Origin of the sequence: Azospirillum sp. A1-3, assembly GCF_023806445.1 — a bacterium.
In the GTDB taxonomy this organism is placed as follows: Bacteria; Pseudomonadota; Alphaproteobacteria; order Azospirillales; family Azospirillaceae; genus Azospirillum.
Window position 1 is genome coordinate 345001 of sequence record NZ_JAMSLU010000008.1, and the last position, 55450, is coordinate 400450.

Sequence of the window (55450 nt, forward strand, 5' to 3'; positions counted from 1 at the left end):
GGGTCAGCGACTTAGAGTATGCAGCGAGCTTAAGCCGGTAGGTGGAGGCGCAGCGAAAGCGAGTCTGAATAGGGCGACCGAGTTGCATGCTTTAGACCCGAAACCTGATGATCTAGCCATGGGCAGGTTGAAGGTGCGGTAACACGCACTGGAGGACCGAACTCACGCCTGTTGAAAAAGTCGGAGATGACCTGTGGCTAGGGGTGAAAGGCCAATCAAATCAGGAAATAGCTGGTTCTCCGCGAAAGCTATTTAGGTAGCGCGTCGGATATCACCTGCGGGGGTAGAGCACTGGATGGGCTAGGGGGGCGCGAGCCTTACCAAACCTAACCAAACTCCGAATACCGCAGAGTGCAGTCCGGCAGACAGACGGTGGGTGCTAAGGTCCATCGTCGAGAGGGAAACAGCCCAGACCGCCAGCTAAGGTCCCCAAATCACGGCTAAGTGGGAAAGGATGTGGGAAGGCCATGACAACCAGGAGGTTGGCTTAGAAGCAGCCATCCTTTAAAGAAAGCGTAATAGCTCACTGGTCTAGTTAAGCCGGCCTGCGCCGAAAATGTATCGGGGCTCAAGCCGTGTACCGAAGCTGCGGATGTGATCTTCGATCACGTGGTAGCGGAGCGTTCCGTAAGCCTGCGAAGGGTGTCCGTGAGGCCGCCTGGAGGTATCGGAAGTGAGAATGCTGACATGAGTAGCGACAAACAGTGTGAGAAACACTGTCGCCGAAAGTCCAAGGGTTCCTGCGCAAGGTTAATCCACGCAGGGTGAGCCGGCCCCTAAGGCGAGGCCGAAAGGCGTAGTCGATGGGAACCACGTTAATATTCGTGGGCCTGGCGGAGGTGACGGATCGGAAAGCGTGTATGTCCTTATCGGATTGGACATGCTGTGGACCGGTTCCAGGAAATAGCCCCGCCGTATAGACCGTACCCCAAACCGACACAGGTGGACTGGTAGAGTATACCCAGGCGCTTGAGAGAATGGTGTTGAAGGAACTCGGCAAATTGCCCTCGTAACTTCGGAAGAAGAGGGCCCCGTTGTGGCGCAAGCCATGGCGGGGGGCACAGACCAGGGGGTAGCGACTGTTTACTAAAAACACAGGGCTCTGCGAAGCCACACAAGGCGACGTATAGGGTCTGACGCCTGCCCGGTGCCGGAAGGTTAAGAGGAGAGGTGCAAGCCTTGAATTGAAGCCCCGGTAAACGGCGGCCGTAACTATAACGGTCCTAAGGTAGCGAAATTCCTTGTCGGGTAAGTTCCGACCTGCACGAATGGCGTAACGACTTCCCCGCTGTCTCCAACACCAACTCAGCGAAATTGAACTCTCCGTGAAGATGCGGAGTTCCCGCGGTCAGACGGAAAGACCCCGTGCACCTTTACTACAGCTTTGCAGTGGTGCTAGGGACTTCATGTGTAGGATAGGTGGGAGGCTTGGAAGCATGGGCGCCAGCTCGTGTGGAGCCATCCTTGAAATACCACCCTTGAAGTCTCTGGCATCTAACCGTGGCCCGTTACCCGGGTCCGGGACCCTGCATGGCGGGTAGTTTGACTGGGGCGGTCGCCTCCCAAAGTGTAACGGAGGCGCGCGATGGTGGGCTCAGAGCGGTCGGAAATCGCTCGTCGAGTGCAATGGCATAAGCCCGCCTGACTGCAAGACTGACAAGTCGAGCAGAGACGAAAGTCGGCCATAGTGATCCGGTGGCTCCACGTGGACGGGCCATCGCTCAACGGATAAAAGGTACGCCGGGGATAACAGGCTGATGACTCCCAAGAGTCCATATCGACGGAGTCGTTTGGCACCTCGATGTCGGCTCATCACATCCTGGGGCTGGAGCAGGTCCCAAGGGTTCGGCTGTTCGCCGATTAAAGTGGTACGTGAGCTGGGTTTAGAACGTCGTGAGACAGTTCGGTCCCTATCTGCCGTGGGTGTCGGAGTTTTGCGAGGATCTGTCCCTAGTACGAGAGGACCGGGATGGACATACCTCTGGTGCACCGGTTGTCACGCCAGTGGCATGGCCGGGTAGCTAAGTATGGACGGGATAACCGCTGAAAGCATCTAAGCGGGAAACCCACCTCTAAACCAGAGCTCCCTTGAGAGCCGTGACAGACCATCACGTCGATAGGAGGCATGTGGACGGGCAGCAATGCTCGAAGCTAAGCCTTACTAATCGCTCGATCGGCTTGATCTCACCCCACACAACCGCGCCATGCGCAGCAGCAAGCCTGCTTGACGCAACACCGCCAGTTCGATACTCCTCCCTCACTTGCACTGAACAAGCACATGCTTCGGAGAAAGCGTCGGTCTTGAGCCTTGGTGACCTGGTGGTCATGGCGAGGTGTCAAACACCCGATCCCATCCCGAACTCGGCCGTGAAAAGCCTCCGCGCCAATGGTACTGCGTCTTAAGACGTGGGAGAGTAGGTCGCCGCCAGGTCACCAAGCCTCAAGAGACGCTCAATCCAAAGCATAAGCTTGCATCTTCATCACTTCAGAAACGCCCCGGTTCACACGAGCCGGGGCGTTTCGGCGTTTGGTGCGCGCAATTCTGCATCGCTTCACCGGCTATTAATTTGTTTTTGGTGAATTCGGTGAATTGGACCGCCGGACGGCGGCGGCGTGGGGACGGCAATGGGCGATCCGGACGATCTTTTCGACATCTACCGCAAGGACCACGCCGCGGCGGTTCTGTCCGGACCCGCGCTTGCGACCGCCCTGTCCGAAACCGTGCGGCGCAGCTTCACGCTGATCGAGGAACTGTGCGCCGACGTAACGCGCGCCCTTGCCCAGGCCCGCTACACGACCCGGCTGGCGCAGCCGGTGACGGACCGCTCCAGCTATGTGCGGATGGACCGGCAGTCGGAGAGTTTCCGCGACTATCTGAGGACCTGGAGCCAGCAGCGGGCCGAGAAGGGCAGCGGCGGCATGCATTGGGAAGCGCAGATCCTGGTCACCGATCATCGGCGGACGACGAAGGAGATCGGCATCGGCATCGCCTTCGAATGGCCCGGCACGGAAGGGGAGGGGAACCTCGCCTTCGTCGAATTCTGGCCGACCGGCGCCGGCATATCCCTGCCGTCCGATGCCCGCGGATTCCAGCGGGCGCTCGTCGCCTGCATCATCAAGCTGGAGCAGGCCGGCGAACTGGCCAGCGTCAAGGACCGCGGCTGATCCCTACAGAGTCGCGTTCAGTCCGGAGGCCGAGAGTTCCACCGGCCGCCGTGCCTGCCCGTCGTGGGCATAGGTGCCGTCGCTCGATGCCTTCTCCAGCGCGGTCAGCAGATTGCGGTTGATGGTCAGAACCGCCTTGCGCAGAGCGACGAGGCCGGACGCGTTGACGGTCACCGCCCGCTCCAGCCGGTCGATCCGCTCCAAGGTCATCGCCCGCAGATCGTCGGGCAGGCGAATGCCCTCGTCCCGCGCCCGCAGCACGGCTCCCTCCAGCTGCTCCGCCATCGCCGCCTTACGGTGGGCGAAGGCCTCCAGCCGGTCGAGCATGCCGGCGGCGATGCAGGCGGACTCCTCCTCCAGGACCGCCGACAGCGCTTCCACCGCATCGAGGAAGTCACGCACCAGCAAGGCGGTGGCACCGTCATAGCCGGGATCGGGCGCGGCCGGCCCCTCGGCCTGAACCTGCTCGGGCCGGCGCTCAGGGGCGAATTCGTGGATCAGGTCCTTGAGGGTGACACTCATGACCGCTGCTGCTCCGCTTGCGCTGCATAGAGGCGGGCGATCTCGTCATGCGTCATCTTGCCGATGCCGAGCGTGCCCGACTCGGCGATCGCCTTGCCATATTCCTGCAGCATCATGCTGCGCCACGGCTTTTCCGCCGGGCCGCCGCCGCCGAACAGCGGGCTTTCGCGCATGCCCGCGAACATGCTTTCCATCAGCTGTCCGACCAGCATCGCCTCGAACTCCTTGGCCACCTTATCGGCGGCGGCCGGGTTGGGGACGGTTGGCGTCGAGGCTGCGGCTGTGCTGCGCGATGTCGCTGCGGCGGTGTCCATTCTGGTCTCCGGGGGTCAGATGATTTCCAGATCGGCGTGCAGGGCGCCGGCGGCCTTGATGGCCTGGAGGATCGCCACCATGTCGCGCGGCCCCACCCCCAGCGCGTTCAGCCCGTTGACCAGCTGCTGCAGGCTGACATTGCCGCCGACGGTCACGAATTGGCGGCCGTTGCCTTCCTGAACCTGCACGTCGGTGCGCGGCACCACGACGGTGGAGCCGTTGCTGAAGGGCTGCGGCTGCGATACCTGCGGCGTCTCGACGACGCGGACGGTCAGGTTGCCCTGAGTGATGGCGACGCGGCTGACCCGCACATCGTCACCGATGACGATGGTGCCGCTGCGCTCGTCCACCACCACGCGGGCGATGGCGTCGGGGCGGACCGGCAGCTGTTCGATCTCGCCGATCAGGCGGGAGACGTTGCCGACATAGGAACCGGTGATCCGTACATCCACCGTGGTCAGATCGACCACCCGCGCATTCCCGGCGCCGAGCCGGCCGTTCACCGCGTCGGCGATGCGGATCGCCGTGGTGAAGTCGGGGTTGCGCAAGGCCATCCGCACCTGTCCGACATCGTTCAGCGCGAATTTCAGTTCGCGTTCCACCGTGGCGCCGTTGGCGATGCGGGCGGTGGTCGGCACGCCCTTGGTCACCGTCGCCGCCGCGCCGCCGGCGGTGAAGCCGCTGACCGACAGCGGCCCCTGCGCCACTGCATAGGCCTCGCCATCCGCACCCAGCAGCGGCGTCACCACCAGCGTGCCGCCCAGCAGGCTGGTGGCGTCGCCCAGCGCCGACACCGTTACGTCGACCGTGGTGCCCTGGCGCGGGAAGGGCGGCAGGCTGGCGGTCACCATCACCGCCGCGGCGTTGCGGGTGCGCAGGGTCTCGCCGCGGGTGTTGATGCCCAACCGCTCCATCATCCCCTTCAGGCTCTGTTCGGTGAAGGGGGTGTTGATGAGCCGGTCGCCGGTGCCGTTCAGCCCGACCACCAGTCCATAGCCGACCAGCTGGTTGCGGCGGACCCCGTCGAAGGTGACCAGATCCTTCACCCGCGTCTGCGCCACCGCCGGGGCGGGAGCCGCCGACAGCATGCCGAGCGCCAGCAGCACCCCACCGGCCAGCGCCACGGCACGGCTGAAAACAGCACGGCGGAAAGCGGGCCGGAGCCGGCGCGGAACGGGGAGCTGGATGCCGGGGCTCATGGTGATGCGGCCTAGAGGTAGTTGGTCAGGTGCAGCTTGGCGATGCGCGCGGTGGCGCTGGAGGTGGCGTCGATCTGCGCCTCCAGCTGGGTGATCCGCGTGCTGGCCTCATAGGGATCGACGCCTTCCAGATTGTCGATCTGCAGGCTGAGGATCGCCTTCTGCGTCTTGTGCTGCTCGGCCAGGGTGGCGACCTGGGCGCGCTGGATGCCGAGCTGCGCCGTCGCCTCCCGCAGCTTGCCGAGGCCGCCGGACAGCTTGTCCACCGCCGTTTTGATGTAGTCGGGATAGGCGTCGACATCCATTCTGGAGGTGTCGACCGCCGCCAGCATGTAGATGCCTTCCAGCATCTCCCGCACCATCGGGTCGTTGGCCTGCACGCCATAGGGAATGCTGGTCGACTCCGCCGGCTGGCCGCTGACGCGCGGCGACGCGGCACCGCCCGGCTGCTGCGCCGTGGTGCCGGTGTAGAGGCCGCCCTCGAAGGTGTCGGTCAGCGGGGCGGGGGCCGGCGTCGCCGGGTCGCGCACGGCGAACAGGTCGTCGAGCCGGGCGATGACCGCCGCGGTCTCCGCCGCCGTCTTCGGCATCTCGGTACCGCCGGTGGCGGACTGGATGGCGTCCTGGATGATCTGCATCGGCGAACGCAGGCCCGACTTGTCGCCGTCGACGTTGCGCATCGGCGGCTGGTCCAGCGCCGTGCCGGCGAACAGATAGCTGTTGCCGGACGAGGCGTTCAGCAGCCCGACCACCTGATCCAGCACGCCGCGCGCGCGGATCTGCAGCGAGGTTCCGGTCGGCGACTGCTGCCCCAGCCCGGTGGAGGCGGCGGCCAGCAGGTCGGTGCCCGACGCGATGATGCTGGTCATCGCGCTGTCCATCGTCTTCATCCGGCCGTCGAGCAGGTCGGTGGTCTTCACATACTCGTCGGTGCGATCGAACAGGTTGCGCAGCGCGATGTCGCGGCCGGTGCTGGCGCCGATGGTCGCGGCGACGTCGGCATGAAGGCCGGTCGACACCTCCTCGTTCGCGCGGGTCAGCTCCATCTGCTGCCGGGTCATGGTGCTTTGCAGCTTCCGGCTCATCCCCAGCGTGGACAGGGCGTTGTACAGCATCGGCTTACCCCTTGATCTGCAACAGGATATCGATCATGCGGCCGGCGACCTGCACCACCTGGGCGCTGGCGCCATAGCTCTGCTCGATCAGCAGCAGCTTCTGCATCTCGTCGTCGATGTTGACGCCGTCGCGGTTGATGCGGGCGGTCTCCAGCGTGTCGGCGCTGATCTTGCGCGCGTTCATCTCCGACTCCGCGCCGGTGCGATAGCCCTGCTGCGCCGACACCATCGCGGTGGCGTAGCTGCCGAGCGTCGCCGAGGCCGGCATGTCGGTGGCGGCGAAGCTGCGGGTGTCGGTGAAAACCGTCAGGAACTTGTCGATCTGCGTCTGGTCGCCGGGCTGGAGCGGGGCCGCCGCCTGCACGCCGCTCTGCATCCGCCAGCTTTCCGTCCACACCACGTCGTTGACGGCGATGCGCGAGGCCAGACCGGCGGTGGCGCCATAGGCCGCGCCGGCATCGGTGAACAGGCCGGGCTGGGTCGGGTCGGCCTCCGCCCCCTGGAAGGCCTGGACGATGCCGGCGGCCAACTCGTCCAGCTGCGCCATCGCGCGGGGCATGTCCTGCTTGATGGTCTGGACATAGCCCATGATGCGGCCGCTCTGGATTTCGCTGTCCGGCTTGGCCGACAGGGCGACGCCATTCGCCATCACCTCGTCCCCCAGCAGCGTCAGCGGCTGTTCGCCGGGCGCCAGCGGGTGGTCGAGCAGGGTCTGGCCGTTGCGGGTCATCACCACCGTCTGGCCGTCCTCACGACTGTAGGTGCGGATGCCGATCTCCTGCGAGACCTGATCGAGCAGGCGGTCGCGCTCGTCGCGCAGGTCTCCGGCATCGCCGCCGCGCGTCTCCAGCGTCGCGATCCTGCCGTTCAGGTCGCTGATGCGCTGCAGCGAAGTGTTAACCGCATCGACGGAGGTCTGAAGCCGGCCGCGGGCATCGTCCTGCACGGTCTGCACCGCCTCGGCGGCCCGGTTCAGCCCGCCCGCCAGCGCCGTCGCCTGCGACACCACGGCGTTGCGGGCCGCATCGTCGTTCGGCATGTCGTGCAGCCGGGAGAAGGCCTGCTGCAGCTTCGACAGCTGGGTCGAGACCGACTTCTCGTCCTGCGGCTGCCCCAGCACCAGCGCATAGTCGGCCAGCGCCGAAGCACGCGCCTCCTGTCCGCTGTAGCGGCTGGTCTCGAACCGCGCGTCGCGGATCAGCAGTTCGTCCACCTTGCGGGCGACGGCGTCCACCCGCACCCCGGCGCCGCGGCCGGCGGTGGTGACCGCCGACAGGTCGAGGTCGCGGCGCACATAGCCGGCGGTGGTGGCGTTGGCGAGGTTGTGGGACACCATCGCCGCCTGCTGCTGCGTCGTGCGCAGGCCGGACAGGGCGGAGGTGAGGGCGAGTTGGACGCTCATGGCCGGGGCTCCGTCTGTGCTGGGCTCAACGCTTCAGGCGGGTGGTCTCTTCGACCAGCTCGTCGGTGGTGCGCACCAGGGTGGCGTTCGACGAATAGGCGCGCTGCGTCTCGATCAGCGAGACCAGCTCGGTCGCGATGTCGACGTTCGACTGCTCCAGCGCGCTGCCGACGACGGTGCCGGCGCTGCCCTGCTTGCCGGCACCCAGCGTCAGGGTTCCGGTCTCCGCCCCCAGCGTGTAGGTGTTGCCGTCCTGGGCGACCAGACCGTCGGGGTTGGTGACGGTGGCGATCGGGATCTGGTACAGCGCCTGCCGGGCGCCGTTGTCGTACATCACCCACAGCTTGCCGCCATCGTCGATGTCGACCGAGGTGACCTGCCCGACCTTGGCGCCGTCGCCGGTGACGGTCGGCACGTAATCGCCGTTCAACTGCGTAAGGTTGCCGAGCGACATGGTGAAGCTGTCGGCCGCCGGCGTGGCCGGCGAGGTGACGGTGATGCCCGGCATCGGGTCGAGCGGCAGGCCGGCACCGTCCACCGGCTTTCCGGCATAGGGGCCGGTCGCGGCGAAGGTCAGCGTCACCGGTGCGCCGCCGACGGTGTAGCCGGCCGGGCCTGTGGCGGTCAGCGTCCACTGGTTGGGGGCGGCGGCCTTGGTCCAGGTCAGCGACAGGTCCAGCGGATTGCCCAGCCCGTCATAGAAGGTCGGGCTGCTGGTGAAGCTGTCGCCGGCGGCGGCCTGGGCCGGCAGGTTGCCGGAGAAATCCATCGTCGTCGTCTTGGCTCCGCCATAGACGAGGTTGCCGATGTTGACCGACTGCAGATCGTCGAAGCGGGACTTGCTGACGTTCGGCATGGTGCCGTCCGGGTTCAGCTTCCAGGCTTCCAAATACTGACCGGCGTTGTTGCGCAGAAAGCCGGTGTCGTCGGGCAGGAAGCTGCCGGCGCGGGTCAGCGAATATTCCGGCGTGCCCGACGCCTTGTTGCCGACGACGAAGAAGCCGTTGCCGCTGATCGCCATGTCGGTGGCGGAGCCGGTGCCCATGATCGTGCCATCCTGCTGCACCTGATAATGGGTGGCGGACTGCACGCCGCTGGCGGTGTAGGTGCTGCGGCTTCCGGGCGCGGTGACCAGGGTCGAGAAATCCACGGTGGCCCGCTTGTAGCCGACCGTCTGGGAATTGCTGATGTTGTCCGAAATGGCGGCAAGGCGCGAGCTTTGCGCGGACATGCCGCTGACACCGGACCGCATGGCGCTGTACAGGCTCATCCTTGGAATCCTCTGGTCAACCGTCGAACGGATGGGGGTTGTGCGTCCCGGGATTCTCCGCGGATGACTGGCGGAGTTAACGTTAGCGAAGGGGTTTTAAAGGGGCTTTAAAGGAAAAGGCGGGGAGTTTTGTTAAAATGTATTGGGGATTTATTTGAAGGGTGTCGGCTGATGATGCCCCCTCCCTAACCCTCCCCCGCTTCGCGGGAGAGGGGACTGCCGCTGCTCTCCCGCAAAGCTCCTGCCCCCTCTCCCGCGATCGGACCGGCCTTCGGCCGGCCGAGGGCGGGGGAGGGATGGGGAGGGGGCACCCACTGCGACACTCCCCCTACCGCCGCAGCAACGTGATGCTGATCCGCCGGTTGCTGGGATCGAGCGGATCGCTCGCCCCGAAATGATCCAGATCCGCGCGCCCCTCCACCCGGACGATGCGCCCGCCCGGAATCCCGCTGGCGATCAGTTCGCGCCGTGCCGCGTTGGCGCGGTCGCTCGACAGTTCCCAGTTGCCGTACTTGGCATCCGGCGCATAGCCGAGCGCATCGGTGTGCCCGGTGATGCCGATCGGGTTCGGCACCGACGTCAGCGCCGACGCCACCATCCGCATCAGCCGCCGTCCCGGCTCGTTCATCTGCGCCGAGCCGACCTTGAACATCGAGAAGCGGGCCTGATCGGTCAGCTGCACGCGCAAGCCCTCCGGCACCTGCTGGATCACCAGACTGCCTTGCAGGCCGTTCAGGTCCGGAGAGGCGGCGATGCGCTGGCGCAGATCGCGTTCCAGCGACTCCAGCGCCACCCGTTCCGTCAGTTCGGAGGACTGGCGGTCGAGCAGCGCCTCCAGCTCTGCGCGGGTGGCGCTGACGCCGGGCGCCGGCTGTTGAGCGGCAGGCGTCGCGGGCGCGCTCTCCGTCGCATTGCGCAGCAGGTCCACCGGCGGAACGGTGCCGCCGGGCGGGTGGGGCATCGGGTCCTTGCGGCCGGCCGGCTGGCGGTCGCTGTCGCCGACCGAGGCGACGACGGGCGGCGAGGCCACCGGGCTCGCCTGATCGCCGGCGGCATTCGGGGTGGTCAGCGAACCGCTCTTGTCGACCGAACGGCCGGCCAGCATGCCGTCGGCACCGGAGTTGCTCTGCGACACTGCCACCGGATTGAAGTAGTCGGCGATGCCCTTGCGCTGTTCCGTGGTGGTGATGTTCATCAGCCACATCACCAGGAAGAAGGTCATCATCGCCGTCACGAAGTCGGCATAGGCCAGCTTCCAGCTGCCGTTGTGCTCTTCCTCGTCATGGCTGGCGAGGTGGCGCTTGACGATGATCGGGGGGAGGGCGGTCTTGCGCGGCATGGCCGGTCACGCCGCCTGACGGCCGTCGCGGGTCTTGGCCTGCGACGATGACAGCGTGGTGGCGACCTCCACCTCCGCCAGACTGGGCTGGATGTCGGTGTACAGCACCTTGCGGGCGTATTCGGCGCAGACCTGCGGCGGGCTGCCGCGCAGGTAGGCGCACAGTGCCGCCTTGATGCAGAAATACATGTTCAGCTCCGACTCGCGGCGCTGGCGGGCGGCGCTGGCGATCGGGCCGACCATGCCGTAGGACAGCAGCACGCCCAGGAAAGTGCCGGTCAGCGCCCCGCCGATCATGTGGCCCAGCACCTCCGGCGCCTCGCTGATGGCGCCCATGGCGTTGATGACGCCCAGCACCGCGGCGACGATGCCCAGCGCCGGCAGCGCGTCGGCCAGGTTCTGCAAGGCCTTCGGCACCTGGTTCAGCTCGCGGCCGAGCGTGTCCAGCTCTTCCGCCATCAGCGATTCCAGGTCGTGCGGGTTGTCCTGCCCCAGCGCGATCAGGCGCAGATAGTCGCACAGGAAGGTGATGCAGCGGTCATAGCGCAGGACGTTGGGAAACTGGGTGAACAGCGGGCTTTCGGCCGGCTTGTCGATGTCCGCCTCGATCTGCGACATGCCCTTGGACTTCGCGACGCGCAGCAGGCCATAGACCAGCGCGATCATGTCCAGATAGTCGTTCTTCGGGGTGGTCCGTCCACGGGCGATGGCGCCGACGGCGCGCAGCGTGTCGCGCAGGACCGACGGGCTGTTGGCGATGGCGAAGCCGCCGATGCCAGCGCCGATGATGATGACGATCTCCACCGGCTGCCACAGCACGGCCATCCGCCCGCCCATCGCATAGAACCCGCCGAGCACGCTGGCAAACACCGCGATCAACCCGAACATCAAGCGCATGTCTTCTTCTCCGGATGTGCAAAAGCCATCGCGATTGGGGCAACAGTCCGCCGACGCTACAGCCCGCCGTTTAAAGCGGCTTTACGGATCAGGGCCCAAAGGTCAGTGAGTCGACCGCCACGCCCGCGCCAGCCGGTCGAGCGCGCCGGCAGCGGCAAGGTCGCGCTCCACCGACTCCGCGCGCAGCGGCCCGTCGGCCGGCGGCGGGGCGAAGGCGTCCAGCAGCCCGGCCCAGCGGGTGCCGGCCAGCCGCGCGCGGTCCGCCTCCCCGAAACCGCGTGTCGCATCGCGGTCGCCGGCCAGATAGGCCGCCAGCCCCTGCAGCGCCAGGTCGTCCGCCGTCGGCTCCGCTCCCGTCGCTTCCCGTTCGGCGGCCAGTTCCGCGAAGGCGGTCCGCGCTGCCCGCCATTCCCCGGCGGCGAACAGCCCCTGTGCCCGCAGCCGCGCCGCCTCTGCCCCGCCCAACCCCCGCAGCGCGTCGAGCGCCCGCACCGTATCGCCGTCGCCGAGCAGTGCGTCGGCCCGCAGCAGCGCCCGGCGTTCGGCCAATTCCGGCTCCAGTCCGGCACCGCCGGTGCGGGCCAGCACGTCCAGCGCCTCCCCCTCGCGCCCGCCGTCGATCAGGGCGCGGGCCAGCGTGGCGCCAAGCTCCGCCCGGCGCGGACCGGTCGCCCGTTCGGTCAAGGCATGCAGGATGCGGGTCGCCTCCACCCCATAGCCGTCGCGCAGCAGCAGGCCGGCGAGGCGCCGCCGCAACCCGCCGTCGGAAGTGTCGGCCAGCGTCACCAGCCGCCCGTGCCGCGCCTGGAGCGCCAGCGCATAGAGCCCGCCCGGCGGCGATTGCTCCAGCCGGTCGAGCACGGCGGTCAGCAGGCTGCGCCCGGCCGTCAGCGCGTCGCGCCCGCGTGCGGTGGCGCCGAAGCGCCGTCCCAGCAGGCCAAAGATGTCCAGCGCCGCGTCGGTCTGCCCGCTGCGGGCATAGGCGCCCCCGAGTGCCGCCAGCGCACCCGTCTCGACGTCATCGCCGCGCCAGGCGAAGCGCAACGCTTCCAGCGCCTTGATGGCGCCGTCCTCGTCCAGCCGGCCCAGGCCACGGCGCAGTTCGATGGCGCGCACCTCCGCCCGGCGGGCGAAGGGACCGCGGCGCAAGGCTGCCGCGGCGTCATAGCGCTCCAGCGCGGCGTCGGGGGTCGCCTTCAGCTCCGCCAGCCGGCCGCGGAAATAGTCGAGCCGGCCGTCGGCCATGCCCACCGAGTCGACGGTGATCATCTCCAGCACGATCAGGTTCAAGGCCGCACTGTCCCCCGCCTCGTCCGCCGCGGCGGCGAGCGTGGTCAGCAACCGGCTGCGCAGGTCGGCCGGATAGTCCAGCAGCCGGCGCAACGCGATCGGCAACCCCTCCTTCGCCGCCGCCCAACGGGTCGGCGCCAGGGCCGCGCTGCGCCAGACATTGTGGTCGGGCATGGCGCCGGCCGGCAGCTGGACGAACAGGTTGTCGTCGGGTGCATCCTCGCGGTCGAGCGCGCGGAAGGCGTCGCCCAGGATGCGCAGGGCATAGCGCTGGTCGGGCGCCGGCGACAGGCTGCCCGCCGTTTCCAGCGCCGCGCGCCCCTCCTCGTCCATGGCGCGGGCGAGCAGGAAGCGGACCAGCGCGATCTGCGCCTCGACCCGCGCACGGCCCTGCGCTTTTTCAAGCGCGCTTTGCAGCACCTCGCGCTTGCGGTTGAAGTCGTCCCCGGCCCAGCCGGCGAGATCCATCGCGGCGATGGGCGGCGGGGCAGGCGGCTTGGGCGGTTCGGCGGCCTGCGGCGCGGGTTTCGGTGTGCGTTCCAGCTGCCGCAAGGTCTGCTGAATGCTGTCGCGCACCTCGCCTTCCAGGCTGGCGACGACGGGGAGGGGCGCATTCTCCCTCTCCCCCCCGGGGAGAGGGTTGGGGTGAGGGGGATGCATTGCGTGGCTATCCCGAGAATCCTCGCCGCGGTCCCCCCTCACCCTAACCCTCTCCCCGGGGGGGAGAGGGGACTCTGCCGGGAGAGGGAGAGTCATCGCCGCGGCGTTCGCCGTGCCGATCGGGTTCAGCGCTTCGACCATCTCAGCAACACCGACAGACGGTGAAGCCTCCGGCGCCGCAGCCGCAACGACCACCTCCGTCGGCACCTCCACCGCCCCCGGCTTAACCCCCGGAACCGGCGGCCCACCGACATCGACGATCAGGTTCTGGCGCTCCATGACGCTCGCCACCCGCGCCCCGCAGGGCACCGTCGCGGTCAGGCTGCGTCCTCCATCAGCCGTCACGAAGTCCGACAGCCGGCGGGAGAAGCTGTCGCGCAGACTCGCCAGCGGCCAGCGCACCGGATCGGGCACGCTGATGCGCAGCACGCAGCCGTCGACGACCGCCACCGGCGCCACTCCCTTCGGCACCGACAGGACCAGCCGCGAATAGTCGCCATGGTCGCCCAGCTGCGCGCGGACGGTCGCGGCCTGCGCCGTCCCCGACAGCAGCGCGAGAACCAGCGTCGAACCAAGCGTCAGTGCGGTATCCGGGCGCCGTTTCATCACAGTCGTCTCGCATTTTATCGAAATGATCGCCAAACCTGCTCCAAGTCCGGAAAGGCATCGGCCGGAACGGCTCAGGTTGAAACCCGGCTTTAAACTGCCTCGTCCAGATTAAGGCGGAGTTCAAAACCGGAGTGTTCGGCGATGGAGAACCAGCTTTACATCGGACTGTCGCGCCAGATGGCGCTGCGGCGGCAGCTGGACGTCGTGGCGAACAACGTCGCCAACATGAATACGGTCGGTTTCCGTGGCGAGCGCACCCTGTTCGAAGCGGCGATGGAGGCCGGCGGGCGCAAGCCGACCGACCGCATCGCCTTCACCATCGACCGCTCCACCTACACCGACCTGCGCGCCGGCGCCTTCACCGAGACCGGCAACCCCTATGACGTGGCGCTGGACGGCGACGGCTTCCTGTCGGTGCAGACGCCGGACGGCGTGCGCTACAGCCGCGACGGCCGGCTGCGCCGCGACGCCGACGGCACGCTGGTCGGCCCCAACGGCTACCCGGTGCTGGACGACGGCCGCCGGCCCATCGCCATCCCGTCGGACAGCAGCACCGTCAGCATCGGCTCCGACGGGCTGCTGTCGGCCGACGGCAACGTGATCGCCCGCATCGCCGTCTCGCGCTTCGACAACCCGCAGGCGCTGAAGCAGACCGGCGACCTGCTGTTCGAACCGGCCGACGGCGTGGAGGCGCGCCCCGCCCCCGACACCCGGCTGGTGGAAGGCAAGGTCGAGCGTTCCAACGTGCAGGGCATCGTCGAGATCGGCCGGATGATGGACCTGACCCGCGATTATCAGGCGGTGACCAAGATGGTGGACGACGGGCAGGACCTGCTGCGCTCGGCCATCAACCGCCTCGGCAAATCCTCTTAAAGTTCCGAAGGGAGAGTCAGTCCATGCGCGTGCTCAGCATCGCGTCCACCGGCATGATGGCCCAGCAGATGAACGTCGAGGTCATCTCCAACAACATTGCCAACATCAACACCACGGCCTTCAAGCGCTCGCGCGCCGAATTCCAGGACCTGATGTATCAGGCCGAGCGTCGGCAGGGCAGCCAGTCGACCGATTCGGGCACCATCGTGCCGACCGGCGTCGAGGTCGGCTTGGGCGTGCGGCCGACCTCGGTCAACCGCATCAACACCACCGGCAACCTGACCTCCACCGGCAACGAGCTGGATCTGGCGATCGAGGGGCGCGGCTATTTCAACGTGACCCAGCCCGGCGGCGAGACCGTCTACACCCGCGCCGGCAGCTTCAAGCTGTCGCCGGAAGGCACTATCGTCACCGCCGACGGCTTCACCGTCGCCCCCGGCATCACCGTGCCGCAGGGCACGCGCGAGGTGGTCATCAACCGCTCCGGCGAGGTGCTGGCCTATGTCGACGGCAAGGCCCAGCCGGTCAACCAGGGCCAGCTGGCGATGACGGTGTTCGTCAACGACAGCGGGCTGGAGGCGCTGGGCGACAACCTCTTCCGCGCCACCCCGGCGTCGGGCGAACCGCAGGAGGGGCTGGCAGGGCAGGCCGGTTTCGGCACCATCCGCCAGAAGTATCTGGAATCCTCCAACGTCAATGTCGTGCAGGAAATCACCGAGCTGATCTCCGCCCAGCGCGCCTACGAGATGAACGCCAAGGTGATCGAGGCCGGCGACCAGATGGCCTCCACCATGACCAACATGCGGTGACGATTGTGCCGCGAACCCTCCGCCAATCACTGTCGGGCCTCTTGCTCGGGACCATGCTGGCGCTTCCCCTCCCGGCCGCCGCCGGTCCCGCCCCCAATCCCGTCGAGACGCGGCTGGCGGAGGAACTGCTGGCCTCCCTCGGTCCCTCGGTGCCGCCGGACGCGCAGGTGGCGCTGACGCTGGGCCGCCCGTTCGATGGGCCGGTGGATGCCGTGCGCGACATCGGCCTCGACCCCCGCACCGGCATCTTCCAGGCCCGCATCCTCAGCGGCGGCCATGTCGTGGAGTTGAGCGGGCGGGCCGACGTCGAGGTAACGATGCCGGTGCCGGTCCGCCGCATCCGGCCGGGCGAGATCATCGAGGCGTCCGACCTGACCACCATCCGCCTGTCGCTCGACCGTGCCGGGGCCGGCTTCATCGCCTCGGCCGATTCGCTGATCGGCCAGTCGCCGCGCCGCCAGCTCTCCACCGGGCGCATGGTCCAAGTGGGATCGGTCGGCGCCCCCATCGTCGTCCAGCGCAACCGGCCGGTGACGCTTGTTTACGAGGATGGCGCGCTGCTGCTGGCCGCCCGTGGGCGCGCGTTGCAGGAGGGCGGCGTCGGCGACACCGTCCGCGTCATGAACATCGCCAGCAGCACCGTCGTCACCGGCACCGTCACCGGGGCCGAGACCGTTTCGGTGAGCGGCCCGCGCGTCCCGCAAGCAGCAAAGCCCTGAGATATCCGATGAAGGGAGCTTCCCAGATGCGCACCGCGCTCGTCCCCATCCTGCTGCTTTCGCTTGCGACGGGCGGCTGCGCGCGGCTGGCCGACATCGGCAGCGCTCCCACCCTGTCGGAGATCTCCAACCCGGCGCTGCAGCCGGAAGCCCGCGTGATCTCGCTGCCGATGCCGCGACCCTCGACGGCCGAGCAGATCCCAAGCTCGCTGTGGCGCACCGGATCGCGCGACTTCTTCCGCGATCCCCGCGCCAAGGCGGTCGGTGACCTGCTGACCGTGGTCATCGACATCTCCGACCAGGCGCAGCTGCGCAACAGCACCCAGCGCGGGCGCACCAACAACGAGAAGGCCGGCATGCCCAACTTCTTCGGGCTGGAAAGCCGCCTTCCCGCCATCCTGCCCGATGCCGTCGATCCGTCCAGTCTGGTCGATCTCGACAGCTCCAGCACGTCGAGCGGCAACGGCACCATCCAGCGCAACGAACGCATCGCCATGCGCGTCGCCGCCGTGGTGACCCAGGTGCTGCCGAACGGCAACTTCGTCATCGCCGGCCGGCAGGAGGTGCGGGTGAACTACGAACTGCGCGAGATGCGCATCGCCGGCGTGATCCGTCCCGAGGACATCAGCAACGCCAACACCATCGAATACGACAAGATCGCCGAGGCGCGCATCACCTATGGCGGCCGCGGCCAGATCACCGACGTGCAGCAGCCGCGCTACGGCCAGCAGGTGCTGGACGTGATTCTACCCTTCTGATGATCTGGCCCTTCTGATGATCCGGCCTGTTCGGGAACCCGCGCCATGAAAGCCGTCCTGCTGTTCGCCATGGCCGCGATGCTCGCCTTCGCCGGCGGCTACGGCTTCGGCCGCATCAAGGCCCCGCAAGACTCCGCCCCCGCCGCTCCCGCCGAGCCGGTCGTCGGCGGCCCCTATTACGTCGAGGCCGGCCAACTGGTCGTGCCGATGCTGGAGCGCGGGCGGACCATCGCCTTCATCTTGACCCAGGTCACGCTGGAGGCGTCCAGCGCCGACGACGCACTTCTGGTTCGCCGCCGCCTGCCGCATGCCCGCAGTGCTATGCTGGAGTCCCTGTTCGACCTCGCCGGCCACGGTCGCTTCAACGGCCCGGCGGTCGATCCGCAAGGCGTCGCCACCGCGCTCCTGGCTGGTGCCAACGGCTCCTTTGGCCGGGAAAGCGCCCAACCGATCCGCTCAGTCCTGATCGACCGCCTGCTGCGCCAGGACAACACGCGGCTGTGAGCAAAGAAGCCCCTCTCCCAACCCCGGCAGAGTCCCCTCTCCCCCCGGGGAGAGGGTTAGGGTGAGGGGGTTGCGTGGCGAGGATCGTCAAGCATCGCGCACTCCCCGATTCCCACCGAATCCACGCAGTGCATCCCCCTCACCCCGACCCTCTCCCCGGGGGGGAGAGGGGGGAATCCTCAGGGTGGAACGGGGCACACCACACCTCACGACGCCGACAACACTGCGCCGGAATCCACCGTGGCGCCGTTCTTCAGCACGAACTTGCTGGCGCCGTCGACGCTGCGTACCTCCGCCACCGTGTCGGTGACGACGGTCGCGGTGTTCAGCGCCTTGCCGTCCTTGTCCTTCGCCGTCACCCGCAGCGTATAGACGCCGTCCGGCGCGGTGCCGCCGCTCGCCGTCTTGCCGGTCCAGTCGAAGACCTGCCGGCCCGTCTTCAGCGACCCGGGGCTGCTGTAGACGACGCTGCCGGTGCTGGTCAGCACCTCCAGCTTCACACTGGCCGGCGTGCCCTCGACCGTGTAGGCGGCCTGCGCCTTGCCGTCGGTCAGCGACAGCTGGTCCGACGCCACCTCCACCTTGCGGCCGAGCAGGGCCATGTCCATGCGCATGCCGCTGCTCTTCAGCGTGTCCAGCACCTTGCCCAGCGTGTCGTTGGAGCGCATCGACTGCTCCACCGTCGACAGCTGCGCGAGTTGGGTCATGAACTGGGTGGCGTCCATCGGCGCCAGCGGGTCCTGGTTGCGCAGCTGGGCGGTCAGCAGCTTCAGGAAGGATTCGTAATCGACGGTGGGCTTCTTGTTCTCTTCCGTGGAGGCCGTCGCGTTCATCTTCGCGGCGGTCATCAGGCCGGTGCTGGGCGTGGTGGTCATGGCGGAAAGGTCTTTCCTGTTCAGACGGTTACGTCGACCAGCCCGTCGATCGGGCGCAGCGGCCGGTCGGCAACAGGCTCGGGAGCGGCCTCGGCCTGCACGCTCCAGCCGCCGGGGCGTCCGCCCTGGTCGGGAGCGGCGAAGCCGCGCGACTGCCCGTCGCCCTGAAGCGAGAACTGCAGGTTGGAACTGTCGAGCGACAGCCCGGCATCGCCGAGCGCGCGTTCCAGTTGCGTCAGGTCGCGCCGCAGCAGGGCCAGCGTGTCCGCCTGTTCGGCCTGGACGGTCAGCGAGACCTTGCCGTCGCTGACGTCGGCGACGACGCGGATGCGGCCAAGCTCCGCCGGGGCGAGGTCGATGTGGAACTCGCCGCCGCCGCTCTCCGCCACACGGACCAGCGGGGCGGCCAACTGCGCCATCGCCGGGCTGTGCGCGGTTGCAGCCCGGCCGGAGGCCGCGGCGGCGGCATAGTGGGTGGCCGCCTGGGCCGGCAGCGTCGGCACCGCCTCGAATCCGGTGGCTGCGGCATCGCCGCTGCCCGCGCTCGGCGGAGCGGAGAAGGGCGGGGCGGGATCCAGGCCGGCGAGGGCAGGGCCGGCATCGGGGGCCGGCTGCCCGGGCAGTGCGGATTGAGGGGCGGCAGGCGCGCCGGCGGTCTGCTCGGCCTTCCCGGCGGCGCCCTGACGACCGGCACCATGCGCGCCGCGGATGGCGGTGCGAGGATCGCTGCTTTCGTCGCGCCGGCTCTCGCGCCCGTCCGGGGAGGGGGGCGCTTCGGCAGACGTATTCGGCGCTGCGGCGGCCATGGCCGGCAAGCTGGCCTGCACGGTCTGGAGCGGCGCCGGCGCCTCGGCGGTCCGATCGGCACCGCCCTGTGCCGCGGCATCGGCGGCTACGGGTGCCGCCGTTTCGGCCTGTCCGGCCGGCGCATTGGGTGCGGACGGGGTGGGTGCCGGCTGCGGCGCGGTTGCCGGTGTGGTCGCGGCGGTCTGCCCGGCAGGGTGCTTGGCCTCGCCGATCGGCCCTGCCGCCTGCGGAGCGGCGGCACCCGGCGTCGTCGCCTTGCCGACCGTTGCCGTCGGTGCAGCCGTTGGCGGCGTCGCCGGAGCGGCGGCCACCATCCACGGCATCAGCGGAGCGTCGGTGCCGCTCGCCTGCACCACCGCCTGGGTGATCGCACCCTGCGCGGCGACGGGGTCGTCCGCTCGCGGCTCCTTGCGCTTGCGCAGCCGGTCAGGGCGGGTGCCGTCGTCGGGTTCCTCCTCCGTGGCCTCATCCACCAGACTGGCGAAGTCCTCGTCGCGCGCGTCGTCGCCGAACGAGCCGCCACGCTGGGCCGAAGCGGAGGTTGCGGCCGGCCGGGGCGGAGCCGAGACGGCATCGGGCATGCTGGTCATGGCGCTCAATTCGTCAGGGTGGGGCGCGGAATGCCGGCGGTGACGGGAACCGCGGCCCCCACCACCGCCGGAGCAGCCTTGCGGTCGCCGGGCAGGGCGCGGCGCTGCAGGATCAGCCGCGTCACCTCGCGCGCCTTGGAATCAGCCATCTCGGCCAGGATCGGGGCGGCGCGCCGCTCGGCGATGCGGTCCAGCACGTCCACCACGATGTCGGTTTCCATGTCGGTCAGGATGCGGGCGGCGTCGCGCGGCTTCATCGCCTCATAGATCGACACCATCCGCTTCAAATCCTCCTGCTGCAGGGTGGAGCGCTGGGTCATCAACGCCTCAACCTCGCGCTTCACGCCGTTCAGCCGCTGGATCTGCGTGCCGACCCGCGCCTCCGTCGCGGCGAGCACCGCTTCGGCCTCGCGCAGGCGGTTCTGTCGGCCGGCGCTGTCGGCCTTCTGCTCATCGATGGCGGCGCGCAGCAGCGGATCGGTGCAGTTCGGCGGCGCCAGCGCCACCGGCGGCGGCACTTCGGCGACCGGCGTCGAAACCGGCAGCGGAGCGGGTGCCGGAGCAGCCTCCGCCGCCTTCGGATCCGTTGCCTTCAGGTCGGTTGCCCACGGCCGTTCATGGGCGCCGAACTCGCGGTCGAACTGCTGGGCGATCACCGGGAAGCCATCGACCAGGGCGCCGAGCTTCAGCGGCAGCACCATCAGCACGGCGACCAGGGTGATGGGCAGAATGCGCGGAATCATGCCGACGCCTCCGACCCGACAGTGCGCAGCCGCGCGTAGAAGGCGCTGGCCGCCGCCTTCGCCGGACCGGTGGGAGCGGCGGTTTCGGCAGGCTGGCCCGCCACCGCGCGCAGAGCGGTTTCAAGCGCCCGGAACTCGCCATGATCCACCTCGGCCGCTTTCAATGCGGACACCAGGGGGGAGCTTGCCGGGGCCTCTGTGGTCACCTCGGCCGGCTTCGCCACGCCCTCCACGGCCTCGACACCCTCCGCCCGCGCCCGGTTGCGGGTGGAGCGCATGGCGCCTTCATCCAGGCGGCGCAGCAGGGCGCGGGCATGCTGAACCGACTCCTCCATGCGCGCGGTGGTGCGCTCGCAGGAGCCCAGGATCAGCGCCATGTCCTCCTTCATGCCCTTGGCGCGGTCGAGATCGTCGGACAGCCGGGCGGCGATCTCCGTCGCCGACGCCACCATGCGCTTCATTGAGGCGTCGGTGTCGTCGATCGACTTGGAGAAGGTCGACACCAGGGCGTTGATCTCGGACTGGCCGGTGCGCAGCAGCTTCAGCCGCTTGTTGACGATGACCAGATAGGCGGTCGCCGTGACCAGCATCACCGCCAGGGCCGCGTCAATGAGAAAGGAGACCATCGATCAGCTCCTGCTTGGTGTCGAGATCAGTGTCGATCTTCACCGCGATGTTGTCGTTGCGCTGTCCCATGTGTCCGGCGAACAGCGGGATGGTCTTGCTGAAGACCAGGACGGTGGAATCGGGATTGATGCGCAGCTTTAGCGACTGGCCCTTTTGCCAGGCCAGCACCTCGCCCAGCGGCACCTTGGTCTCCGCCAGCACGGCGACCAGCTCCAGCTTGGAGCGCATCAGCTCGTTCTTCAGATGGCTTTCCCACACGGTGTCATGGCCGAACTTCTCGCCCATGAACATCTGCACCAGCTTGCCGCGGATCGGCTCCAGCGTGGCGTAGGGGATGACGATGTCGATGTGGCCGGTGCGGCGCTCCACCTCCACGGCGATGCGCACGCGGATGATGGCATTGGTGGCGCGGGTGATGGTGGCGAACTGCGGGTTCACCTCCAGCCGGTCGAAGACGAAATCGACCTGCGCCAGCGGATCGAAGGACTGCCCCAGATCCTGCAGCACCACCTTCATCATCCGCTCGGTCATCTTGCGTTCGATGGAGGTGTAGGCGCGCCCGTCGATCCGCCCCGGCCTGGACCGCCGCCCGCCCAGCAGCACATCCATCATGCAATAGATCAGCGCGCTGTCGATGGTCACCAGCATCTGGTTGTCCCACGGCTCGGCGCGGGCGACGCCGATCAGGGCCGGCAGCTCGATGGCGTCCTGGAAATCGGTGTAGCGCAGCCATTCGATCTTCGACAGCGATGCCTCGACGTTGGTCGACGCGAACTGGCGCAGCGAGGTGTTCAGCATCCGCACCATGCGGTCGAACACCACGTCCAGCATCGGCAGCCGGTCCTTGTTGACCGTGGTCGAGCTGACCAGCCGCTGGATGGCGCTCATCTCCGGCCCGCCGCCTTCCGGCGCGCCGAAATTCAGCAGCCGGTCGATCTCCTCCTGGCTCAGCGTCTTGGTCTCGCCGCTCAGCGCCTGCTGCATCGCCTCGGCCATTGCCTCGGCCTCTGCGGCCTCTGCTGCGGCGGGCGGAGCGGGCGCGGCGGTCTGCTGTGCCGCGGCCAGTTCCCACGCGGCGTCGGACCAGTCCGCATCCTCGACCTCAACGGGCTGAGGGGCGGCCATGGATGGGGCGGCCATGGACGGGGTGATCGGGGCGGGGGTATCGGTCATCCGGTGCCTCTGGAGGTCGCTATTGCGTGAGCAGGCTGCGCAGCAGAACGTCGGTGACGACGTCGCGCCGGCCGGCGGGGTCGGACAGGATCAGGTTGAAGCGGCGCCTGATCTCGCTGCGCAGGCGGTGCAGCCCGGCCGACCCTTCCAGGTCGTCCTGGTCCAGGTTGCGCAGGAATTCCTGCAGGCTGTCGGTCAGCTGCGGCATCGCCTGTTCCAGCGTCTGGCGGTCGTGATGGGCGACGGTCAGCGACAGCCCGATCTTCAGGAAGCGGGACGGCGTGTCGCGGCGCAGGTTGACGACCAATTCCGGCATGTCGACCACCACGTCGGCCGGCGCGGTCTCCGCTGAGGGCACCCAAAGCCGCTCCACCGCCTGCGTGCCCGCCGCCAGCCAATAGCCGCCGATCCCGGCCGCCGCCACCGCGCCCAGCGCCACCAATCCTGCCAGCAGCCGGGCGACCGGCAGGGCGATCACCAGGATCCGCCCCGACCCGCGCAGCCTGTTCAGGACTTCGCCCCGCGCCGCCGCCGTACCTGCGATGCCAAGTCGTGTAATCATCGCTCCATCCCGCCGGACATTGCCGAAAATTTTAGTCAATCAAGAAACGGGTAAAGTTTTAGAAGTTTTGTCTTCAGCACCGCTCCCGTTTTTTACTCCGCTTAAAAGTCGCGCCGTTAGCGTGACGGGGTGTGCAGGGCGAAGACTAGGCCCGCCGATTTTCAGAAACTTTAAAGGTGCGGGGAACCGTGGACAGTCTGATCGACACCTTGCGGTCGTTGGGGCGCGGTCGGCTGCTCGTCCTGGCGGGCACCGGGCTCGGCATCGTCCTGGCCGTCGCCGGCATGGCGCTGCTGCTGTCGCAGCCGCACATGACCGCGCTCTACAGCGGCCTGGAACCGGCGGAGGCCGGCCGCATCGCCAAGGCGGTGCAGGAGATGGGCGTCCCGGTCAACGCCGGCTTCGATGGCACGACGATCAGCGTGCCGCAGGCCGACGTCTCCCGCGTCCGCATGGCGCTGGCGGAAAAGGGCCTGCCGTTGCACGGCGGCGTCGGTTACGAGCTGTTCGACACCGACAAGCCGCTCGGCATCACCAGCTTCATGCAGCGCATCAACCGCCTGCGCGCCATGGAGGGAGAACTCGGCCGCACCATCGAAACGCTGTCCGGCGTCGAGGCCGCCCGCGTCCACATCGTCCTGCCGGAACGCGAGGAGTTCTCGCGCAACGCCCCCAAGCCGACCGCGTCGGTGGTGGTGCGCATGCGTGGCCGGGGATCGATGGACCGCAAGCAGGCCCTGTCGATCCGCCACCTCGTCTCCGCCGCTGTGCCGAACCTGAAACCCAGCGCCGTGACGGTGATGGATTCCTCCGGCGAGCTTCTGCTGACCGAGGATGACGGCCCCGGGCTGGCCTCGGCCCGCACCGACGGACTGCGCGTCGCGGCGGAAACCCGCGTCGCCCGCGCGGTGGAGCAGATGCTGACGGCCCGCCTCGGCGCCGGCAACGTCCGCGTCCAGGTCGCCGCCGAGGTGGAGACCAAGCGCGAGGTGGTGCGCAGCCAGACCTTCGACCCCAACAGCCAGGTCGTCCGCTCCACCCAGACGGTGCAGGAGCAGGACCGCAGCCAGGACACCAACGGCGAACCGCCGGTCACCGCCGAACAGAACCTGCCGCAGCGCGACGTCCGCGCCCAGTCGCAAGGCCCGCAATCCTCCAACGACAGCAAGCGGCAGGAGGAGACGGTCAACTACGAGATCTCCAACGTCAGCCGCGAAACGGTGATCGAGCCCGGCGACGTCCGCCGCCTCAGCGTCGCCGTGCTGGTCAACGGCACCTGGAAGACCGCCGCCGACGGCACCCGCCAGTACGAGCCGCGTAGCGCGGAAGAGCTTCAGCGCCTAAGCGAGCTGGTCCGCTCCGCCATGGGCTTCAGCGAGGCGCGCGGCGACCGGGTTACGGTGGACAATCTGGAATTCGTCGATCTCGCCCCCGACCTCGCGCCGCGCCCGCTGGGCGACGAGATCGCCGAGACGTTGACCCGCAACATCATGACGCTGATTCAGTGGGTGATCCTGCTGGTGCTCTCCGCCCTGGTGATCCTGGTCGGCCTGCGTCCGCTGATCCGCCGCGTCTTCCCGGCGCCGGAGCCGGTGGTGGCGGAAGCCCCGGCGCTGGCCGCCCCGGCCGGCGGCGCCATGCCGCAATTGACCGGCCCGGCCAATGCGGCAACCGCCGCCGCCGGTGCGATGCCCGCCGACGGCGAGGAAGCCGACCCCGCCCTGGCCGCCGCCCCGATGGCGCCGCAGCTGGGCATCGAAGAGACGATGGACCAGCTGATCGAGCTGCGCACCGTCGAGGGCCGCGTCCGCGCCTCCTCCATCCGCCGGCTGGGCGAGCTGGTCGACCAGTATCCGGACGAGGCCATCGATATCCTGCGCTCCTGGCTCTATGAGGAGGTGGCGTGATGGCCGCCTACCCGCGCTACCGCTTCGACCACCGCTTCGGCGCCCCCGTCGCGGTCGCGGAGCCTGCCGAGGTAGAGACCGTCGACCCGCTCGACCTGCCGACTTTGTCGGAACGCGAGCACCGGGCGGCGCTGGACAAGGCCCGCGAGACCGCACTTGCCGAGGGGCTCGCCCAGGGCCGCCGTGACGGCGAACTCTCCGCCGCCCGCCGCATCGAGGCGGAGCTGTCCGCCACCCTCGACCAACTGGCCCAGCGGATGGCGGCGCTCGACGCCGACCATGCCGCCCTGATGGAGCGGCTGGAGGCCCAGGGCGCCTTCGTGCTGCTGGCGCTGGTCCGCCGCATGGCGCCGCGCCTGCTCGATCAGGTCGCCCGTGCCGAGGTCGAGCGTCTCGCCGCCGACGCCCTGCGCACCGCCGGACAGGCCCCCGTGCTGACCCTGCGCCTTCACCCCTCGCTTTGTCGCCCGCTGGAAGAGCGGCTGGCCGGGCAGGGCGTCTTCCAGGGCCGTCTCGATATCCAGGGCGACCCGGCGCTGGCGGTCGGCGCCGTGGAGGCGAGCTGGGGCGCCGGCTCCCTCCGCCGCGATCCCGCCGCCATCGAGGCCGCCGTCGCCGACCTCACCGACCGCGCCGCCGCCGCCCTGACACCGGCGCTGTCCTCCGACCTTTAACGATCCGAAGCGAGAACCCTCATGCCTCCCTTGAACCTCGACATGCTCGACGACGATCCCAAGCAGGCTGAGAAGGCCGTCGAGCGGAATGGCGACAAGCCTTACGACGGCCCGATGAACGCGATCTACAACGTGCCGGTGGACGTTCAGGTCGTCCTTGGCCGCACCAGCATGCTGGTGGCGCAACTGCTGAAGCTCGGCCGCGGCGCCGTGCTGGAGCTGGAGCGCAAGGTGGATGAACCGGTCGAGGTGCTGGTCAACCACCGTCTGGTCGCCCGCGGCGAAGTGGTGATCGTCGAGGACCAGCGGCTGGGCGTGACCCTGACCGAGATCGTGCGGACCGAGCTGGAGATCGACTGAGCAGAATCCCCTCTCCCCCCGGGGAGAGGGTTAGGGTGAGGGGGACGCGCGGCGGCCCTTTCCCAAGAATCCTACTTATGCATCCCCCTCACCCCGACCCTCTCCCCGGGGGGAGAGGGGGAACCCCCCGAAAGTCCCCGCATGCGCCTCCGCCCCCTGATCCTCCTCCTGGCCCTCCTCCTCGCCGCCGGCCCGGCCGCGGCGGCGCCGCTCGACCTCAACCTGGGCGCGCTGGGATCGCTGACGGATGGCGCCAGCCTGTCGGGGCGCATCGTCCAGGGCATCGTGCTGCTGACGGTGCTCAGCGTCGCGCCCGGCCTGCTGATCATGGTCACCTGCTTCACCCGCATCATCGTCGTGCTGTCGCTGCTGCGCTCGGCGCTCGGCCTGCAGCAGTCGCCGCCGAACATGGTGCTGGTCAGCCTCGCCATGTTCCTGACCTTCCACATCATGGGGCCGGTGATCGACAGCGCCTGGCAGGACGGCCTCCGCCCGCTGCTGAACGAGCAGGTCACCCAGGAACAGGGCTTGGAGCGCATGATCGAGCCGTTCCGCGGCTTCATGGCCTCCCATGTTCGCGAACGCGACCTCGCCGCCTTCGCCGCCTTCACGGCAAAGCCGAAGCCGGCCACCGAAGATACGGCACTGGCTAAGGACGAGCGCCCGGTGACGGCGGAAAGCGTCGATCTGCGGCTGCTGATGCCGGCCTTCCTGCTGTCGGAACTGCGTCGTGCGTTCGAGATCGGCTTCCTGCTGTTCCTGCCCTTCCTGGTGATCGACATGGTGGTGGCGGCGATCCTGATGGCGATGGGCATGATGATGCTGCCGCCGGTGATGATCGCGCTGCCCTTCAAGATCATCTTCTTCGTGCTGACCGACGGCTGGTTCCTGATCGCCGGCAGCCTGATCCGCTCCTACGGGGTGTGAGGATGGACGACGCTCCCGCCGATCCCCCTGCCAGCCCCCCCGCCAGTTTGGCCGACAGCCTTCTCGCCCTGGCCCGCCGCCGCGGCGTCGCGGTGCCGGAGGACGGCTCGGTCGCCGGGCTGCTGGCCGCTCTCGACCCCAACCCGCTGATCCCGCACCCGCTGCTGCTGGTGGCCGGTGCGGTGATGGCGGTCGCCTTCCGCCACGACCGTGCTCTGGCCCTGCCGCCGGCCGACGCGTCCGGTACCGCCCCGCCCTCCGCCCCCTCCGCCGATTATTCCTTCTGAGGTGACGCCATGGGATCGCCGATCAAGATCCGTGAGAACTACAAGAGCCTTACCGGCATCGAGAAAAGCGCCGTCATCTTCCTGGCGCTGGGCGAGGAGCGCGGCTCGCGGCTGATGGAACGGTTGGACGAGGATGAAATCCGCCTCGTCAGCCGGGCGATGGCGACTCTTGGCAACGTCACCTCCAATCTGGTGGAGACGCTGATGCGCATCTTCACCGAACGCTTCGCCAATGCCGGGTCGGTCGTCGGTTCCTACGACAGCACGGAGCGGATGCTGAACCGCTTCCTGCCGGCCGACCGCGTGACGGAGATCATGGGCGAGATCCGCGGCCCCGCCGGCCGGACCATGTGGGAGAAGATGTCCAATGTGAACGAGGGGGTGCTCGCCAGCTATCTTGCCGGCGAATATCCCCAGACGGCGGCGGTCATCCTGTCCAAGATGCGCGCCGACCACGCCGCCAAGGTGCTGGTCCTGCTGCCCCCCGCCATCCGCACCGAGGTGATCGAGCGCATGATCCAGATCGAGTCGGTGCAGCGCGAGGTGCTGCTGGACATCGAATCGATCCTGCACAACGAGTTCATGGCGAACTATGCCCGCACCCACGGCAACGATTCGCTGGAGCGGATGGCCGACATCTTCAACCGCATCGACCGCGAGACGCTGACCGAGATTTTCGACGATCTGGAAACGGTGATGCCGGAGCCGACCCAGCGCATCAAGCAGCTGATGTTCACCTTCGAGGATCTGATGCGGCTGGACCGCGTGTCATTGCAGGCGGTGATCCGCCGTTGCGACACCGGCCAGCTCGCCATCGCGCTGAAGGGGGCGCCGGCGGCCCAGCGCGACCATTTCCTGTCGGTTCTGTCGGAGCGCGCCCGCCTGATCCTGCTGGACGAGATCGAGAACATGGGTCCCTTGCGCATGCGCGACGTCAACGACGCCCAGGGGGAGATCGTCCGCGTCGCCAAGGCGATGGCCGACGACGGCACCATCATCATCCCGCAATCCGACGACGCCGACACCGTCGTCTATTGAGCGGAACGGCAAGCAATGGGAACCAACTGAATGGCTGGGCGCGACCTCGTCCCCCGGCATGTGCCGCCGCCGGAACTGCTGGCCGCGCAGTTCGCCGCGACGCCGTCACCCGCCCCGCGCGCCACGGATGACGGGGACGAGGCCGGACCGCTCGTGCGCCGCCTGCTCGACCTGCTCGATTCGCTGTCGCCGGACGATGCGGCGCTGGCGCGGGGATGCCTGCCGCGCTGCGATTCGACCTTCGGCGCCGCTCTCGCCCTATTCCTGGCGGCGACGGCAGAAGGCTGCCGCGGCTGGCTGGGACCGGAGGCGGCGGCCCGGCTGGAGGATCTCGACGGCGGGCTGCTGCTCGACGACAGCGACCGGGCGCTGGCCTCGCGCTTCCAGCCGGTGGACGGACGGCTGTGGCGGCTGTCGCGCGTGCCGCTTCTGGACAGCGACGACAGCCTGCTGTGCGCCGTCGGCATCGAAGACGGCCTGTCCGACCGCATCACCCTGGTGCTCCAGGCCCGGCCGCAGCGGCTGGGTCCGGTGCAACTGATGGCGACGCTCGTCGGCCGCCGGCTGGACGTAACCCTGCGTCTGGCGACGGGATTGCCGTCCTCCGCCCTGGCCGACCTTCACGAGACCTTCCGCGCCGCCCTGACCGACTGCCGGCTGGACGGCGCGCTGACCGTCGGCCCGCTGGCCGACGCCTGGCTGGGACTGGACCGGCCCCTGTCGTCCGATCTGGCGCTGTAGCCGGTATCCCCCCTCAAATCTCCCTGACCGGCCTGATCTGGGTCGGCCCGCCCGGAGCGGGAAGCGGCGGCGGCAGCGTCCGCAGCGAGTTACGCGCGGCCTCGCGCATCGCGGCATAGCCGTCCTCAGGGAAGTGGTGGATCAGCGTCCGGTAGGACGCGCGCGCCACCTCCGTGCAGTTCAGGATCCGGAATTGGTCGCCCTGGCGCAGCAGGGCCACGGCCTCGTCGGTCTTCGGGTGGCCGGCGATTGACGACGCCACCGCATACCACCGTCCATAGGCCGACCACATGTCGCGCACCGCATCGCCGTCGCATTGACCGGCGGTGAGCGCTTTTTCAAGGGCTTGGCGGTAATCGCTGTCGGGCGCCTGCGACAATTGCGCACAGCCCGCCAGCACGGACAGGCAAGCAGCGGCGACCGCCGCCGGCAAGACGGGTGCCTTCGTTCCGGACATGGAACCTCCTCAAACGCGGATGCCCGGCGACGCTAGGGCATCAGGGTTAAACCAGCGTTCATATTCATGAGGAGTGGTTTTCCACCCGATTACTGTCGTTAACCATGGCTGGCGGGATGATTGCTGATTGCTTGTGATGATCATTATAAAGTCATGCCAAATTTCAAAGTAAAACCCGTGTTACATAAAAATTTATCCAGTGTTTATCCAAACGAAAATATTAAAACGGGGTAAAACGCTCGAATGTCCTATATCAACTCGGCTACCCCAAAGTGTTGACACATCGCCTTTCGATGGGTTCTTTTGGGGCTGTGATAAGCATGTGACATCAACGCAATTGCGTAAAAATCAATGCTTTATCTGCGCTTGCTCGACAATGGAGAATCCAATGCAGGCTTTGCTGATTGAGCCAGCCGATCTGATCGCCGACGCCATCGGTAAGCAACTCGCCCTGTGCAAGGTTAACCATGACCGTTTGGACCTGAATGGCCTGCGCGATCTGGTGGGCGGGCATGGCTCCATCGACATCGGACATGACGCGATCATCATCGGCGACGTCGGCGATACCGAGGCCTGCGTTGCCATGCTCCGTGCCCGCAACGTGACCGCCGCGATCATCTGCCTGATCGAACGCCGCTGCGCCAACACCACCGCCGGCATCCTGCGGGCCGGGGCGGACGACGTGCTGGTGAAGCCGGTGGTCAGCACCGAGATCCGCGCCCGGCTGGAGGCGATCCGCCGCCGTTCCTACGGGCTGACCAGCAATGCGGTCACGGTCGGCCGCCTGACCGTCTTCCTCGACGGCCGCGACCCGGAGGTGGACGGCGAGCGCCTGCGCCTCAGCCAGCGGGAGCACGCGATCCTGTCGGTGCTGGCCCTCAACCACCGCCGCGTGGTGTCGAAGGAGCACATCTACGAGGAGGTCTACGGCCTGTCCGGCTCCGACCCGCTCGACAAGGTGATCGACGTCTATATCTGCAAGCTGCGCAAGAAGATCGACACGGCGACCGGCGGCGGCCGCTACATCGAGACGGTCTATGGCCGCGGCTACAAGTTCGAGGCGCCGCCCGACCATGTCGCTCCCGACCGCGCCCAGCTGATGCTGGACCGCTGGTCGAGCGCCGGCGGGCTGGCCGGCCCCCGCGTGCCCTTCATCCCGCCGGTGGTGCCGCGCAGCGCCGCCCCCGCCGCCACCCGCGCCATCGGGCGTTGAGCAGCGTTGAGCAGCGCCGACCACCCCGTCCGTCCCGAACACGTGCGATTTTTTACTCCGGCTTAAACCGGCTCGGTCATCCTCGAATTTGCCGCTCGCGCCCCCGCACAATGGATCGGGAAGGCCGGCGCGAATGGCCCCGGCGTCAGAAAGGCGCCATGCATCTCGCGAATGGAGATACCCATGGCCTCGATTATGACGAACACCTCCGCCATGACCGCGCTGCAGACCCTGCGTCGCGTGACCGGGGATCTGGAGACCACGCAGGACCGCATCTCGACCGGCCTGAAGGTGAACAACGCCAAGGACAACGCCGCCTACTGGTCGATCGCCACGACCATGAAGGCCGACGTCGCCGGCTTCAAGGCGGTGAAGGAATCGCTGGAGCTGGGGTCCGGCACCACCAACACCGCGTCGGTGGCCTCCAAGAACATCGTCGAGAACCTGCAGACGCTGAAGGCCCGTGTCATCGCCGGCCAGACCAACGGCGTCGACAAGTCGCTGATCCAGAACGACGTCGACCAGCTGGTGAAGCTGATCAAGGGCGCCGCCGCCGACGCCTCCTTCAACGGCGACAACCTGCTGCGCGTCGCCTACTCCAACGACGGCACGGCCAAGGACAAGAACGTCGCCATCCTGGCCTCGCTGAGCCGCAGCGACGGCAGCGTCGATCCGAGCTACATCGAGTTCCAGCGCCAGGACATGCGCGTGGAATCGATCGTCGGCAAGGCCACCATCGAGCAGCAGGTCGATTCGACCAACGCCACCAAGGCCAAGGTCGACATCAAGCTCGGCGCCCCCGGCGACACCTTCATCGACGGCCAGAACCTGGGTCTCGGCAGCCTGACGCTGACGGTGACCAAGGAAGACGGCTCCAAGGCCGATGTGACGGTCGACCTGTCGGCCCAGACCTACGACACCGATCTGGCGACCACCCAGGGCAACATCGCCACGGCGGTGAACACGGCCCTGACCGCCGCCGGCGGCGACTTCCAGGTCGCCTTCACCGGTGACACGCTGACCTTCACCGACCAGGACAAGAACACCGACGGCAACTTCACCGCCCAGGTGTCCGGCCTGTGGGTCGGCTCGAAGGAGAGCGACGCCTTCGGCGGCCTCGCCGATCTGACCCAGATCGACGTGGTCAACAACTCCAAGAAGTCGCTCGAGGTCATCAACAAGCTGCTCGACAGCGCCATCGGCAAGGCGTCGGTCATCGGCTCGATCGAGAACCGCGTGTCGGTGCAGAACGACTTCGTGTCGAAGCTGACCGACTCGATGAACAAGGGCATCGGCGCCCTGGTCGATGCCGACATGAACGAGGAATCGAGCCGCCTGCAGGCCCTCCAGGTCCAGCAGCAGCTCGCCATCCAGGCTCTGTCGATCGCCAACCAGGGTCCGCAGAACATCCTGTCGCTGTTCCGCTAAGTCCCTGATGGGCGGCGTCATCGTCCAATCCCCTGGACGATGGCGCCGCCCCGTCGGCCATGCCCGTTCACACTGCCCGCAGCAGGAGCGGAGCGGGCATCGCCGACGGCCGGCCATTCGCCCGTCCTTATAAAGACCCACCGCAACCGGTCCGGCTTCCCGCCGCCAAGGACCCCCATCGCAGGGGTGCGCCCATGAGCATCGCCGCCTACCACCAGACCATCGCCGAGTGCGACGATCCGCGAAAGATCGAGTACCGGGTGTTCCTGCGGATCACCCTGGCGCTGGAGAACAACCGCAACGCCGACTGGCGCTCCGCCGCGCTGAAGGACGCGCTTTGGCGGAACCTGGAGCTGTGGAACGCCCTGCGCGCCGACCTGCTGGAGGACGGCAACGCCCTGCCGGAGGCGCTGCGCGCCGGTCTGGTCTCGCTGTCCTTCGCGGTGAACCGCAACACCCAACGGGTGCTGCGCGGCGAGGGCGGCATCGACCTGCTGCTCCACATCAACCGCTCGGTGATGCGGGGCCTGCAAGGGGCGGCGCAGGGTGCACGCGAGCTGGCGACGGAGGATCTGTCCTATGGCACTTAAGCTGCGCCTGAAGCCGTGCGAGCGGGTGGTCATCAACGGCTGCGTCGTGCAGAACGAGAACCGCCGCTACACCCTGACCATCTCCAATTTCGCCCAGATCATCCGCGGCAGCGACATCCTGCAGGAAGAGGATGCGGTGACCCCGGTGCGCCGCGCCTATTTCCTGATCCAGAGCATGCTGCTCGACCCCACCGTCGCCGCCAGCGGCAGCGGTGCGGCGGCGGAGATGATGGCGCAGCTCTACACCACCTTCACCCGCCCGGACATCCAGGACCGCATCGCCCGCGCCATGGGCCATATCGGCGAGCGCGACTATTACAAGGCGCTGTCCGCCCTGCGTCCGGTGATGGAGTATGAAGGCACGCTGCTGTCGCCGGCCCCCTCCGCTCCGGCGCCGTCCATCCAGGCCCCTTCCCTCCAGACGGACGGCATCGGCCACCACGCGGGGAGCTAAGGCCATGACGACGCTGGTCGATCTGCGCATGGTCAGCAAGAACCACGACCGCTACGAACAGGCGGTGCGCAGCCGCCCGGCGGTGCAGCGCGCCATCTCCTATTTCCAGGACAACATCGGCAAGATCACCAGCACCGAAGACTTCATGAAGGACGACAAGCTCTATCGCTTCGTCCTGGACGCCTTCGACCTTGGCAGTCAGGCGAAGTCGCGCGGCCTGATCCGCAAGGTTCTGGAAGAAGGGGTGAGCGACCAGTATTCCACCGCCAACCGGATGAGCGACACCAAGTTCCGCGAGATGGCGACCGTGCTCGGCTTCGCCGAAAACGGCGGCGACAACCTGAAGCAGCCGGCCGTCGTCCAGGCGATCATCGACCGCTACGTCAACGTGACGCTGGAGGTCGAATCGGAGGACAGGAACCCGGCGGTGCGCCTCGGCCTCTATTTCCAGCGGCGGTCGTCGAACATCTCCAACTGGTATCAGGTGATGGCCGACAACGCCCTGCGCAAGGTGGTCTACACCACGCTGGGCCTGCCGGACCAGACGGCGCTGTTGGACGTCGACAAGCAGAAGGCGCTGCTGGAAAAGCGCATGGACATCGCCGACCTGAAGAGTCCGGAGAAGGTCGCCAAGTTCCTCGACCGCTTCGCCGCGATGTACGACATGCAGAATGGCGGCGCCACCGCGACCGCCGCCATGCCGTCGATCGGACCGATCTCCCGCAATGGCCGGGCCTCGGTCATTTCCATCGATCCGTCCATCACCATGACGCTGATGAGGTTCCCGCGCTTCTGACAGGCCGCGGGGCTCGGCCAAGCGGGAGGAGTCCAGCCGTGCAGCCGCCAGCCGGCATCCCCCAGGACCGCAGGTCCGGCGAATTACAAGACCGCAGGTCCGGCGACTTACAAGACCGCAAGCCCCGCGATCGCATCCGCCCGCCCGCCACCACCGGGGCCGCCGCCGTGCATTTGCGCGGGGCCTCGGCGACGGAGGAGGATGACGGGCGCGACGCCCTGCACATCCTGCCCTTGTCGATCCTGCCGCTGGAAACGCCGGGACTGCGCCGGGCGCGGCTGATCAAGAATGTCCGGCTGGAGACGGTGGCGGAGTTGTTCAACGACGCCCAGACCGGCAGCGGTCAGATCGGCCTCAACCAATTGTCGAAATGCTTCGGCATCGACGGCCCGGAGCTTCGCCGCGACCTGCGCAAGATCGTCCGGATCGGCGAGGCCGCCAGCTTCGACGTCTACAGCCTGCGGCTTGAGCTGCGCCGCCTGAACATCGACGTGGAAGGGGCGGACGCGCTGCGCCTGTCGGCCGCCAAGCGGGCGGAGCTGACCAGCTACATGCGCGTCTTCACCCGGCCGCTGGTGGAGCATGTCTATGGCGTGCAGGGCGCCGACATCGCCAGCATGGACGAACTGGTCCGCCTGTTCGCCCAGCCCGACCTGGAGGAGGCGCGACGCCGGCTGCAGATGACCGCCGACCGTCTCGACATCCCGTTGCAGGAGATCCCGGCCTTCCTTGAGGAATATGCCGACATCTTCCTGTCGCTGGCCTATTTCAAGCGCTGCCTGGACGACATCGTGCCCGACGTGCAGGGCTTCCTCGGCTGGATGGCGGAGCTGTTCCAGGTCAGCGAGGTGCGGCGCGATGTCCGCCAGCGCCGCATGCTGGATGAGATCGGCCATGATCTGACCGACATCGCCACCTCCATCACCGGGCGCTTCGAGAGCTTCGACAACCGGTCCCGCGATTTCTGGCGCGACATCAACCCGGAGAGCTTCCGCAGCATCCGCGACCTGATCGTCACCCATCACCTGACCATCGGCGGCGTGCTGTGCGGGTTGGCGGTGAAGATGAATCTGTGGAAGCACCGCTTCGCCCGCGGCGGCGGCCCGGTGCGCCGGCTGGAGTTCATCCGCTCGGAAATCCTCCCCGGACTGGCCCACATCAAGACCATCGAACAGGCGTCGCGCAACAACATGGGCCGGTGAGGGGATGCCCCCGGAAAATCGTCCCCACGCCCTTGTTTCAAACGCCGAACTCATCATTTAAGCCTGTGTGGGCGGCGACGCCATCACCCAAGCGACTTTCCCAGTGCAGTATCGCGTCACGAGGCCGCTTTCCCGGCCGGCGCGGCAACTTCGGTGACTTCCCTTGATCTAAGTTCCCCGGTTCGGCCTCCCGCCTCGGGTGTGCCGACGCTCTCCTCTCCGACCCCGTGACGCGCAGGCCGCCGCGACCCTCCCCCGTGCCGTGGCGCCGCCGGTGGGGTCGGAGAGGACCCTTCTTTTTTCCCAAATTCCGAGCTTCGCATCCGCGAGGGATGCGCGCATGCCCCGCGCATCCGGCGCCGGGGCGGACAAAGGAGCCTCATGGGCACGCATCAGACCACCGATTTGAAAGCCACCGACACCCCGCGTTCCGCTTTGGGCCGCGCCCTGGTCCTCCACCCGGTCCTGCGCGGGACCGAGACCGACCGCAGCCCCGAAGCCTCGCTGGAGGAAGCGGTCGGGCTTGCGGCGGCCATCGACCTCGACGTGGCGCAGGCCGCAATCGTCAAGGTCAACCAGCCGCGCCCGGCCACCCTGCTGGGAGGCGGCGCCATCGAGCAGTACGCCAAGCTGATCGAAGGCGCGCGGGAGGAGGGCGAGGCCATCGACCTCGTCATCGTCGACCATGCCCTGACCCCGGTGCAGCAGCGCAACCTGGAACGGGCGCTGAAGGCGAAGGTCATCGACCGCACCGGCCTGATCCTGGAGATCTTCGGGGCGCGCGCCCGCACCCATGAAGGCCAGCTTCAGGTCGAACTGGCGTCGCTGAGCTACCAAAAGTCGCGGCTGGTGCGGTCCTGGACCCACCTTGAGCGCCAGCGCGGCGGCTTCGGCTTCCTCGGCGGCCCCGGTGAATCGCAGCTGGAGCTTGACCGCCGCCTGATCGGCAACCGCATCGTCAAGATCAAGCGGGAGCTGGACGACGTCCGCCGCACCCGCGGCCTGCACCGAAAGGCGCGCGCCAAGGTGCCCTATCCGGTGGTGGCGCTGGTCGGCTACACCAACGCCGGCAAGTCCACCCTGTTCAACCGGATGGCCGGAGCCGAGGTGTTCGCAAAGGATCTGCTGTTCGCCACGCTCGACCCGACCATGCGTCAGGTGGTGCTGCCGTCGGGGCGCAAGGTGATCCTGTCCGACACGGTCGGTTTCATCTCCGAACTGCCGACCCATCTGGTCGCGGCCTTCCGCGCCACGCTGGAGGAGGTGCAGTCGGCCGACATCATCCTGCATGTCCGCGATATCGCCCACCCCGACACCGAGGCCCAGAAGGCCGACGTGGAGGCGATCCTGGCCGATCTCGGCATCGATCCGGAGCGCGACCCGCGCGTGGTCGAGGTCGCCAACAAGATCGACCTGCTGGACGGGGCGGACCTCGACGCCGTGCTCGCCCGCGCCGGGCGGACCGGAAACGCCTGCGCGGTGTCCGCCGCGACTGGCGGGCGGCTGGACACGCTGTTCCGCATTCTCGACGACCGAATGACCGCCGGCCGCGAACTGGTGGAACTGGATGTCGCGCATGGCGACGGCGCGACTCTCGCCTGGCTCTACGCCCATGGCGAGGTGGTCGGCCGCCGCGACGACGACAGCCACGCCCATCTGCGGGTGGCCATCGAGCCGGCGGCGCTGGCCCGCATGGCCCATCTCGGGCAGGAGCGCGCCGCCGCCTGATCGGCGGATCGAGGACGGAAGGGAAGGGGCTGCCGGAAACGGCGGCCCTTTTTCTTTGTCCGTACCGTGGATTGCGGAATGAAAAGCTGTGTATTGATTGGCAGACCTTTGGGATGGGCGGGAGGGTTCTGCAGAAAAATCCCTTTAATACTTCATATTGAAGAGCGCCAAAGAAGAAGGATGCCAATTGATAGAAGATTTTTGGCACCCAATGATCTCATGGCTCAGGTCAAGATGTTTGACGGAGCCCGCAAAATATGTATGATCCCGCGCTTCGATTTGTGCGGATACGATATTCGCGCGATGCGAGCAGTTTGCACGCGGATGCCGATCACTGGCTTCTCCTGGCAGGCTCGCAACATTCACTCACCCGGCTCGTTGTGCTGTCAGCGTCTCGACACGCTTACGCTTGGCCGGGCTTGTTTCGGAGTGCCATTATGCATGGGATCAACAAAACCGTATCTTTCACTGCGGGAGGATTGATTCTTCTCTTCGTTGCGGTGGCGGCGCTGTTCACCGAACCGTTCGGCGCCCGCGTTTCGGCGGTGCAGGCCGCCATCGTCGGAAATTTCGGCTGGTTCTATGTCCTGACCGTCGCCGGATTCCTGCTGTTCGCCCTGTGGCTCTTCATCAGCCCCTACAGCGCGATCAAGCTGGGCAAGGACGATGACGAGCCGGAATTCAGCTATCCCACCTGGTTCGCCATGCTGTTCAGCGCCGGCATGGGCATCGGCCTGCTGTTCTACGGCGTCGCCGAACCGATGCTGCATTTCTCCAACCCGCGCGTCGGCGAAGGCGGAACGCCGGACGCCGCGCGCGAGGCGATGAATCTGGCCTTCCTGCATTGGGGCCTGCATGCCTGGGGCATCTACATCGTCGTCGGGCTGGCTTTGGGTTATTTCGCCTATCGCCATGACCTGCCGCTGACGATCCGCTCCGCGCTCTACCCCCTGCTCGGCGACAGGATCCGTGGCTGGCCCGGCCATATCGTCGACATCGTCGCCATCTTCGGCACGCTGTTCGGCATCGCCACCTCGCTCGGCCTCGGCGTCATGCAGATCAACGCCGGCCTTGAGTATCTGGGATTGCTCAGCGTCGGCACGGTGCAGCAGATGGTGCTGATCGTGGTCATCACCGCGATCGCCACCGCTTCCGCCGTCAGCGGCGTTGGCAAGGGCATCCGCCGCCTGAGCGAGCTGAACATGCTGGCCGGGCTCCTGCTGCTGGCCTTCGTCTTCCTGCTCGGCCCGACGGTCTTCCTGCTGTCCACCCTGGTGGAGAATATCGGCCGCTACCTGTGGACCCTTCCCTACACCAGCTTCCGCACGCTGCCCTATTCCGGCGCGGAGTGGCAGGCCAGCTGGACCATGTTCTATTGGGGCTGGTGGATTTCCTGGGCGCCCTTCGTCGGCATGTTCATCGCGCGGGTGTCGCGCGGCCGCACCATCCGCGAGTTCATCGGCGGCGTGCTGTTCGCCCCGGTCGCCCTGACCTTCGTCTGGTTCACCGTGTTCGGCGAAACCGCCATCCACATCGAGATGTTCGAAGGCGGCGGCATGGCCAAGGCGGTGGCCGACAGCGTCCCCACCGCGCTGTTCGTCATGCTGGACCGCCTGCCGCTCAGCACGATCACCTCCGCCATCGGCACGCTGATGGTCATCACCTTCTTCGTCACCTCGGCCGATTCCGGCGCGCTGGTCATCGACATCATCGGCTCCGGCGGCAACCAGGATCCGCCCATCGCCACCCGCATCTTCTGGGCGGTGCTGTCCGGCGTCGTCGCTGCCATCCTGCTGCTGGTCGGCGGATTGCAGGCATTGCAGACGGCGGCGGTCACCACCGCTCTGCCCTTCGTGGTGGTCATGGTGCTGATGTGCATCAGTCTTGTGGTCAGCCTGCGCGAGGAGCGCAGCGTGGCGCTGGACCGGCGCACGACCCGCGAATCCATCGGCCCCGGCGCTCCCGCAGAAGGGGCTGTGCCGCAACAGCAAATGGCGGACGGCGACTGGCGGCAGCGGTTGGCCGCGATGGTCGGACGCCGGACAGCGGCGCAGACCTCCCTTCCTCCCGGCGGCACGGCGGCGCGGCAGGAGGTCGCCCGCTTCATCGCCGAGACGGTGCAGCCGGCGCTGCGCGACGTGGCGCTGGAGCTGGAACGGCACGGACGGCGCGTCGAGATCGAGACGGGCGCCTTCAGCGCCGGCATCGCCGTGCTGCGCAACGGGGAGGAGGAGTTCTCCTATTCCATCCGTGCCCGCGCCTACCATCCGATGACCTTCGCCTTCCCGGAAATGCAGGACAACCGCGCGGCATGGCAGCGGCGCGTGGAGGTGATCCTGCGCGGCGGCCTTCACAAATACCTGCCGCCGGATCGCACCTCCCGCGAGGCGATCACCCAGGACGTCGTCCACGAATACGGCAAGTGGCTGGGCTGGTGAGGGGGGCTTATCGGTCCATAGGGGGCGGACGCGACACCACATACACAGCCGCCGCCGCCATCACCGCGCCGGTGCCGGCGAGCACCGGATATCCGGGCGACGACAGGGCGAGCACGGCGAAGCTGGACGACATGCCGCCGACCGCCATGACCTTCGCCTTCACCGGAATGGCGCCGCGGTCCTGCCACTCGCGCACGGCGGGGCCGAACCGCGGATCGTTGCGCATCCGCTCCCGCAATTCGGGATTGCTGCGGGCATAAGCCCAGCCGGCGACCAGCAGGAAGGGAACGGTGGGCAGGATGGGCAGGAACGCCCCGGCGGTGGCCAAGCCGACCGCTCCATGGCCGACCAGGAGCCACAGCCGCCGCCGTCCCCTTCCCTTGCTGTTATCCTTGTCTTCGTCCACCGCCAGCCCGCTCATCATGGAACGCCGTGCGGATCATTGAACCGCGCCCGGCGGTGGTGCGCAAGGGCGGGTTGGTCACCCCGCCTTGCGCACCACCCCGGGCGCACCGGCCTTCGCCGTCGCCTCCAGGCTGTAGAGCTTCGCCAGCAGTTGCGGCGCCGGCTGTTCACCCGTCGGCACCACTGCCGCCACGTCTCCCGCCGCTCCGCCGGACTTGCGCCGCAAAGCCTCTGCCAAGGATTGAGGGGAGGGCAGGGCGGAGTCCGCGCCATCGCCGCCACCGTTCATCCAGGGCAGCGTCCCGGCCGGCGTACCCTTCGCCGCCGTCTCCGTCCCATCCTCCAGCAGGCTGCCGATATGGCCCAGCACGCTGTCGCCGGTGACCTCCTCGAACGCCACCATCGCGGCGCTGCCGATCAGGCCGGGCAGGCCGCCGAACAGGAAGCCGCCGGCCAGCCGTGCCGGGATCGAGATGCCTTCCCCCGTCGCCTCGCGGTAGACCGACGACACCACCGGCAATTGCTGGAGCGGGTTGACCACGTCGAGCAGATCGTCGAACCCGACGCTCATCTTGTCCGCCAGCGTTTCTTCCGGTTCGGCGGACTTACGCTGTGCCATGGGCGGGGTGACGGCCTGGGCGGCCAGTTTCGTATTCACGCTCATGCTTGGTCTCCGATGGCGGCGAGCAGCGTGTCCAGCCGCGCGAAACTCTCGGCGGATGGCGAGGGATCGTCCTTGCCCTGGCGAAGGAAGTCTTCCAGCTGCGGGTGCAGGTCGATGGCGGCGTCGGTTTCCGGATCGGTGCCGCGCTTGTAGGCGCCGAGCCGGATCATCTCCTTCATGCCGTCATAGGTGGCGGCCAGCGCGCGGGCGCGGCCGACGATGCGGTTCTCCCGCGCGTCATGGCAGCCGGGCAGGGTGCGCGACACGCTGCGCAGCAGGTTGACGGCGGGATAGCGCCCCTGCTCGGCGATCTTGCGATCCAGCACCAGATGCCCGTCGAGGATGCCGCGCACCGCGTCGGCGATGGGCTCGTCATGGTCGTCGCCATCCACCAGCACGGTGAAGATGGCGGTGATGTCCCCCTCACCACTCCCTTCCGGCCCCGGCCCCGCCCGTTCCAGCAGGCGGGGCAGTTCGGCGAAGACGCTCGGCGGATAGCTTTTGGCCGTCGGCGGTTCCCCGGCGGCCAGTCCGATCTCGCGCTGGGCCATGGCGAAGCGGGTGACGCTGTCCATCAGGCACAGCACGTGCTTGCCCTGATCCCGCAGCTCCTCGGCCACCGTCATGGTCAGCAGCGCCGCCTGCCGGCGCATCAGCGGCGGCTCGTCCGACGTGGCGACGATGACGACGGAGCGCGCCAGCCCCTCCGCCCCCAGATCGTCCTGGATGAATTCGCGCACCTCGCGCCCGCGCTCGCCGATCAGGCCGATGACGATGGCGTCGGCCTCGGCATGGCGGGCGACCATGGCCAGCAGGGTCGATTTGCCGACGCCCGACCCGGCGAAGACGCCCAGCCGCTGCCCACGGCACAGCGGGACGAAGCTGTCGATCACCCGGATGCCGCTGTCCAGCCGCGCCCCCACCCGGCGTCGGGCGCAGGCGGCCGGCGGCGGCTGGCGCAAGGATCGCGGATGCTCGCCATTCACCAACGGACCCTTGCCGTCGATGGGCTCGCCCAGCGCGTTCACCACCCGCCCCAGCCATCCCGGACCGGGCCGCAGCATGAACGCGGTGTCGTCGGTGACGGCGGCGCAGCCCTCCGCCACCCCGTCGAGGTTGTCGAAGGCCATCAGCAGCGAGCGGCCGTTGCGGAAGCCGATGGTCTCGCACAGCACGCGCCCGCCGCGCAGGGTTTCCGCATGGCATTTGTCGCCGACCGACAGCACGCGCTGCAGCCCGTCGACCTCCAGCGTCATGCCGGCGGCGGAGCGGATTTCCCCGCGCCACTGGCGCGTCGGCAGCCGATCGAGTTCGGCCGCCAGGGTGGCGAGTGCCGGCATCGGCGCTGTCTCCATCATGCCCATCAATGGAGACAGCCTAGAGCAGCGAATTTAAATCCGGTTTTAAACGGGCGGGCTCATCGTCCGGCCTTGTGTTCCGGTGAGATGTGGTGGAACGAGGTCGCAATGGATTTGAGTAAAATCGGTTTATTCCAGCTTGCCGGCACGCGCCTCGACTATCTGGCGCAGCGGCAGAAGCTGATCGCCGAGAATGTCGTGAACGCCAACACGCCCGACTATCAGGCGCGCGACCTGAAATCCTTCGACAGCGTCATGGAGGGCATCCGCCCGGTGGAGACCGCCCGCACCTCCGGCCTTCATCTGGTCGGCAGCCGCGCCGCCACGCCCTACCGCGAGGAAGGCAAGGCGGGCTTGTGGGAATCGACCCCCAGCGGCAACGCGGTGTCGCTGGACCAGGAGATGATCAAGGGCAGCGAGACCCGCGACGCCTTCGCGCTGACCACCAGCCTGTTCCAGCGCAATGTGCAGATGCTGCGCATGGCCTGGAGAAATGGCTAAGGGCGAAACGGCTGACGGCTTTTTAGGACGGAGACGAGCGATGATGAACGATGTCCTCGGCGCCACGCTGAAGATCGCCGGCGCCGGGCTTCAGGCGCAATCGACCCGCCTGCGCGTGGTGGCGGAAAACCTCGCCAACGCCGACAGCACCGCCACCACCAAGGGCGGCGACCCCTACCGCCGCAAGACGGTGTCCTTCGACAGCGTGATGGACCGCGGCGTCGGGGCGGAGCTGGTGCAGGTCAAGCAGATCGGCCGCGACCGCAGCGACTTCCAGCTCGCCTACGACCCCTCGCACCCGGCGGCCGACGGCAAGGGCTATGTCAAGAAGCCCAACGTCCAGCCGCTGATCGAAATGATGGACATGCGCGAGGCTGGCCGAGCCTTCGAGGCCAGCATGAACGTCATCGAACAGTCGCGCGCGATGATGAACCGCGTCGTCGACCTGCTGCGCAGCTGAGGAGCCGTCCCATGATCGAGATGTCCGTCGGCCGCGTCGCCGCCGCCTACGCCGCCAACCGCAGCCCCATCGCCAGCGGCGCCAATCTCAAAGGTTTGGCCGAGACCCAGGCGGCGACCTCGCCGCTGTCCGCCGCCAACGGGACCGACGCGGTGGCCGCCAGTGCCGAAAGCGATTTCGGCGGCTTCCTCGACAAGTCGATCTCCCAAGCGGTCGACACGCTGAAGGAGAGCGAGCGTGTGTCGCTCGCCGCCGTATCGGGCAAGGCCAGCGCGCAGGACGTCGTGCGCTCGGTCCTGGCGGCGGAAATGACGGTGCAGAGCGTCGTCGCCATCCGCGACAAGATGGTCCAGGCGTACCAGGAGATCATGCGGATTGCGGTTTGAGTCCTCGCACTTGCCCCCACCCTAACCCTCCCCCGCTCACGCGGGAGAGGGAACTCCGCCGCTCTTGCACTTGGTCCCCTCTCCCGCGAAGCGGGGGAGGGTTAGGGAGGGGGCATCGAAGCCGACACTCCCCACACCAGAGGACCCCACCCCCATGAACCAGGCCGACGTGCTGGAGGTGCTGCGCAGCGGCATCTGGACGACCCTGCTGGTCGCGGCCCCGCCGCTGATCGTCGCCGTCGTGGTGGGCGTGTCGATCTCTCTGGTGCAGGCACTGACCCAGGTGCAGGAGATGACGCTGACTTTCGTGCCGAAGATCGTCGCGATCCTGGTGGTGACGGTGCTGGCGCTGCCCTTCATGTACGGCACGCTCGCCACCTACGCCGACCGGCTGAGCGACCTGATCGTCGCCATAGACTGAGGCTGCCGACTGATGTTCCGGTTGCGAGCGGTCATCCCCCTTCTCGGGCTGCTCGTAAGTCCGGCCGGCGGTGCGGCGGCGCCGCCGGCCAACCCCTCGCAGATCGGCGTGTGGAGCACCGCGCTCTACGCCCCGCCGCAACCGCCGTCCCAGCCGCCAGCCAAGGCCCTGCCGCCGGAAGCGCAATGCATCGCCGCCATCCTCGATGCGGAGAAGGCGGCCGGCATTTCCGACCATCTGCTGCTGGCGATGGGCTTCACCGAATCCGGCCGGCGGACGGAGGATCGGCTGTTCACCGCCTGGCCCTGGACCGTCAACACCGAGGGCCGCTCCCACTATTTCCCGACCCGCGACGCCGCCATCGCCTTCGTGCGCGAGACCCAGGCGCGCGGCGTTCAGTCCATCGACGTCGGCTGTCTGCAGGTGAACCTGCGCTGGCACCCCGACGCCTTCCCCGACCTCGCCACCGCCTTCGACCCGGTCGCCAATGCCCGCTATGCCGCGTCCTTCCTGTCGGCCCTGCGGCGCGACCACGGCTCGCTGGAAACCGCCATCGCCCGCTACCACTCCGCCCAGTCCGAGCGCGGCGAGGCCTATCGCCAGCGGGTGATCGGCAATCTGCGCTGGGTCGCCGGCGCGCTCGGCTATCTGGAAACGCTGGCGGCCGGTCCCAGCGGCGCCGTTCCGACCTGGACCGCGGCCGAACGCGGCCGTCTCAGTTTCCTGTCCGGCCTGTTCGCCGACGGCCCGGCCCGCCCGCTGCTGCCGGCGCAATGACGGGCCAAGGGAGCCGTTTAAATCCCGGTTTTACCGCACCCGCCTATCGTTGCCGGACAATCGTCCCTCCCTCGAACCCATCCGGACCCCCATGACCCTCACGGATCACGTCCGCAGCCGGTTCGGCCTGCTCGGCGACATCGGGCTGGCCAACCGCGACGTGCTGTTCGCGGTCGGCATCCTGCTGGTGCTGGCGGTGCTGTTCCTGCCGGTGCCGTCCTGGTTCCTCGATCTCGGGCTGGCGCTGTCCTTCTCGGTCGCGGTGCTGGTGCTGATGGTGTCCTTGTGGATCCCGCGCCCGCTGGATTTCTCGTCCTTCCCCACCGTGCTGCTGGTGGTGACGATGCTGCGGCTGGCGCTGAACATCGCGTCGACCCGCCTGATCCTCAGCGAGGGACATCACGGCCACGGCGCCGCCGGCCACGTCATCCAGGGCTTCAGCCAGTTCGTGATGGGCGGCAACTTCGTCATCGGCGTGGTGATCTTCTGCATCCTGGTGGTCATCAACTTCGTCGTCATCACCAAGGGCGCCACCCGCATCGCCGAGGTCGGCGCCCGCTTCACGCTCGACGCCATTCCCGGCAAGCAGATGGCGATCGACGCCGACCTGTCCGCCGGCATGATCGACGAGGCCGAGGCCCGCCGCCGCCGCAAGGAGCTGGAGGACGAAAGCACCTTCTACGGCGCGATGGACGGCGCCTCCAAATTCGTGCGCGGTGACGCGGTGGCCGGTCTGGTCATCACCGTCATCAATGTTCTCGGCGGCATGGCGATCGGCATCGTCCAGAAGGGGATGAGCTTCGACGCTGCCGCATCCGCCTACACCACCCTGACGGTGGGCGACGGGCTGGCGACGCAGATCCCGGCCCTGGTGGTGTCGCTCGCCGCCGGCCTCTTGGTGACCAAGGGCGGCAACATCGGCTCCGCCGAAAAGGCGGTGATCGACCAGCTCGGCGCCTATCCGAAGGCGCTGCTGGTGGCGGCCGGACTGCTGGTGGCGCTGGCGCTGACGCCAGGATTGCCGATGGCGCCCTTTCTCGCCATCGGCGCCGCCTTCGCCGCGCTCGGCTGGTACGCCCCGCGCCGCAAGGCCCGTGCCGCGGCGCTGGCCAAGCTGGAGGAAAGCCGCAAGGCGCCCCCCGCCGTCCCGGAAGAGGCGGTGGAGGACATGCTGAAGGTCGACGAGGTGAAGGTGGAGGTCGGCAACCACCTCGTCCCGCTGATCCTCAACAAGAACGGCCCGCTGACCACCAAGGTGAAGACCCTGCGCAAGCGCTTCGCCACCGAGTTCGGCTTCGTCCTGCCGTCGGTGCGCATCAAGGATTCCAGCTTCCTGCCGCCCAAGAGCTACGTCATCAGCATCATGGGGGTGGAGGCCGCGAAGGGCGAGGTGCGGCCCAAGCACCTGCTCGCCATCGATCCCACCGGCGGCGCCGTGCCCGACATCGCCGGCGACGCGACGCGCGAGCCGACCTTCGGCCTCCAGGCCAAATGGATCGACCCGGCCCGCCACGAGGAGGCGGTGGCGAAGGGCTACACCGTCGTCGACCCGGAAAGCGTCATCACCACCCACCTGACCGAGGTCATCAAGGACAACCTGTCCACCCTGCTGACCTTCGCCGCCTTGCAGAAGCTGATCGACGGGCTGGGGCGCGAGTACCAGAAGCTGATCAACGACATGGTGCCGAGCCAGATCTCGCTGGTCGTCCTTCAGCGCGTGCTGCAACAGTTGCTGTCGGAACGGGTCTCGATCCGCAACCTGCCGGCCATCGTCGAGGCGGTGGCGGAGGCGGTCGGCTGGACCCGCCACATCACCCTGATCACCGAACATGTGCGCATGCGGCTGGGCCAGCAGATCCACCAGGGTCTGGCCGGGCCGGACGGCTTCGTCTCGGTCATCGCCCTCAGCCCGCGCTGGGAGCAGGCGCTGCTCGACCACATCGTGGTGGAGGGCGACGACCGCCGCTTCGTCATGCCGCCCAGCCAGGTGCAGGAGTTCCTGACCGCCGTGCGCCTGAAGATCCAGAAGCACGCCACCTCGCAAATCTGGCCCGCCCTGCTGGTGGGGGCGGAGGTGCGCCCCTTCGTCCGCTCCCTGCTGGAGCGGGTCAGCCCGATGACCCCTGTGCTGAGCCATGCCGAGCTTCACCGCAAGGCATCGCTCAAGACCGTCGATCAGGTTTAGCCGGATGGTGGACCTCAGCCAGTTCCTCACCCTGGAGATCTACCGCGGCTTCATCGTGCTGGCGCGGGTGGCGGCGGCCATCGGCCTGTTGCCGGGCTTCGGCGAGGCGGCGGTGCCGATGCGGGTGCGGGCGGCGCTGGCGATCATCCTCACGCTGGTGTTGCTGCCGGGGGTGGACGGCCTGCCCGACCGCATGCCGGACCAGCCGGTGGAAATGCTGCGCGCGCTGGCCGGGGAGACGCTGGTCGGCGCCTATCTCGGCCTCGGCGCCCGGCTGTTCATGGCGGCCTTGCAGACCACCGGCGCGCTGGTGGCGCAGGTCGTCGGCCTCAGCAACCCCTTCTCCATGGAGGCGGCGGGGTTCGAGGGCGGGTCGGTGCTGTCCGGCGTGCTGCTGATCGGCGGGCTGGCGCTGCTGTTCGCATCGGATGTGCATTACCTGATGATCGGCGCGCTGGCGCGCTCCTACGGCTCCTGGCCGGCGGGGGTGTTTCCCGATTTGGGCATGGTCGCCCAGCGCTTCGCCGAACTGCTGGCGACCACCTTCCGGTTGGGCGTCGGGCTGGCGGCGCCCTTCATCCTCTATGGGCTGGTGGTGAATGTGGCGCTCGGGCTGGTCAACCGGGTGATGCCGGCGATGCCCGTCTATTTCGTCGCCACCCCCGGCGTGCTGATGGTCGGCATGGGCCTGTTCATGGCGACCGCCGGCGCCATGCTGACCGCCTTCGTCGCGGCGCTCGGCGGCTGGCTGTCGGGGTCCTGACGCATGGCGGAGCAGGACGACGAACAGAAAACCGAGGAACCGACAGAAAAACGCCTGCGCGAGGCGGCGGAAAAGGGCGACGTCCCCCGTGCCCGTGACGTCGGCCTACTGTCGGCGATGGTCGCCGCCTGGATGATCGTGCTGATGGCGGTGCCCGGTGTCGCCGCGAACCTGTCGGCCCTGCTTCTGCCGCTGATCGAGAACCCTGACGACATCCGCATCGACGGCAGCGCCATCGACGTCATTCACAGCCTCTATTGGCTGATCGGCGGCGTGGCGGTGGCCCTGCTGCCGGTGCTGGGCATCCTGCTTGGCGGGGTGGTGGTGTCGGCGCTGGGGCAGGGGCCGTTTGTCGTGGCAAGCGACCGCATCCAGCCGAAATGGTCGCATCTGTCGCCGGCGTCGGGCTGGAAGCGGATCGCCGGACGCCCGGCGCTGGTCGAATTCGCCAAGAGCCTGGTCAAGCTCGCCATCATCAGCGCTGCCGCCTGGCACGCGCTGGCGCCCTACATCGCATGGACGGAGGATACTGTGGGCATGGACGTCGCCGGATTGCCCGTGCTGCTGCGGGACGTGACCTTGCGGCTGCTGCTGGCGGTGCTGCTGGCGACCGTCCTGATGGCGGCGGTGGATGTGCTGTGGAACCGCCTGGAATGGCGCCGCCGCCTGCGCATGAGCCACCAGGAGATCAAGGACGAATACAAGCAGATCGAGGGCGACCCCAACGCCAAGGCCCGCCTGCGCGACATCCGCCGCTCGCGTTCCAAGAAGCGGATGATGGCGAACGTCCCGCGCGCCACCGTGGTCATCACCAACCCCACCCATTTCGCCGTGGCGCTGGAATACGAGCGCGGCCGCACCGCCGCCCCGATCTGCCTTGCCAAGGGTGCCGACCTGATCGCGCTGCGCATCCGCGCGCTGGCCCAGGAACACGACATCCCCATCGTCGAGAACCCGCCGCTGGCCCGCGCCCTCCACGCCACGGCGGAGGTGGATGCGACGATCCCGCTCCAGCACTATCAGGCGGTGGCGGAGGTCATCACCTATGTGCTGAAGCTGAAGGGCGGGCTGGCTCGGCGGGGGTGAGAAATGGGCGAAATCGCTTTCTCTCCCACAGGAAAGGGCAGGGAGCTTCTGGCCTTAAGTCAGCGGAGGCTGCCGGGTTCCTCCAGGAATTCGGTGTCTTCGGGAGACGGGTTTATCATATTGAAGCAGTTGTCGTTACAGTGCACATAAAGCAGACTTTTGATTCTGTTCATAAAATCAATCGGCCTGAACGGCATCGAAACCAACGCGCATATTCCTGCATCCGCAGCTTTCTCCGCCATTTTCGGCGTGACTGCGGAGCTGGTGATCACGAATGGGATTATAGAGGTATGCTTTATCTTCGCTTCTAGAAGTGAGTCTTTTGTCTGGCGGAATCTGACCATATCCAGAAATTGAAGCGCTTTCTCACGGATCGTATCTGCGTTTATGATGACAATGTCGATCTCCTTCTCCGAAAGAAGCGAGAGAGCGTCTTCGGTGGAAAATGAGCGATAGATATTTTTCAGTTTAAGACCAGTAAGGGTTCTTTCCATTAAATCGCTGGACAAGATATTGCAGTCAACAACCAAGGCGGCTGCAGATTTAAAATTACATAGCTTGGTGCAAATGTTGCTCTCGATACCCATTATCGCAAGAACCTGGATGTAAGGTTGCCACGCTTGACTGTGGTAATCGGTTCTTAAGATGTAATTAAAAGATGTCGGGGAGAACTCCTATCTTCCTCAGCCGAACCGGTGGGAAACCACCCACATGCGCCATCTGTGATCTCCTCCCGGTCCTGGAACGGGGGAGGGGGCCGTCCGCGATGGCGCCCTTGCCATCCCGCCGGTCGCGTGCCAGGAACGGTATCGCCAGCCCGTGACGTGAAGGGGACCCCCGATGCCGCCGCTCTCCGCAAAGCCCGCCGCCAAGTCCGCTTCCAAATCGGCTGCCGGGTCGCTCGCCGGCTTCTGTCCCTGGGCGGGAGAGGAGGGGGTGCGGGTCTACCTCCGCCCCGTCGGCCTGATGCCCATTGCCGCCTGGGCCAAGGGGGCGGCGGTGCCGCTGGCCGGCGGGCGCTTCGCCTTCTCCACCGCCGAACTGATCGTGCGCGATGGCCTGCACCATGGGGCCTCCCGCATCGACCGCGCCTTCGCGCCGCTGTCTGAAATCATGGCCTGGGGCTGGGAGCGTTCCCGCGCGGTGGCGGAGGCGCTGGACCGCCAGCTCGGCGCCCTGACCCGCGCCCGCGCGTCCTTCGCCGGATTGGCGACCGACCGGCCGCAGATCATGGGCATCGTCAACGTAACCCCGGACAGCTTCTCCGACGGCGGCGACTTCTTCGATCCCGCCGCCGCCATCGCCCATGGCGAGGCGATGCTGGCCGCCGGCGCCGACATCCTGGACATCGGCGGCGAATCCACCCGCCCCGGCGCCGCCCCGGTCCCGCCGGAGGAGGAGGAGCGGCGCGTCTTGCCGGTCATCCGCCATTTCGCCGCGAAGGGGGCCACCGTCTCGGTCGACACCCGCCACGCCAGCGTGATGGAGAGCGCCGCCGCGGCCGGCGCCCGCATCGTCAACGACATCGCCGGGCTGGGCGACCCGCAGGCCCTGCCGGTGGTCGCGCGCACCGTCACTCCGGTGGTGGTGATGCACATGCAGGGCGATCCCGGCACCATGCAGGCCAACCCGACCTATCGCGACGCCGCGCTCGACGTGTTCGACTGGCTGGAGGAGCGGGTCGCCCGCTGCGTCGCAGCCGGCGTGCTGGCGGAGCGCATCGCCGTCGATCCCGGCATCGGCTTCGGCAAGTCGACGGAGCACAATATGGAAATCCTGCGCCACACCTCGCTGTACCATGCGCTGGGCTGCACCGTGCTGATCGGGCTGTCGCGCAAGGGCTTCATCGGCCGCCTGTCGCGCGGGGAGCCGCCGAAGGAGCGGCTGGCCGGCTCGCTCGCCGCCGGGCTGGAGACGCTGAACCAGGGCGCGCAGATCCTGCGCGTCCATGACGTGGCCGAAACGGCGCAGGCCCGCGCCGTCTGGGAAGGGTTGCATCCGCGCTGATCCACCCCTGTAACCCTTTCGCGCAGCCGCCGAAGGAGTCTTGACCCGGCCCGGCTGCCGGGCGAAGAAACATCCTTCGCTTGCGCTTCCCGCCGCCCGATCCGACATCCGGGGCTGGAGACGGTCTCTGCACGAGGTTTTCATGACGCGACACCTGTTCGGCACCGACGGCATCCGTGGCACCGCCAACATCGACCCGATGACCGCCGAAACGGCCCTGCGCGTGGCGATGGCGACCGCGCTGCAGTTCCGCCGCGGCGACCACCGCCACCGGGTGGTGATCGGCAAGGACACCCGGCTGTCCGGCTATCTGCTGGAACCGGCGCTGACCGCCGGCTTCATCTCCATGGGGATGGACGTGGTGCTGGTTGGTCCGCTGCCGACCCCGGCGGTCGCCATGCTGACCCGCTCGCTCCGTGCCGACATGGGCGTGGTGATCTCCGCCTCGCACAACCCCTATCAGGACAACGGCATCAAGCTGTTCGGCCCCGACGGCTACAAGCTGTCGGACGAGGTGGAGGCGGCGATCGAGCGGCGCATGGCGCTGCCCTTCGCCCCCGACCTCGCCGGCCCTGCCGATCTCGGCCGCGCCAGCCGCCTGGACGACGCCACCGGCCGCTACATCGAATATGTGAAGAACACCTTCCCGCGCGGCCTGCGGCTCGATGGGCTGAAGATCGTCGTCGATTGCGCCAACGGCGCCGCCTACAAGGTCGCGCCCAAGGTGCTGTACGAGTTGGGGGCCGACGTGATCCCGGTCGGCGTCAGCCCCGACGGTACCAACATCAACAAGGGCTGTGGCGCCACCGCCACCCAGGCGCTGCAGGAACAGGTGGTCACCCACGGCGCCCATCTCGGCATCGCGCTGGACGGCGACGCCGACCGCCTCATCATGGTGGACGAGGCCGGCCGCCCGATCGACGGCGACCAGCTGATGAGCCTGATCGCCACCTCCTGGGCGCGGTCGCAGACCCTGCGCGGCGGCGGCGTCGTCGCCACGGTCATGTCCAACCTGGGCATGGAGCGCCATCTCGGCGGCCTTGGCCTGCATCTGGCCCGCACCCCCGTCGGCGACCGCTATGTCGTCGAGCTGATGCGCGAGCGCGGCTATAACGTCGGCGGCGAGCAGTCGGGCCATGTCGTGCTGTCCGACTATTCCACCACCGGCGACGGGCTGATCGCGGCGCTGCAGGTGCTGGCGGTACTGATCCAGGCCGATGGCCGCGCGGCCAGCGAGGTCTGCCGCGTCTTCGATCCGGTGCCGCAGAAGCTGACCAACGTCCGCTTCTCCGCAGGGACCAAGCCGCTTGAGGATGCCGTCGTCCAGCAGGCGATCAAGGATGGCGAGGCCCGTCTGGCGTCGGGCGGCCGCATCCTGATCCGCAAGTCGGGCACCGAACCGGTCATCCGCGTGATGGCGGAGGGCGACGACGAGACGCTGGTCCACAGCGTGGTCGCCGACATCGCCGACGCCATCCAGGCCAGCGCCGCCCGCAGCCTGGAGGCCGCGCAATGAGCGCCAGCAACACCGTCAACGGCCGCGTCCTGATCGTCGCCGGCTCCGATTCCGGCGGCGGGGCCGGCATCCAGGCCGACATCAAGGCGGTCAGCGCGCTCGGCGCCTATGCCATGACCGCCATCGCCGCGCTGACGGCGCAGAACACCACCGGCGTCTATGGCGTGGTGCCGGTCGATCCCGCCTTCGTCGCCCTGCAGATGAAGCTGGTGCTGGAGGATATCGGCGCCGACGCGGTGAAGATCGGCATGCTCGCCAACGCTCCCGTCATCGAGGCGGTGGCCGCGGAGTATGAGGAGCGCGCGGTCAACGTGCCGCTGGTGCTCGATCCGGTGATGATCGCCAAGAGCGGCCACCATCTGCTCGACCCCGATGCCGTGCTGACCCTGCGCAAGCGCCTGCTGCCGCTGGCCGAGGTGGTGACGCCCAACCTGCCGGAGGCCGAGGCGCTGACCGACCTGCCGATCCGCGATCTGGATGACATGCGCCGCGCCGCCGAACTGATGCTGAGCTTCGGCCCGAAATCGGTTCTGCTGAAGGGCGGCCATCTGGAGGACGACACCCTCTACGACCTGCTGCTGACGGAAGAGGGCGAGACGGTGTTCGAAGGCCGCCGCGTCCACACCCCCCACACCCACGGCACCGGCTGCACCCTGTCATCGGCCATCGCCGCCGGTCTGGCCCAGGGCCTGAGCACCCGCGACGCGGTGGCCCGCGCGCGGCGCTATGTCGAGAGGGCGATCCTGACCGCCCCCGGCCTGGGCCACGGCCACGGCCCGCTCAACCACCTGCACACCGTGCGGGAGTTCTCGTAAAGGGGCAGGGGCGGGCGCCCGGTCACGGCACCCGCTTCTTCTCCAGCTTGCGCGCCAGCGTGCGCCGGTGCATGCCGAGCCGCCGCGCGGTCTCGGAAATGTTGAAGTTCGTCTCCACCAGCGTTTCGTGGATGCGCTCCCACTCCAGATTCTTGATCGAGGTGGTGCGGACGGTCGGCGCGATGGAGGTGTCGCCCTCGGTGCGCTCGAAGGCCGCCTCGATGTCGTCGGTGTTGGACGGCTTGGCCAGATAATGGCAGGCGCCCAGCTTGATCGCCTCCACCGCGGTGGCGATGCTGGCGAAGCCGGTCAGCACGACGATGCGGGTTTCCTCGTCCGCCTCGTGCAGCTCCTTCACGCACTCCAGGCCCGACCCGGTGGCGAGCTTCAGGTCGACCACGGCATAGTCGGGATCCAAAGTCTCCAGGATCTCCCGCATCTCGTCCAGCCCGGCGCAGGCATGGACCTCGTAGCCGCGGCGTTCGAAGGACCGGCGCAGCGCGCGGGCGAAGGACGCATCGTCCTCGACGATCAGCAGGGTGCGGTCGCCCCCCTCGAACTCGGGGATCTCCAGTTCAGTCGTCTCCATCGGAGCCTCCCGGCGACAGGGCGGACAGCGGCAGGGTCAGCGTCACGGTGGCGCCGCCGGCAGCCCGGTTCTTGGCCGAAACCGTCCCGCCCAGCTTGCGCAGCACATTCATCACCAGGAACAGGCCGAGCCCGCTGCCCGGCCGCTTCTTGGTGGAGCGGTAGGGCTTGCCCAACTCCTCCAGGATGGCGGGGTCGAATCCGGGGCCGCAATCATTGACCGCCACCACCAGATTGTCGCCCTGCCGCAGCGCCGCGACGCCGATCCAGTCGGGGGAGGCCTCCAGCGCATTGTCCAGCACGTTGAACAGCACCTGTTTCAGGGCGAGGTCGGCGATCATCCGCTCCTGCGGGCCGACGGCGTTGTCGTAGTCGAAGCGGCCTGGCGAGCGGCTGGACAGCCAGTCCTCCACCAGACCGTCGAGGAAGCCCTTCACCGTGGTGCGCACCGTGCCCTCGCCGCGCGCCTCGCCGGACGACAGCAGAATGCCCGATACGATCGCCTTGCAGCGGTCGATCTGGTTCTGCATCTCCGCCATCTCATCCGCCAGATCGGGATCGGATTTCAGCGCCGGCATGCGGCGCCAGTCGTTGAGGATCACCGACAGGGTGGCGAGCGGCGTTCCCAGCTCATGCGCCGCCCCCGACGCCAGCAGCCCCATGCGGACGATATGCGCCTCTTCCATCGAGCGCTGGCGCAGTTCCGCCAGATAAGCGTCGCGGGCGCGCAGGTTGCGGTTGATCTGGGTGAGGAAGGGGACCAGCAGGCTCGCCGCCAGCACGAAGCAGATGAACATCCCCTGGATGTGCAGGCTGAACAGCTCGCCCTCATAGGCGTGGGGCAGGGGAAGCGGCTGGTGGGTGCCGATCAGCCAAGTGAAGCCGGCGGTCGCCACCAGAACCAGCGCCCAGGCCGACCACGCCTCCAGCAGCACCGCCCCCAGCGCCACCTGCAACAAATACAGCGAGATGAAGGGGTTGGACGCCCCGCCGCTGAGATAGAGCTGCAAGGTCAGCGCCCAGACGTCGATCAGCAGTTCCAGGAAAAGCTGGGTGTTGGAAACGGCGGAGCTGCGGCGGATCTGGATCAGGCTGGCGATGTTCAGCGCCACCAGCACGAAGATCACCGCCGCCATCGGCAGCAGCGGCAGCCTGATGCCCATCTGCAGATGGACGATCAGAATCGTCACGATCTGCCCGACGACGGCGAGCCAACGCAGCTGGACGAGCAGGAACAGGTTTTTGCGGTCGGTGGTGTCGCGCACGAAAGACGTCCTGTTCCTCACCCGGTTCATCAGCCCACCGATATATATAGAGAGTGAGCGGCGGCCGGGGAGTTTTCGGCGAAGTTTTCGGTGCGCCTGTGTCATGCCCTCCGGCGCCGCATCTCGCTGCGGACGACGTAGAGGACGGCGCCGATCAGCATCAGGTCCAGCGCGAACCAGGTCAGCGCATAGCTGAGATGGCTGTTGGGGAAGCTGACCACCGTCAGCCCGCCGACCGGCCAGCCGCCGGGATTGCGGGTGCCGTCGGCATCGATGAAATAGGGGGCGACCTGCTCCAGCCCCTTCGCGGTGGCGATGGCGGCGACGTCGCGGGAATACCAGCGGCCGGCGGCCGGGTCGTTGCTGCGCAGGAAACCGCCCTTCGGCTCGGTCAGGCGCAGAAGGCCGGCAACGGTCACCTCGCCCTGCGCCTGCCCCTCGGCACGGGATGCGGGATCGCGCTTTTCCGGGGATACGAAGCCGCGGTTGACCAGGACGGTGAAGCCGCGGTCGGTGACCAGCGGCGTCATCACCCAGAACCCGCCGCCCAGATCACTGACGGCCTGCACCAGCGTTTCGCGGTCGTTCAGGAGGTGGCCGGTAACGGCGACGCGGCGGTACTCGTCCGACGCGGCCGAAACCGACGGCCACGCCTCCGGACCCGGTGCCGGGACGGGGGAGGCGTGGATGCGGGCGTCCACCCGCTCGATCAGGTCCAGCTTCCACACCCGGCGTTCGAGCTGCCAGACGCCGAGCGCGGTCAGGCCGGCGACGCCGGCCAGCGCCAGAAGGCCGAAGAGGGCCAGCGCCCAGACCGGGCGGGCCCTCTTCGGTGTGCCGCCCGCAGGGGGCGCGGACGGCAGTCCGGTCACGGCATCTTGCTCATGTCGTGGGTCATGCCGGGCATCATGTTGTGGTTCAGGTGGTACATCACCCAGAGCGAACCGGCGAACATGATGACCACGACGATGATCGTGAAGATCATCGCCAGCATCGACCAGCCGCCTTCGACGCGGCCGTTCATGTGCAGGAAATACACCATGTGGACGAGGATCTGGACGACGGCCAGCGCCAGGATCACGACCGTGGTGGTCGCATTGTCCAGCGTGCCGTTCATCACCAGCCAGAACGGAATCACCGTCAGGATCACCGACAGCACGAAACCGATCATATAGCTGCCGAAGGTGCCG

At 67.8% G+C, this 55450-nt stretch carries 56 protein-coding genes and 2 rRNA genes (2 of these 58 running past the window's edge); 34 read left to right on the top strand and 24 right to left on the bottom strand.

All coding sequences use genetic code 11. The features are described from left to right. The 3 genes from M5E06_RS34550 to M5E06_RS34560 all read left to right on the top strand — a co-directional run. A 23S ribosomal RNA gene (locus tag M5E06_RS34550) occupies window positions 1-2186 on the top strand (it extends 559 nt beyond the left edge of the window). Between the two features lie 129 nt (window positions 2187-2315). Next, window positions 2316-2431: ribosomal RNA gene (gene rrf / locus M5E06_RS34555) — 5S ribosomal RNA — on the top strand. 182 nt (window positions 2432-2613) lie between these two features. Next, window positions 2614-3165 carry a hypothetical protein gene (locus M5E06_RS34560; RefSeq protein WP_252142118.1) on the top strand — a complete coding sequence of 184 codons (552 nt, stop codon included), beginning with the start codon at window positions 2614-2616 and terminating at the stop codon, window positions 3163-3165. Between the two features lie 3 nt (window positions 3166-3168). On the opposite strand, the gene M5E06_RS34565 is transcribed toward M5E06_RS34560, so the two are convergent. The 9 genes from M5E06_RS34565 to M5E06_RS34605 all read right to left on the bottom strand — a co-directional run bounded on the left by M5E06_RS34565 (window position 3169) and on the right by M5E06_RS34605 (window position 13780). Next, entirely contained in the window at window positions 3169-3687 is a 519-nt protein-coding gene (locus M5E06_RS34565) for a flagellar protein FlgN (protein WP_252142119.1), read from the bottom strand. Beyond that, window positions 3684-4001: a rod-binding protein gene (locus tag M5E06_RS34570; RefSeq protein WP_252142120.1), complete on the bottom strand. Its 318-nt coding sequence runs from the start codon at window positions 3999-4001 to the stop codon at window positions 3684-3686. Before M5E06_RS34570 ends, M5E06_RS34565 begins: the two co-directional genes overlap by 4 nt. A 15-nt stretch (window positions 4002-4016) precedes the next feature. Next, complete coding sequence (locus M5E06_RS34575) at window positions 4017-5201, bottom strand: flagellar basal body P-ring protein FlgI (protein ID WP_252142121.1); 1185 nt, start codon at window positions 5199-5201, stop codon at window positions 4017-4019. An 11-nt stretch (window positions 5202-5212) separates the two neighbouring features. Then, a complete protein-coding gene (locus tag M5E06_RS34580; RefSeq protein ID WP_252142122.1) occupies window positions 5213-6316 on the bottom strand; it encodes a flagellin N-terminal helical domain-containing protein in 1104 nt (367 codons plus the stop codon). A 4-nt stretch (window positions 6317-6320) separates the two neighbouring features. Beyond that, entirely contained in the window at window positions 6321-7718 is a 1398-nt protein-coding gene (gene flgK / locus M5E06_RS34585; RefSeq protein ID WP_252142123.1) for a flagellar hook-associated protein FlgK, read from the bottom strand. Window positions 7719-7743: 25 nt separating this feature from the next. After that, window positions 7744-8988, bottom strand: a complete 1245-nt coding sequence (locus M5E06_RS34590; RefSeq protein WP_252142124.1) for a flagellar hook protein FlgE — start codon at window positions 8986-8988, stop codon at window positions 7744-7746. A gap of 328 nt (window positions 8989-9316) precedes the next feature. Next, window positions 9317-10327: a flagellar motor protein MotB gene (locus M5E06_RS34595; protein WP_252142125.1), complete on the bottom strand. Its 1011-nt coding sequence runs from the start codon at window positions 10325-10327 to the stop codon at window positions 9317-9319. A gap of 6 nt (window positions 10328-10333) precedes the next feature. Continuing rightward, a complete protein-coding gene (gene motA, locus M5E06_RS34600) occupies window positions 10334-11224 on the bottom strand; it encodes a flagellar motor stator protein MotA (protein WP_252142126.1) in 891 nt (296 codons plus the stop codon). A gap of 102 nt (window positions 11225-11326) precedes the next feature. Beyond that, the gene (locus tag M5E06_RS34605; RefSeq protein WP_252142127.1) at window positions 11327-13780 is read right to left on the bottom strand and encodes a hypothetical protein; all 2454 of its coding nucleotides are present in this window, start codon (window positions 13778-13780) and stop codon (window positions 11327-11329) included. A 144-nt stretch (window positions 13781-13924) separates the two neighbouring features. Here M5E06_RS34605 and flgF point away from each other — a divergent pair, with 144 nt between their 5' ends. Genes flgF through M5E06_RS34630 form a run of 5 tightly spaced genes read left to right on the top strand, consistent with a single transcriptional unit; the run spans window position 13925 to window position 17446 of the window. After that, complete coding sequence (gene flgF / locus M5E06_RS34610; RefSeq protein WP_252142128.1) at window positions 13925-14656, top strand: flagellar basal-body rod protein FlgF; 732 nt, start codon at window positions 13925-13927, stop codon at window positions 14654-14656. Window positions 14657-14679: 23 nt separating this feature from the next. After that, window positions 14680-15465 (top strand): flagellar basal-body rod protein FlgG, encoded by a 786-nt coding sequence (gene flgG, locus M5E06_RS34615; RefSeq protein ID WP_098735494.1) that lies wholly within the window; start codon window positions 14680-14682, stop codon window positions 15463-15465. Between the two features lie 53 nt (window positions 15466-15518). Further along, a complete protein-coding gene (gene flgA / locus M5E06_RS34620; protein WP_252142129.1) occupies window positions 15519-16184 on the top strand; it encodes a flagellar basal body P-ring formation chaperone FlgA in 666 nt (221 codons plus the stop codon). A gap of 26 nt (window positions 16185-16210) precedes the next feature. Continuing rightward, a complete protein-coding gene (flgH, locus tag M5E06_RS34625) occupies window positions 16211-16942 on the top strand; it encodes a flagellar basal body L-ring protein FlgH (protein ID WP_252142130.1) in 732 nt (243 codons plus the stop codon). Between the two features lie 45 nt (window positions 16943-16987). Next, window positions 16988-17446: a hypothetical protein gene (locus M5E06_RS34630; RefSeq protein ID WP_252142131.1), complete on the top strand. Its 459-nt coding sequence runs from the start codon at window positions 16988-16990 to the stop codon at window positions 17444-17446. Between the two features lie 206 nt (window positions 17447-17652). Here M5E06_RS34630 and M5E06_RS34635 read toward each other — a convergent pair whose 3' ends face one another. The 6 genes from M5E06_RS34635 to M5E06_RS34660 are packed head-to-tail and all read right to left on the bottom strand — an operon-like array spanning window position 17653 to window position 22823. Beyond that, complete coding sequence (locus M5E06_RS34635) at window positions 17653-18321, bottom strand: flagellar hook assembly protein FlgD (protein ID WP_252142132.1); 669 nt, start codon at window positions 18319-18321, stop codon at window positions 17653-17655. A 20-nt stretch (window positions 18322-18341) separates the two neighbouring features. After that, window positions 18342-19718: a flagellar hook-length control protein FliK gene (locus M5E06_RS34640; RefSeq protein WP_252142133.1), complete on the bottom strand. Its 1377-nt coding sequence runs from the start codon at window positions 19716-19718 to the stop codon at window positions 18342-18344. Between the two features lie 5 nt (window positions 19719-19723). Then, window positions 19724-20461 (bottom strand): MotE family protein, encoded by a 738-nt coding sequence (locus M5E06_RS34645; RefSeq protein WP_252142134.1) that lies wholly within the window; start codon window positions 20459-20461, stop codon window positions 19724-19726. Beyond that, complete coding sequence (locus tag M5E06_RS34650; RefSeq protein ID WP_252142135.1) at window positions 20458-21087, bottom strand: DUF6468 domain-containing protein; 630 nt, start codon at window positions 21085-21087, stop codon at window positions 20458-20460. Before M5E06_RS34650 ends, M5E06_RS34645 begins: the two co-directional genes overlap by 4 nt. After that, window positions 21068-22261, bottom strand: coding sequence for a flagellar motor switch protein FliM (gene fliM / locus M5E06_RS34655; protein ID WP_247870819.1), 1194 nt, complete (start codon window positions 22259-22261; stop codon window positions 21068-21070). The genes M5E06_RS34650 and fliM overlap by 20 nt, the downstream gene beginning before the upstream one ends. A 19-nt stretch (window positions 22262-22280) precedes the next feature. Beyond that, on the bottom strand, window positions 22281-22823 hold the full coding sequence (locus M5E06_RS34660) for a flagellar basal body-associated FliL family protein (RefSeq protein WP_252142136.1): 543 nt from the start codon (window positions 22821-22823) through the stop codon (window positions 22281-22283). Between the two features lie 188 nt (window positions 22824-23011). Between M5E06_RS34660 and fliF the strand changes: the two genes are divergently transcribed. From fliF to M5E06_RS34695, 7 genes are all read left to right on the top strand, one after another. Further along, on the top strand, window positions 23012-24730 hold the full coding sequence (fliF, locus tag M5E06_RS34665; RefSeq protein ID WP_252142137.1) for a flagellar basal-body MS-ring/collar protein FliF: 1719 nt from the start codon (window positions 23012-23014) through the stop codon (window positions 24728-24730). Next, window positions 24730-25404, top strand: coding sequence for a FliH/SctL family protein (locus tag M5E06_RS34670; RefSeq protein WP_252142138.1), 675 nt, complete (start codon window positions 24730-24732; stop codon window positions 25402-25404). Before fliF ends, M5E06_RS34670 begins: the two co-directional genes overlap by 1 nt. 21 nt (window positions 25405-25425) lie before the next feature. Further along, complete coding sequence (gene fliN, locus M5E06_RS34675; protein WP_252142139.1) at window positions 25426-25764, top strand: flagellar motor switch protein FliN; 339 nt, start codon at window positions 25426-25428, stop codon at window positions 25762-25764. 141 nt (window positions 25765-25905) lie between these two features. Then, window positions 25906-26691, top strand: a complete 786-nt coding sequence (gene fliP / locus M5E06_RS34680) for a flagellar type III secretion system pore protein FliP (protein ID WP_252142140.1) — start codon at window positions 25906-25908, stop codon at window positions 26689-26691. A gap of 2 nt (window positions 26692-26693) precedes the next feature. Beyond that, entirely contained in the window at window positions 26694-26978 is a 285-nt protein-coding gene (locus M5E06_RS34685; protein ID WP_252142141.1) for a hypothetical protein, read from the top strand. 9 nt (window positions 26979-26987) lie between these two features. Next, on the top strand, window positions 26988-28016 hold the full coding sequence (locus tag M5E06_RS34690) for a flagellar motor switch protein FliG (RefSeq protein WP_109152919.1): 1029 nt from the start codon (window positions 26988-26990) through the stop codon (window positions 28014-28016). 30 nt (window positions 28017-28046) lie between these two features. Next, complete coding sequence (locus M5E06_RS34695) at window positions 28047-28757, top strand: hypothetical protein (protein WP_252142142.1); 711 nt, start codon at window positions 28047-28049, stop codon at window positions 28755-28757. Window positions 28758-28770: 13 nt separating this feature from the next. Here M5E06_RS34695 and M5E06_RS34700 read toward each other — a convergent pair whose 3' ends face one another. Beyond that, a complete protein-coding gene (locus tag M5E06_RS34700; protein ID WP_252142143.1) occupies window positions 28771-29214 on the bottom strand; it encodes a hypothetical protein in 444 nt (147 codons plus the stop codon). Window positions 29215-29602: 388 nt separating this feature from the next. On the opposite strand from M5E06_RS34700, the gene M5E06_RS34705 reads away from it, so the two are divergent. The 8 genes from M5E06_RS34705 (at window position 29603) to M5E06_RS34745 (ending at window position 39063) form a co-directional block, all read left to right on the top strand. Next, window positions 29603-30427: a winged helix-turn-helix domain-containing protein gene (locus M5E06_RS34705; protein WP_109154035.1), complete on the top strand. Its 825-nt coding sequence runs from the start codon at window positions 29603-29605 to the stop codon at window positions 30425-30427. Window positions 30428-30610: 183 nt separating this feature from the next. Beyond that, window positions 30611-31855: a flagellin N-terminal helical domain-containing protein gene (locus M5E06_RS35780; RefSeq protein WP_109154034.1), complete on the top strand. Its 1245-nt coding sequence runs from the start codon at window positions 30611-30613 to the stop codon at window positions 31853-31855. A 194-nt stretch (window positions 31856-32049) separates the two neighbouring features. Beyond that, complete coding sequence (locus M5E06_RS34720) at window positions 32050-32445, top strand: flagellar biosynthesis regulator FlaF (RefSeq protein ID WP_252142144.1); 396 nt, start codon at window positions 32050-32052, stop codon at window positions 32443-32445. Further along, window positions 32435-32899, top strand: coding sequence for a flagellar biosynthesis repressor FlbT (locus tag M5E06_RS34725; RefSeq protein ID WP_252142145.1), 465 nt, complete (start codon window positions 32435-32437; stop codon window positions 32897-32899). Before M5E06_RS34720 ends, M5E06_RS34725 begins: the two co-directional genes overlap by 11 nt. Window positions 32900-32903: 4 nt before the next feature. Further along, window positions 32904-33695 carry a DUF1217 domain-containing protein gene (locus M5E06_RS34730; RefSeq protein WP_109154031.1) on the top strand — a complete coding sequence of 264 codons (792 nt, stop codon included), beginning with the start codon at window positions 32904-32906 and terminating at the stop codon, window positions 33693-33695. A 167-nt stretch (window positions 33696-33862) separates the two neighbouring features. Continuing rightward, complete coding sequence (locus M5E06_RS34735) at window positions 33863-34897, top strand: hypothetical protein (RefSeq protein ID WP_252142146.1); 1035 nt, start codon at window positions 33863-33865, stop codon at window positions 34895-34897. 381 nt (window positions 34898-35278) lie between these two features. Continuing rightward, entirely contained in the window at window positions 35279-36625 is a 1347-nt protein-coding gene (hflX, locus tag M5E06_RS34740) for a GTPase HflX (RefSeq protein WP_252142147.1), read from the top strand. A gap of 437 nt (window positions 36626-37062) precedes the next feature. Beyond that, window positions 37063-39063: a BCCT family transporter gene (locus M5E06_RS34745; RefSeq protein ID WP_286209138.1), complete on the top strand. Its 2001-nt coding sequence runs from the start codon at window positions 37063-37065 to the stop codon at window positions 39061-39063. A gap of 7 nt (window positions 39064-39070) precedes the next feature. On the opposite strand, the gene M5E06_RS34750 is transcribed toward M5E06_RS34745, so the two are convergent. From M5E06_RS34750 to fliI, 3 genes are read right to left on the bottom strand one after another with little or no spacing between them, the layout of a single operon-like run. Beyond that, window positions 39071-39487 (bottom strand): YbaN family protein, encoded by a 417-nt coding sequence (locus M5E06_RS34750; protein ID WP_252142149.1) that lies wholly within the window; start codon window positions 39485-39487, stop codon window positions 39071-39073. Window positions 39488-39544: 57 nt separating this feature from the next. Next, complete coding sequence (locus M5E06_RS34755; RefSeq protein WP_252142150.1) at window positions 39545-40132, bottom strand: hypothetical protein; 588 nt, start codon at window positions 40130-40132, stop codon at window positions 39545-39547. Then, window positions 40129-41472 carry a flagellar protein export ATPase FliI gene (gene fliI / locus M5E06_RS34760; protein ID WP_252142151.1) on the bottom strand — a complete coding sequence of 448 codons (1344 nt, stop codon included), beginning with the start codon at window positions 41470-41472 and terminating at the stop codon, window positions 40129-40131. The genes M5E06_RS34755 and fliI overlap by 4 nt, the downstream gene beginning before the upstream one ends. A 126-nt stretch (window positions 41473-41598) precedes the next feature. On the opposite strand from fliI, the gene M5E06_RS34765 reads away from it, so the two are divergent. The 8 genes from M5E06_RS34765 (at window position 41599) to flhB (ending at window position 48069) form a co-directional block, all read left to right on the top strand. After that, the gene (locus tag M5E06_RS34765; RefSeq protein WP_109154025.1) at window positions 41599-41991 is read left to right on the top strand and encodes a flagellar biosynthesis protein FlgG; all 393 of its coding nucleotides are present in this window, start codon (window positions 41599-41601) and stop codon (window positions 41989-41991) included. 40 nt (window positions 41992-42031) lie between these two features. Continuing rightward, window positions 42032-42451 (top strand): flagellar basal body rod protein FlgC, encoded by a 420-nt coding sequence (gene flgC, locus M5E06_RS34770; protein WP_252142152.1) that lies wholly within the window; start codon window positions 42032-42034, stop codon window positions 42449-42451. 11 nt (window positions 42452-42462) lie between these two features. Next, window positions 42463-42837, top strand: coding sequence for a flagellar hook-basal body complex protein FliE (gene fliE / locus M5E06_RS34775; protein ID WP_252142153.1), 375 nt, complete (start codon window positions 42463-42465; stop codon window positions 42835-42837). A 154-nt stretch (window positions 42838-42991) separates the two neighbouring features. Beyond that, window positions 42992-43258, top strand: coding sequence for a flagellar biosynthesis protein FliQ (gene fliQ / locus M5E06_RS34780; RefSeq protein ID WP_085090915.1), 267 nt, complete (start codon window positions 42992-42994; stop codon window positions 43256-43258). A 12-nt stretch (window positions 43259-43270) separates the two neighbouring features. After that, window positions 43271-44035, top strand: coding sequence for a lysozyme family protein (locus tag M5E06_RS34785; protein ID WP_252142154.1), 765 nt, complete (start codon window positions 43271-43273; stop codon window positions 44033-44035). A 91-nt stretch (window positions 44036-44126) separates the two neighbouring features. Further along, a complete protein-coding gene (gene flhA / locus M5E06_RS34790) occupies window positions 44127-46220 on the top strand; it encodes a flagellar biosynthesis protein FlhA (protein WP_252142155.1) in 2094 nt (697 codons plus the stop codon). Window positions 46221-46224: 4 nt separating this feature from the next. After that, a complete protein-coding gene (locus M5E06_RS34795) occupies window positions 46225-46983 on the top strand; it encodes a flagellar biosynthetic protein FliR (RefSeq protein WP_252142156.1) in 759 nt (252 codons plus the stop codon). A 3-nt stretch (window positions 46984-46986) separates the two neighbouring features. After that, window positions 46987-48069, top strand: a complete 1083-nt coding sequence (gene flhB / locus M5E06_RS34800) for a flagellar biosynthesis protein FlhB (RefSeq protein ID WP_109150899.1) — start codon at window positions 46987-46989, stop codon at window positions 48067-48069. Window positions 48070-48128: 59 nt separating this feature from the next. On the opposite strand, the gene M5E06_RS34805 is transcribed toward flhB, so the two are convergent. Beyond that, the gene (locus tag M5E06_RS34805) at window positions 48129-48656 is read right to left on the bottom strand and encodes a response regulator (protein WP_252142157.1); all 528 of its coding nucleotides are present in this window, start codon (window positions 48654-48656) and stop codon (window positions 48129-48131) included. Between the two features lie 253 nt (window positions 48657-48909). Here M5E06_RS34805 and folP point away from each other — a divergent pair, with 253 nt between their 5' ends. From folP to thiD, 3 genes are all read left to right on the top strand, one after another. Continuing rightward, the gene (gene folP / locus M5E06_RS34810; protein ID WP_252142158.1) at window positions 48910-50076 is read left to right on the top strand and encodes a dihydropteroate synthase; all 1167 of its coding nucleotides are present in this window, start codon (window positions 48910-48912) and stop codon (window positions 50074-50076) included. Between the two features lie 142 nt (window positions 50077-50218). Further along, on the top strand, window positions 50219-51592 hold the full coding sequence (gene glmM, locus M5E06_RS34815; protein WP_252142159.1) for a phosphoglucosamine mutase: 1374 nt from the start codon (window positions 50219-50221) through the stop codon (window positions 51590-51592). Then, window positions 51589-52407, top strand: coding sequence for a bifunctional hydroxymethylpyrimidine kinase/phosphomethylpyrimidine kinase (thiD, locus tag M5E06_RS34820; RefSeq protein WP_252142160.1), 819 nt, complete (start codon window positions 51589-51591; stop codon window positions 52405-52407). Before glmM ends, thiD begins: the two co-directional genes overlap by 4 nt. A 22-nt stretch (window positions 52408-52429) precedes the next feature. Here thiD and M5E06_RS34825 read toward each other — a convergent pair whose 3' ends face one another. The 4 genes from M5E06_RS34825 to cyoD form a co-directional block, all read right to left on the bottom strand. Then, complete coding sequence (locus M5E06_RS34825; protein ID WP_252142161.1) at window positions 52430-52996, bottom strand: response regulator transcription factor; 567 nt, start codon at window positions 52994-52996, stop codon at window positions 52430-52432. Continuing rightward, on the bottom strand, window positions 52983-54260 hold the full coding sequence (locus tag M5E06_RS34830) for an ATP-binding protein (protein ID WP_252142162.1): 1278 nt from the start codon (window positions 54258-54260) through the stop codon (window positions 52983-52985). The genes M5E06_RS34825 and M5E06_RS34830 overlap by 14 nt, the downstream gene beginning before the upstream one ends. A 101-nt stretch (window positions 54261-54361) precedes the next feature. Continuing rightward, window positions 54362-55132, bottom strand: a complete 771-nt coding sequence (locus tag M5E06_RS34835; RefSeq protein ID WP_252142163.1) for an SURF1 family protein — start codon at window positions 55130-55132, stop codon at window positions 54362-54364. After that, window positions 55129-55450: the 3' portion of a cytochrome o ubiquinol oxidase subunit IV gene (gene cyoD / locus M5E06_RS34840; RefSeq protein WP_252142164.1), read on the bottom strand. Its footprint extends 101 nt past the window's final position; the window shows 322 of its 423 coding nt (coding positions 102-423); its start codon lies beyond the right edge, outside the window; the stop codon is at window positions 55129-55131. The genes M5E06_RS34835 and cyoD overlap by 4 nt, the downstream gene beginning before the upstream one ends.

What these genes read in the sequence shown, in the direction of transcription:
- M5E06_RS34565 (WP_252142119.1), bottom strand. Translation starts at nt 3,687, where the DNA reads ATGAGTGTCACCCTCAAGGACCTGATCCACGAATTCGCCCCTGAGCGC.
- M5E06_RS34570 (WP_252142120.1), bottom strand. Translation starts at nt 4,001, where the DNA reads ATGGACACCGCCGCAGCGACATCGCGCAGCACAGCCGCAGCCTCGACG.
- M5E06_RS34575 (WP_252142121.1), bottom strand. Translation starts at nt 5,201, where the DNA reads ATGAGCCCCGGCATCCAGCTCCCCGTTCCGCGCCGGCTCCGGCCCGCT.
- M5E06_RS34580 (WP_252142122.1), bottom strand. Translation starts at nt 6,316, where the DNA reads ATGCTGTACAACGCCCTGTCCACGCTGGGGATGAGCCGGAAGCTGCAA.
- flgK (WP_252142123.1), bottom strand. Translation starts at nt 7,718, where the DNA reads ATGAGCGTCCAACTCGCCCTCACCTCCGCCCTGTCCGGCCTGCGCACG.
- M5E06_RS34590 (WP_252142124.1), bottom strand. Translation starts at nt 8,988, where the DNA reads ATGAGCCTGTACAGCGCCATGCGGTCCGGTGTCAGCGGCATGTCCGCG.
- M5E06_RS34595 (WP_252142125.1), bottom strand. Translation starts at nt 10,327, where the DNA reads ATGCCGCGCAAGACCGCCCTCCCCCCGATCATCGTCAAGCGCCACCTC.
- motA (WP_252142126.1), bottom strand. Translation starts at nt 11,224, where the DNA reads ATGCGCTTGATGTTCGGGTTGATCGCGGTGTTTGCCAGCGTGCTCGGC.
- M5E06_RS34605 (WP_252142127.1), bottom strand. Translation starts at nt 13,780, where the DNA reads ATGAAACGGCGCCCGGATACCGCACTGACGCTTGGTTCGACGCTGGTT.
- flgF (WP_252142128.1), top strand. Translation starts at nt 13,925, where the DNA reads ATGGAGAACCAGCTTTACATCGGACTGTCGCGCCAGATGGCGCTGCGG.
- flgG (WP_098735494.1), top strand. Translation starts at nt 14,680, where the DNA reads ATGCGCGTGCTCAGCATCGCGTCCACCGGCATGATGGCCCAGCAGATG.
- flgA (WP_252142129.1), top strand. Translation starts at nt 15,519, where the DNA reads ATGCTGGCGCTTCCCCTCCCGGCCGCCGCCGGTCCCGCCCCCAATCCC.
- flgH (WP_252142130.1), top strand. Translation starts at nt 16,211, where the DNA reads ATGCGCACCGCGCTCGTCCCCATCCTGCTGCTTTCGCTTGCGACGGGC.
- M5E06_RS34630 (WP_252142131.1), top strand. Translation starts at nt 16,988, where the DNA reads ATGAAAGCCGTCCTGCTGTTCGCCATGGCCGCGATGCTCGCCTTCGCC.
- M5E06_RS34635 (WP_252142132.1), bottom strand. Translation starts at nt 18,321, where the DNA reads ATGACCACCACGCCCAGCACCGGCCTGATGACCGCCGCGAAGATGAAC.
- M5E06_RS34640 (WP_252142133.1), bottom strand. Translation starts at nt 19,718, where the DNA reads ATGACCAGCATGCCCGATGCCGTCTCGGCTCCGCCCCGGCCGGCCGCA.
- M5E06_RS34645 (WP_252142134.1), bottom strand. Translation starts at nt 20,461, where the DNA reads ATGATTCCGCGCATTCTGCCCATCACCCTGGTCGCCGTGCTGATGGTG.
- M5E06_RS34650 (WP_252142135.1), bottom strand. Translation starts at nt 21,087, where the DNA reads ATGGTCTCCTTTCTCATTGACGCGGCCCTGGCGGTGATGCTGGTCACG.
- fliM (WP_247870819.1), bottom strand. Translation starts at nt 22,261, where the DNA reads ATGACCGATACCCCCGCCCCGATCACCCCGTCCATGGCCGCCCCATCC.
- M5E06_RS34660 (WP_252142136.1), bottom strand. Translation starts at nt 22,823, where the DNA reads ATGATTACACGACTTGGCATCGCAGGTACGGCGGCGGCGCGGGGCGAA.
- M5E06_RS34670 (WP_252142138.1), top strand. Translation starts at nt 24,730, where the DNA reads ATGGCCGCCTACCCGCGCTACCGCTTCGACCACCGCTTCGGCGCCCCC.
- fliN (WP_252142139.1), top strand. Translation starts at nt 25,426, where the DNA reads ATGCCTCCCTTGAACCTCGACATGCTCGACGACGATCCCAAGCAGGCT.
- fliP (WP_252142140.1), top strand. Translation starts at nt 25,906, where the DNA reads ATGCGCCTCCGCCCCCTGATCCTCCTCCTGGCCCTCCTCCTCGCCGCC.
- M5E06_RS34685 (WP_252142141.1), top strand. Translation starts at nt 26,694, where the DNA reads ATGGACGACGCTCCCGCCGATCCCCCTGCCAGCCCCCCCGCCAGTTTG.
- M5E06_RS34690 (WP_109152919.1), top strand. Translation starts at nt 26,988, where the DNA reads ATGGGATCGCCGATCAAGATCCGTGAGAACTACAAGAGCCTTACCGGC.
- M5E06_RS34695 (WP_252142142.1), top strand. Translation starts at nt 28,047, where the DNA reads ATGGCTGGGCGCGACCTCGTCCCCCGGCATGTGCCGCCGCCGGAACTG.
- M5E06_RS34700 (WP_252142143.1), bottom strand. Translation starts at nt 29,214, where the DNA reads ATGTCCGGAACGAAGGCACCCGTCTTGCCGGCGGCGGTCGCCGCTGCT.
- M5E06_RS34705 (WP_109154035.1), top strand. Translation starts at nt 29,603, where the DNA reads ATGCAGGCTTTGCTGATTGAGCCAGCCGATCTGATCGCCGACGCCATC.
- M5E06_RS35780 (WP_109154034.1), top strand. Translation starts at nt 30,611, where the DNA reads ATGGCCTCGATTATGACGAACACCTCCGCCATGACCGCGCTGCAGACC.
- M5E06_RS34720 (WP_252142144.1), top strand. Translation starts at nt 32,050, where the DNA reads ATGAGCATCGCCGCCTACCACCAGACCATCGCCGAGTGCGACGATCCG.
- M5E06_RS34725 (WP_252142145.1), top strand. Translation starts at nt 32,435, where the DNA reads ATGGCACTTAAGCTGCGCCTGAAGCCGTGCGAGCGGGTGGTCATCAAC.
- M5E06_RS34730 (WP_109154031.1), top strand. Translation starts at nt 32,904, where the DNA reads ATGACGACGCTGGTCGATCTGCGCATGGTCAGCAAGAACCACGACCGC.
- hflX (WP_252142147.1), top strand. Translation starts at nt 35,279, where the DNA reads ATGGGCACGCATCAGACCACCGATTTGAAAGCCACCGACACCCCGCGT.
- M5E06_RS34745 (WP_286209138.1), top strand. Translation starts at nt 37,063, where the DNA reads ATGCATGGGATCAACAAAACCGTATCTTTCACTGCGGGAGGATTGATT.
- M5E06_RS34750 (WP_252142149.1), bottom strand. Translation starts at nt 39,487, where the DNA reads ATGATGAGCGGGCTGGCGGTGGACGAAGACAAGGATAACAGCAAGGGA.
- M5E06_RS34755 (WP_252142150.1), bottom strand. Translation starts at nt 40,132, where the DNA reads ATGAGCGTGAATACGAAACTGGCCGCCCAGGCCGTCACCCCGCCCATG.
- fliI (WP_252142151.1), bottom strand. Translation starts at nt 41,472, where the DNA reads ATGCCGGCACTCGCCACCCTGGCGGCCGAACTCGATCGGCTGCCGACG.
- M5E06_RS34765 (WP_109154025.1), top strand. Translation starts at nt 41,599, where the DNA reads ATGGATTTGAGTAAAATCGGTTTATTCCAGCTTGCCGGCACGCGCCTC.
- flgC (WP_252142152.1), top strand. Translation starts at nt 42,032, where the DNA reads ATGATGAACGATGTCCTCGGCGCCACGCTGAAGATCGCCGGCGCCGGG.
- fliE (WP_252142153.1), top strand. Translation starts at nt 42,463, where the DNA reads ATGATCGAGATGTCCGTCGGCCGCGTCGCCGCCGCCTACGCCGCCAAC.
- fliQ (WP_085090915.1), top strand. Translation starts at nt 42,992, where the DNA reads ATGAACCAGGCCGACGTGCTGGAGGTGCTGCGCAGCGGCATCTGGACG.
- M5E06_RS34785 (WP_252142154.1), top strand. Translation starts at nt 43,271, where the DNA reads ATGTTCCGGTTGCGAGCGGTCATCCCCCTTCTCGGGCTGCTCGTAAGT.
- flhA (WP_252142155.1), top strand. Translation starts at nt 44,127, where the DNA reads ATGACCCTCACGGATCACGTCCGCAGCCGGTTCGGCCTGCTCGGCGAC.
- M5E06_RS34795 (WP_252142156.1), top strand. Translation starts at nt 46,225, where the DNA reads ATGGTGGACCTCAGCCAGTTCCTCACCCTGGAGATCTACCGCGGCTTC.
- flhB (WP_109150899.1), top strand. Translation starts at nt 46,987, where the DNA reads ATGGCGGAGCAGGACGACGAACAGAAAACCGAGGAACCGACAGAAAAA.
- M5E06_RS34805 (WP_252142157.1), bottom strand. Translation starts at nt 48,656, where the DNA reads ATGGGTATCGAGAGCAACATTTGCACCAAGCTATGTAATTTTAAATCT.
- folP (WP_252142158.1), top strand. Translation starts at nt 48,910, where the DNA reads ATGCCGCCGCTCTCCGCAAAGCCCGCCGCCAAGTCCGCTTCCAAATCG.
- glmM (WP_252142159.1), top strand. Translation starts at nt 50,219, where the DNA reads ATGACGCGACACCTGTTCGGCACCGACGGCATCCGTGGCACCGCCAAC.
- thiD (WP_252142160.1), top strand. Translation starts at nt 51,589, where the DNA reads ATGAGCGCCAGCAACACCGTCAACGGCCGCGTCCTGATCGTCGCCGGC.
- M5E06_RS34825 (WP_252142161.1), bottom strand. Translation starts at nt 52,996, where the DNA reads ATGGAGACGACTGAACTGGAGATCCCCGAGTTCGAGGGGGGCGACCGC.